We start from the raw sequence: 54,630 nt of genomic DNA, 5'->3' as shown, positions 1-54,630 counted from the left end.
AAATCTCTCCCGCCCCCCCCCCCCCCCCCCCCCCAACACCCCCCCCCCCCCCCCCCCGCCCGGCCGCGGGCCGCTCACCCACCCCCCCAAAACCGGGGGGGGGGCCCCCCCCTCAAGCGCGCGCCCCCCCACTTCGCGTTTGGTCTAGGACATCGACTCGAGGCTGATCCGCGGATCCACCAGACTGTAGAGGATGTCCGCCAGCAGGTTGCCGATGATGGTCAGCGCGCCGAGGAACATCGTCACGCCAAGCAGCACGGGATAGTCCAAGGTACCCACGGCGTTCCAATACAAGAGGCCCATGCCCGGATAGTTGAAAATCTCTTCGATGAACAGCGCGCCAGCGAAGAGCGCCGGGAACGACAGGCCAAACAGCGTGATCTGCGGCAGAACGGAGTTCCGCAGGACGTGCCGCCAGAGCACCTGCGACTCCCGCAGTCCTTTGGCTCTCGCCGTGCGCACGTAATCCATGAGCAACGTTTCGCGCACGGATGAGCGCATGTACCGCGAGTACCCAGCCAAGGTGACCAGCGTCAGTGTCGCGGCGGGCAGGATGAGGTGATGGAGCCAATCCCAGAAGCCTGGGTTCGGATCCTGCGGGTTCACCACGCCGCCGGACGGGAACCAGTGCAACTGGATGGAGAAGAACATCACCATGAGGATGCCCAGCCAGAACGACGGCATCGAGTAAAAGAAGTAGTTCAACACGGTGATGATGTGATCGGCAATCGTATTTTCGAAGTACGCCTGGACCGTACCGATCAGCATCGCAAACAGCTGCGCAAAAATGGTCGCAATCAAGACCAGCGACAGTGTGTTGGGCAACGCGTGACCGATGAGATAGGTCACCGGTTCCGTGTAGTTATACGAGTATCCGAGGTTGCCGTGGAGGATGTTCCACAACCAGATCAGATACTGCATGTAGAGCGGCTTATTCAAGCCAAGCGACTGCGCCAGGGCCGCGGCCCGCTGCGGCGTGTAGTGCTGGCCGAGCAGAATGCGAACCGGATTGCCCGGCACGATGTGCAACAAGATAAACGTGATAATCGAAATTCCGATGAGCGACGGAATGGCCTGCAGGATGCGGCGCACAATGTAGCTCAGCACTCGGGCTCACCCCACTTCCGTGATCGACTTGCGCCATCAATCGGTGCGCGTTTCAAGCGCATGGCGCAGGCCATCGCCGATAAAGTTGACGAACAGCTGCGAGCACAAGATCAGAATGCCGGGCGGATAGATGAGCCACCAAGCGTTCTGGAAGATGTAGTTCATCGCAGCGGACAAATCGGCGCCCCAGTTCGGAGCCGGAGGCGGCAACCCTAGTCCTAGGAATGATAGACCCGCAATCGAGAGAATGGAGTCTGCGACTGCGAAGGTCGTGGTCACCAGCACCGTTCCGATAAAGTTCGGAACGAGATATTTGGTCATCAACCGCCAGGTTCGCACGCCCGCCAAGAGCGCCGCCTCGACGTAGGTCTCGTTCTTGATCTTCAACACTTCGCCGCGGACGATACGGCTCACGCCGAGCCAGCTGGTCGCAGCAAGCACGAAGATCATGAGGCCGACGTTTGGCTTGAACGTCGCGTTGAGGAACAGCAGGATGAAGATGCTCGGAATCGACAGCAGGATGTCGACAATGCGCATCAGAACGATGTCGACCCAGCCGCCCGCCAGCGCACTCACCATGCCGTACAGCGTACCAAACGCCATCGCGACCAAGGCGGACAAGAAGCCGACTTCGAGTGAGGCTTGGCCGCCCACCATCATGCGCGCGAGCACGTCGTGACCGGCGTCGTCCGTGCCCAGCGGATGCTTGGCGCTCGGCGGTTGGAGCAACGCCGTGAAATCCCCTTGAGTCGGACTGACGTGGTACAGCATGGGGCCGAGGAAGCAGAAGGCAAACAGCAACACCATGCCGATCACGCCAATCGAGCTCAGCGGATACCGCCAGAAACGCTTCCACGTGCGCCACTTGGTGGCCTGCACGCGCGGCTCGCCTGCAGAATTTGCGACTTGCGTCTCTGTGACCACGCCTTTCCCTCCTTTCTTCCGCGCGGCTGGTGCGCCCAGCCGCGCCATGATGGTTCATCCTCACTTGGACATCCAGATATAGTTGAACAGTGGATAACCAGTTGTCGGATTCAGATACTGCTCAGTCGCATTGTGCACGTTCGGTGCGACCGCGGTGAGGCTCGCCACACCATTGGTCCACAGCACCGGCACCTGCTTCGCGCAGTACTCCTCGTAGGCGAAAAACGCCTTGAGGGACGCCTGCTGCGACGGCGCGGGAGAGGTGGTCGCTGCAATGAGCTTGTCAAGCACCGGGTCGTTGTAGCCGAAGCCATCCAGGCCTCCGGGCTCAAAGAGCTGTTCACCCGACGGATACGAGCCGCCGTACGTGATGCCCGTGCCGGCTGCAGCAGCCCACTTTCCGGGATTGGACGTGTCCTGGATCATCCCGAAGATCTCGGACAGCGGCATCGGCTTGAGCGTGATCTGAACGCCAATTTGCTTCCAATCCTGCTGAATGAGCTCCATCATCTGCGTCGTCGACTGCGTGCCGCTCGGATAAATCACCTGGAACTTGAGCTGCACGCCGTTTTTCGTCATCACGCCGTTTTGCATCTTCCAGCCGTCCGACTCCAGCAGTTGCCGCGCCTTCGCCAGGCTGAATGGAAAGAGCGGCTTCGCGAGGTTCGGAGCGAAGAAGATGGTTTTCGGCGTCGTCGGGATGGGCCCGTACTGCGGCGGCGCAAAGCCGTGATAGATGTCCTGGTTGATGGCGTTCTGGTCGATCGCGTACTCGAGCGCCTGCCTCACTTTCACGTCGCTGAACGCCGCGTACATGGGCGATCCCTTTTGCTGATTGAGCTCGATAAAGTTGTACCCAAAGTTGTACGCCGGCGCCACGGTATAACCGGACGAGGTCAGCGACTGACGCGACTCGTACTGCGACAGATCCAGATACCCCAAGTTCACCGCACCGGTCTTCAGCGCCGCGAACTCCGCATCGTTGGTCGCCTCATACTGGAAGATCAGCTTGTCGAGCGTGCTCTTGTGCCCGCCGAACGTCGGATTCGGCACCAGCACCCACGATTGACTGCTCTTTGCGCTCTGCAGCTTGAACGGCCCGTCGACCACCGTGAAGAACGCAGGGTTCGTCGCTTGCTTGCCGAGGTAGATGATCTCCTGCCGGATGTCGTTCGGGTACTTGTTCCAAGCGTGCTTCGGCAGAGCCGTCAACTGTCCGATGCCGTTGTAGATGAACCATTGCTGGTTCACCGGCTTCTTCAGCGTGATCACGACCGTATACGGATCCTTCGCCACGACGCTTTGCACATTGTCCGGCACGCCGCCTGAGCCCGCATTGTAATTGGGCCACGGCGGAGGCGCGTCCTTGGCGTCAGTCGCCTTGATCAACTCGTAATCCCAGACGACGTCATCCGCGGTTACCGGGTGCCCGTCCGACCATTTCCAGTTTTTCTTCAAGGAAATGGTGTACACGGTCCCCGCCTGGTTGTACGTGATGTTTTGCGCGAAGCTGTCGGCGTAATCGATCTGGTACCGATGGTCGATATAGATCACGCCAGGATAAAGCTGCGTGTAAAGCTGCGCGTTGTACAGGCTCGCATTGCCGGCGTTCGAGATGGGCAAGTACCAAGTGATATTGGTCGCTGGCGGCAGGGCGTAGATCAACGTACCGCCCTTTTGCACGCCGTTCCCGCCCGTCCCCGCGGCGTTCTGCGGGCTCGCGCCGCCACAACCGACCACGGCGCCAAGCGCAATCGCGGCCGCCAAGCCGCTCGAGAGAACCTGCGCTTTCCGTCTCATCGAACTTCCCCCTTTGACGAACCCTGCCCCTAGGGTCTCGAAACCGGGGGAAGTTCATGCACCGCGTCGTACCGCTTCAGCCATGCAGATGGCAGGCGACCCAGTGATCCGGATGAACTTGGACCGGTTTCGGCATGGTCTCACGGCACACATCCATCACGCGCGGGCAGCGCGTGTGGAACGGACATCCGGACGGCGGGTTCGCCGGGCTCGGCACGTCGCCCTGCAGGATGATCCGCTCGCGGCGCTTGGTCCGCCTGGGTTCGGGCGCGGCCGAAAGAAGCGCCTGCGTGTACGGGTGCAGCGGATCCTGATACAGCGAATGCTTGGGGCCGATCTCGACCAGATGACCGAGATACATCACGCCCACGCGATCGCTGATGTGCCGCACCACCGCCAGGTTGTGCGAGATGAACAGGTACGACAGGTTGAACTGATGTTTCAGGTCCATCAGCAGATTCAAGATCTGCGACTGAATGGACACGTCGAGCGCGGAGACCGCCTCGTCCGCGACGATGAGCTTCGGATTCAACGCGAGCGCCCGCGCGATGCCGATGCGCTGGCGCTGCCCACCCGAAAACTCGTGTGGATAGCGGTTGATGTCACTCGGGCGCAGGCCGACGGTCTTGAGCAGCTCGCCCGCTCGCTCGAACGCCTCCGACTTGGATAGCACCTTGTTGACGATGAGCGGCTCCGCGATACTCTCCCCAACTGACATCCGCGGATTCAAGGAGGCGTAAGGGTCCTGGAACACCATCTGCGACTTGCGCCGGCTGGCTCGGAGCTCCTCCCCCTTGGCGTGCGTGATGTCCTTGCCGTCCAGGATGATTTTCCCCGACGTCGGCGTCGTCAACCGCATAATCATGCGGCCCGTGGTCGACTTGCCGCAGCCCGATTCGCCCACGATGCCGAGCGTCTCGCCGGGCTTGACCTGGAACGAGACGCCGTCCACGGCGCGAACGTGGCCCACGGTACGCTTCAGAAGGCCGGATTTAATCGGAAAGTACTTTTTCAGATCCTGGACTTCGAGCACGTACTCGCTCATGCGCTCCCTCCTTTCTGTCAGACGAGATCGCAACGGACCAAGTGACCCGGAGCCACTTCGCGCAACTCAGGCATCTTCTCGAAGCAGGACGGCTTGGCGATGGGGCATCGCTCGGCGAACCGGCACCCCTTCGGGAAGTTCGCGGCGCTCGGCACCGTCCCCGGAATGGAGTAGAGCACGTCCTTGTCCTCTTCGAGCGAGGGGATGGAATCCATCAGCGCGCGCGTGTACGGGTGCTTGGGTTCCGAGAACAGCGTGTCGGCATCCACGGACTCCACCACCTGGCCCGCGTACATGACCACGACGTGATCGGCCATGTCGGCCACCACCCCGAGATCGTGGGTGATGAGGATGATGGCGGTACTCGTCTCGCGCCTCATTTTCTTCATGAGATCGAGAACCTGGGCCTGGATGGTCACGTCAAGCGCGGTGGTGGGCTCGTCCGCGATGAGCAGCTTGGGCTCGCAGATCATCGCCATGGCGATCATGACGCGCTGCCGCATGCCGCCCGAAAGCTGATGGGGATATTCGCGCACAATCTGCTCCGCCCGCGGAACGCCCACAAACTTGAGCATTTCAATCGCGCGATCCAGCGCTTCGCGTTTCGGCACCCCTCGGTGCCGAACCAAAACTTCCGAAATTTGCGTGCCGATGCTGAGCACCGGGTTGAGCGCGGTCATCGGCTCCTGGAAGATCATCGCGATCTCGCTGCCGCGCACGTCCGCCATTTCGCGGTCGCTCAGCTGAAGGAGATCCCTGCCGTCGAACAGAATCTGCCCTCCGACAATCTTCCCGTACGGCCGAGGCACGAGCCGCATAATGGACAGCGACGTCATGCTCTTGCCGCAGCCCGACTCGCCCACGATGCAGACGACCTGCCCGCGGTCGACTTCGATGTCGATCCCGTCGACCGCCTTGACCGTCGCCTGTTTGCTCACGAAGTACGTCTTCAAGTCGCGAATCGCGAGGAGCGGTTCGGCCACGTCTTGCCCCTCCCATCTGTCGAAGCGTCAACTTTCAGTTTCGATTTCGGAACCTGTATGACAACGTCACATGAGTGCATTCGGAGTCTCGTCCTGCGTCCGAAATCGCAGCTGACCATGCACGTACCGTGCCTAGTATAGCGCAAATTGTATCGACGGCCAGCCTCCGTGTAAAGGAGCGCGACAGGCAAGGCCAGCACGTATTTCCATCCCAAAACGACAAGAATCGCGAACTTTCGCCGCTTTCTCCAGCCTTCGTAGGAAACTAAGAATTCTCTTACCATCCCGTCTGACCGGCGGAGCTGCCGAAGCGGCAAGAAATCTTACGAAAGCGCAAACATTTGGATATCCCCGATTTCTTCAAAGACCTGTGCTCGCTGCGTTTCAAGCGGCGTTCAAGCCTGCAGTGTACAATAAAAGCGGTCCAGTTCCGAGGCACCGAACCACGCGGGAGGTTATCCAATGCGCATTCTGCTCGTCGAAGACGAGGTGCGGCTCGCGTCCGCACTCAAGCAACTTCTCAAAGAACACCAGTACGCGGTCGACGTCGCTCACGACGGCGAAACCGGCTGCGATCTCGCCCTCACCGACAGCTACGATCTCGCCATTTTGGACATCATGCTGCCGAAGATGAGCGGCCTCGACATCTTGCGCGCCATGCGCAAAGCGGGTCTTCAGACCCCCGTGCTGCTCCTCACCGCCAAAGATACGGTCGAGGACCGCGTCACGGGCCTCGACGCAGGCGCCGACGACTATCTGGTCAAGCCGTTTGACAACAAGGAGCTTCTGGCGCGCGTGCGGGCCCTGTCGCGGCGCACCGGCCAACTGGCCGGCGGTGACGCCATCGAGGCGGGCCCGTTTCGACTCGATCTTAACACTCGAACCGTCACGCGCAACGGGGAACCCCTGGCGCTGACGGCCAAGGAGTTCCAATTGCTCGAACTGTTCATCCGCAATCCAAACAAAGTTCTGTCCAAAGAGGTCATTCTCGATCGCGTCTGGGGGCCGGACGCGGACGTCATTGGCAATGCGGTGGAAAACTACGTGCACTTCTTGCGGAAGAAGATCGACGAGCCCAACCTGCCGTCGTACATCACCACCGTGCGGGGCGTGGGATATATGTTCCACCCGGACCCGGCGGCGGGCCGCAAGGCGTGAGAAGGGACGTGCGGCTTGTTTAAGCGGCTGAGCCTACGGCTGACCCTGTTGACGGTCGTCCTCTTGGTGATCCTGTACAGCATTACGTCGCTCGCACTCTTCGGGATCATTCGCGGCTTTGTGATGCGCAGCATCGACTTCACCCTGCGCCAGGCGGCCTACCGAGTGGCCAACACGGCCGTGCTGACGGGCATTCCGAGCTTCGCGTCGACGGGATCGCCGGAAATCAACTTTGTCCTCGCGGACAACGGCATTTACACGTCGCTGGCCGATTCCGACCTCGCGGACGCGTTGGAGAACCGCCTGAGTCGGTCGACGGATCGCCCCATGTTTTTCAATTTCACGTACCAGGGGGAGCACTATCGCGTGTACGAGCTGCCCATCGCGGCGGGATCGGGGGGACCTGCTTATGTGGCGACGGTCCTCGACGACACGCAGACGGTGCGGGCCTTGAGCGATCTGCGTTCCGTGATCGTCATCGTGGGACTGTTTGGCATTTGCGGGGCGACACTCGTCGGCTTCATCTTGTCGGAGCGCATGTTGCAGCCCATCCGCAGGGCCTTTCAACGCCAGCTCGAGTTTGTAGCCGATGCGTCCCACGAATTGAGGACGCCGCTCGCGGTTATCCAGTCGAATCTGGGCATCGTGATGGAACACACGGATCAAACCGTCGAGGAAAACCTGGAGTGGTTGAACAATGCGCACGGCGAGGCGCGACGCCTCGCGAAGCTGGTGCAGGACTTGCTGACGCTTGCCCGGTCGGACTCGGAGCGCATGCCGGTGGAGCGGCGGCCCGTCTCCCTGAACGAGTTGCTGGACCGCATCCACGATCTGTACGAGACTATCGCCGACATGCGCGGGATTGAGCTGTCCGTGCGGGCCGAGGAGCCGCTCGTCGTGTTGGGCGATCGCGACCGCCTGCATCAGCTGCTGGTGATCTTGATCGACAACGCCATGAAATTCACCGATGCGGGAGGCAAGGTCGAGATCGCCGCGGTGCGCAGCCGAAACCAGGCGATTCTGTCCGTCCGCGATACCGGCATCGGGATCGCCAAGGAGCATTTGGAGCGCGTGTTCGACCGCTTTTACACGGTCGACACGGCGAGATCGCGCCACGGCGAAGCCAAGGGGACGGGGCTTGGGCTGTCCATCGCCAAGTGGATCGTCGAGGCGCACGGAGGGAAAATTTCCATTGCAAGCGAGGGCATCGGCAAGGGCACCACGGTGCGCGTGGAACTCCCGCTCCCGCCGAAACGGCTCTCCGGATCCGACGAAGACGAGGTCACGGGCCGAGGCGAGGCGTGACACCCACCTCCGGCAAGCGGCTCAGGAGAAAGTCGACGAGCGAAGCTTTGGCCGCACCGCTCGTCCACGCCGCCGAAGAGGCCTCGGCCAGGGTGGTGGCCTTGTCCCGCTCGATGCGCACCTCGTCTCGCCCGGCGTAGCGATAGAAGCGCTGAATCGCGGCGATGGCGGCGTCGAGATCGACCGAAATGCTGATGCAACCGTGGGCGAGCACGTAGCCAGGATGGCGCGAGGCCATGCCCGCCAATCCTCCGCGCCACGCCTGTGCCGTGCCCACGACCTTCCGCCCGCGAATGGCGACGTTGTAGTTGCCGTCGCAATAGCTCCCCGGAACATCGGTCATCTCGGCGTCGAGCCGAAGCCCGCGAAGCCACTCCACGAGCGGCTGGCACAACAGTCGATAGTACCGATCCGTGGTCGCCCCTTCCGCCTGACGCGGAAAGACAAGCGACAGGTTCAGCATCCCTTCTCCGTGCGGCACGGCGGTCCCGCCCGTGGACCGCACGAAGAGCGGCCATCCTTCCGATTCCATGCGGGCCATGGCCATCTGCCCCGCAGGCCCTGCCACGTCTCGCCGGCTGACGACGAGGCCCGTCACCGGAAGGTGCCGCCAGACGCGCACCACAGGCAGCCGCTCGCGGCGCGCCACCTGTTCGCCGAGCTTGTCGTCGTAAAGGATGTTGTCGAGCGGCGAGTCGGGCACCTCGTCGACGGACAGCTCCACCTCGCTCGGCCACAGCGGATCCCATGACGTCATCGTCCTCATCCTCCCGAATGGTTTCGAACGCCGATCAGCGGAAGCACGATGACGACAGTCGTCCCCCTCCCGACGGCGCTTCGCACGTAAATTTGCCCGCGGTACCGCTCGATGACCTGCTTGGAGATGGCGAGCCCAAGTCCGGCGCCCTGGCCCTCCCGCCGTGCCGCGTCACCGCGGTAAAACCGCTCGAACACGTGCGGCAGCACGTCTTCCGGAATGCCCTCGCCGCTGTCGGACACCGTGATGCGCGCCGTCGCGGCCTCCTCGCGCGCCATGAGCCGGATCCACCCGCCCTCCGGGGTGTGGCGCATGGCGTTGTCGACAAGCCCCACCAACACTTGTCGCAGCCGATCCGACTGGATGGCGACGCGCCCTCCCCTCGTGAGATGCACGCTCACCTCGATTTCCAGGTCGGGGCGGAGCAAGAGCGCGTCATCCCGCAGACGCGCGAATAATTCGTCCATCTCTGCCTGACCCATGCCCCCGCCCACCGGCAGGTCCTCAACCTGATCCAGGTTGGAGAGCGCCAGGAGTTCGTCCACCAGCCGCTGCAGACGTCCCACCTCGAGCACGATGTTTCTCACCGCGGGTTCCCACACGCGCGGGTTGTCGCGCCCCCAGCGGCGCAGGAGGTTGGCGTGCCCCGCGATGATGGCAAGTGGCGTGCGCAACTCGTGGGACGCGTCGGCCACGAACCGGCGCTGTTCGTCCATCGCCACGTCGATCCGGTCGAGCATCTGGTTCACCGACGCCTGCAGCGACATGAGCTCCGGCGGCAGGTCCGAGAAGGACAGCCGGCCCGACCTTCGCCACTCCACCTGCTGAATGCCCGCCATCAGGCGCGCGAGCGGTCGAAATCCCCGCTCGATGAGAATGCGCATGCCCACCGCGAACAGCGCGATCACGGCCGCGTCCAAGACGACAAACACCGCGAGCATATGCAGCGTGGCCTGGCGAATCGGGTCGAGCAAGGTGTAAATCGAGAGCTGTCCATAGCCCCCATTCTCAAACCGCACCCCCTCCGTGAGCGCCACCACCCGGTGAAAGCCGTTGGCGTCGCGCCACGCATAAGGATAGCTCCAGTGCGGTTTCGCGAAGTTCGGCCCTGGGGCAGGCATCGGGACTCTCGCCGCGATCTCGTCCACCACCGGGCCCGTGAAGACCGGTCCCATGATTTGAAATAGCACGTTTCCCTGGGCATCGGTGAGGCGGATGACCGAATCCGTCGCGGCCGCATACCGGTCCCACGTGGTGGTCACCGTCTCCTCCGCCAGCCGATCGGCGCCTTGACCGAGAAGCGTCGCCATCTCGAGGTCCATAATCCGCTTTTGCCCGACGAGGCTCGTGGCTTCGTACGACACCATGAACAAAGTGGTGAATACCAAAAGCACGATCGCGCACCACACCGTGCTCCAGATGAGCAACGTCCCCTCGATGCTCCGTCGCTTCGCGCCTCCTCGCCACCTCATGGCTCTTCGACCTCGAGCCGGTAACCCTGCCCCCGCACCGTCTTGATGTGACGGCGTTCAGGATCCAACTTTTGCCGAAGATAGCCGATATACACGTCGACGACGTTGGTGTCGCCAGGCGCCTGAAATCCCCAGACCCGCTCCAACAACTCCTGGCGCGAACACGTGCGATTCACATTGCGGAGCAGGTAGAGCAAAAGGTCGTACTCTCGCGCGGTGAGATCGACCTCCTGACCCCGGTGGACCACGCGGTGCGTGTCGAGATGCACCGTCGTGTCGCCAAACCGGAACGGAGCGCCGCTTGTCTCGTATCGCCGCCGAATGGCCCGCATCCGCGCCCACAGCTCCTCGATGGCAAACGGCTTGACCAGGTAGTCGTCCGCGCCCGCGTCCAGACCTCCCACGCGATCCGCCACCGCGCCGCGAGCCGTGAGCATCATGATGGGCACGTTCGAAAACGCCCGCACCTCGCGGCACAGATCCAGGCCGCTCATGCCGGGCAGGACGATGTCCACGAGCAACAGGTCGTACGACTGCGATCTCACCCGGTCGAGCGCGGTCTCCGCGTCCATCGCCACGTCCACTTCCACGCCCGAGAGCTCCAGCTCCAGCCGAAGAAACTCCACCAGCCCGGGCTCGTCCTCGACAATCAGGACCCGCATCGCTTGATCACCGCCCTCATCTTACCGCAATTCGGGCGCGCCTGCTTCGCCCATCGTCGCGAGCCACGCGATGAAGGCCGATGCCGCAGCCGGGACGTGGGATTCTCTGCGCCACACCAAGGTCACGGTACGCTGGCCGAGATCGCAGCCGGCGATATGGACGAGCTTCAAACGCCCTTGCGTCACGTCGTCCGCCACAGCCGGCCACGGCACGACGGCGAGGCCGAGGCCCGCCTGCACGAACCGGTTCATGGCCTCGAGGCTGTCGGTCTCCATGACGGGTGGAGCCGGCCGCTCCACACCAGCCCGATGAAGAAGTTCGTCGATTTGCCGCCTCAGCCCCGATTCTCCGTGCATGACCACGAGCGGATACCTGGCCAACTCCTCCATGGTCGCCCGCTTCGCCGCGAGCGCATGATTTGCCGGCGCCACGGCGACAAGCTCGTCTCGCCAGAGCGCCACCTGTGCGATCCCGGCGTCGCTCTCGGGAGGCGTCGTTACAATGGCGAGATCGACCGCGCGCGAGGCCAGCCGTTCCAACGTGACTTTGGACGATCCCGTCACAACCTGAAACCGCACCCGCGGATGCATCGAAGCGTACCGGGCCACAATGGCGGGCAAGCGATACAGGGTTGGGGAAAGCCCAGCGCCGATGCGCACCAGTCCCGCCTCCGGATTCGACATCTCGAGAAGCGACTCCGCCAGCTCCTCCTGCTTGCGCAAGACCTCGAGCGCATATGCGTGCACGCGTTCGCCCGCCGGGGTGAGCGCGAGCCGTTTGCCGCTCCGATCGAACAGGGCCTGGCCGAAGTGACGTTCCAGTTGCTGAATCTGGCGAGTCACCGTCGGTTGCGTCACATGGAGCGCTCGCGCCGCTTCCGATACGCTGCCCAGCGATACGACCGTGACCAAAGCCCGAAGGGCCTCGAACATCGCGATCACTCCATGCAGGTTAAGAATGAAAATGATACGTATCATTCATTTTACACATGGAAAGGCGCGGCGTACACTGGAGTTGTGCGTGAGGAGGGAACGCGCGATGTTTCACGCTGTCGTGGGCGCTCAGTATGGCGATGAAGGCAAGGGTAAGATGGTGGATTACTTGGCGGAGCAGGCGGACGTCGTCGTCCGGTATCAGGGCGGTGGCAACGCGGGCCACACCATCGTCAATGCGTACGGGAAATTTGCGCTCCACCTGGTCCCCTCAGGGATTTTTCACCCCCACACGCTCTGCGTGCTCGGGGCGGGCGTCGTCGTGAATCCGCCGAAACTCGTGGAGGAGCTCGACTCCCTGGCGAGCGCCGGGATCGACGTCCGCCGGATTGTCATCTCGGATCGCGCGCACATGGTGCTTCCGTATCACATCTGGCAGGACATGTGGGAAGAAGAGGCGAGATCGAAAAAGGTCGGCACGACGTTGCAGGGCATTGGCCCCGCGTATCAGGACAAGGTGGGGCGATTCGGCATCCAGATGGGCGAGCTGCGCGATCTCGCGCGCCTCAAGGAGCGCGTGCGCTCGGCGTTCGAAGCGAAGTGCCGCCGTCTGCCTGGTCTCGACCGTTACGGCACGTGGGAAGAGGTGTGGGAGCCCATCGCCGCGGCTCGCGACAAACTTCTCCCTTACATCGCGGACACCACCCCGCTCTTGTACGAGGCATCGCTGACCGATCAACACGTCCTGTTCGAGGGCCAGCTCGGCATCATGCGCGATCTCGACTGGGGCGTGTACCCGTTCGTGACGTCGTCCAACCCCATCGCGGGGGCCGTGTGCAGCGGAGCCGGCGTGCCGCCCACCAAAATTCAGCGCATCACGGGCATCACGAAGGCGTACACCACGGCCGTGGGCGAGGGGCCGTTCCCCACGGAGCTGCACGACGAGTTTGGCGCCTTCTTGCGCGATCGCGGTTATGAATACGGTGCAACCACCGGACGGCCGCGCGGTTGTGGCTGGCTTGACCTACCCGCGCTGCGCTACGGCGCCTGGATCAATGGGTACACCGAACTCGCGCTCATGAAGCTGGATGTGCTGTCCGGCCTCGACGAAATTCAGGTCGCGATCGCGTATGAGCTTGACGGCGATCGGCTCGAGTGGCCCCCCGCGGCCTACGACATGGAGCGAGTGAAGCCGGTGTATCAGTCGCTTCCAGGCTGGCAGGAGGACATCGGCGAGTGCCGCACATTCGCGGAACTTCCTGAGGCGGCAAAGCGGTACGTGACCTTCATCGAGGAGCAGGTCGGCGTGCCCATCCGGTACGTGAGCGTCGGACCGAGCCGCGAACAGACGATTGTGCGCGAGTAACTCGGCTTGACCTCGCTCGGGATGCTTCGCGCGGAGCAGTGGAACGGCGAAGCGCGACCTTTCATGCGCGTGACGGGCACTAGGGATGTGCGCCCGTCTCACTGCCCGCGTGATGCTCCCCAAAGCTGGGCCTGTATGGAAAACGAAGCCAGACCCAGGGTGCCTGGGGGCTAAGCGTACAAGAAAACGCTTGATGATCGCGTTCCACGGACCATCTTGCGCGGTCCGGGCTTGATACCGGCACCGCGCGATATTTCTCCTTACCGCACAGCCGCCCTCATACGTCCATATCGATCTCCAACACCACCGGACAATGGTCGCTGCCCAACACGTGGTCGTCGATCCGCGCCTCCAACACTCGATCCCTCAGGCGCTCGCTCACGAGGAAGTAATCGATCCGCCACCCGATATTCCGCTCTCTCACGCCTGGCATCTGGGACCACCACGTATATTTGTCCGTCACGTCCGGATGCAGCGCGCGGAAGGTGTCCACGAAGCCCGCTTCGAGAAGCTTGGTCATCTTCTCGCGCTCCTCGTCCGTGAAGCCCGAGTTTCCCCTGTTCGATTTGGCGTTTTTAATATCGATCTCCTGATGGGCCACATTCAGATCCCCGCACACAATGACCGGCTTCTCCCGGTCCAGGGCAGACAGATAAGACCGAAACCGGTCCTCCCATTCAAGCCGATAGGGCAGGCGAGAAAGGTCTCGCCTGGCGTTGGGTGTGTAGACCGTCACAAGAAAGAACGACGGATATTCCAGCGTGATCATCCGGCCTTCAGGGTCGATCCCGTCGCCGAACCCGTACCGAACATCCATGGGAGGAATGCGCGTAAACACAGCCGTACCTGAATACCCCTTGCGCTCGGCATCATTCCAGAACGTCTGGTAAGGATCGCCGATTGGCAGCTCGATCTGACCCGCCTGCAGCTTGGTTTCCTGAACGCAAAACACGTCCGCGTCGGCGGATTCAAAGTACGGCAAAAACGCGCCTTTGTTCACGCAGGCGCGAAGCCCATTGACGTTCCACGATACAAACCTCAACGTCGTCCCCCTCACTCAGATACTCAACCGTCGCTTGCGAGAAGTTCGAGGGCCAGCGCCAATGCCGGATCGCGCCCTGAAGATAGGTCCTCGGGCGACATGTCCACAGACACATCGGGCCGGAGACCTACGTTTTCGAACGCACGTCCGTCTGGAAGCGATGCGCGAATGGCGCCGACGCCCATGCTGAACCCGGCGCGCTGACAGATGACAGGTTGACCGGTCGACCCGGACGTCTTCTCACCGATCAAGATGGCTCGTTTCGTCACGAGGAGAGGCATCGCGAAGTCCTCAGCCGCAGACCCAGTGGCGCGATCCACCAGAACGGCCAATCGCCCTCGAAACACGGGTTCCTCCGGTTGCTCATACGGCGGTCGCCATATGGCACCGCTGCCGTCCGGTCGGATGGAGAACTCCCCCTCTCCCGCTGATCTGAGCCACAGAAAGCCGACATCGGCGGCAAACTCCGTCCACCAGGGCCAGAATCTTTCCATCACGGCCCGAATAAGCTTTGTGGGCGTCGTTCCTCCCGTGTTGCCGCGGACGTCCACCACGAGGGCGTCTGCGTTCGACACACGCGTCAACCACGCCACGGCACCTCTTCGTATGCGGGATCCGCAAAGCTTGGCACCCGAAGATATGCGACGCGATCCGGCACGAGCCAACGCCCTTCCGGCCTTTCCTTGCGCGAATCAGGGAGCGTTCGACGGATCGTGACGGTCCGCCTGCGCAGGCCGTCGTCGAATTCGAGGATCCAGAGGTCGTCGTCCACCAGGGCTGCAATGACCCGCTGCCACTCCTCTTCGCGCAGGCGCTCGTCCCGACTCCTCAGATAGGGACTCGCTTCTTCCATCCAGTCTTCCGGCGTCCGCCCATTCAACGTGACGACGGCCGTCCCCGGCCGCAGCTCTGCGTGCGCGCTTCGGACGACGTACCAGCTACCGTCAAGCCTGCGCAGGCGCAGACCCAAGTCCCCGCGGAGATTCGACGTATCCCGGAACCAGGTGTGGCGATTGCCCAGCTGCGCGACCAGCCGCTGCATCATCCGCTCAAACTCCCGGCGTGTGGAGGACCGTACGGCCTCCGCGAGGCACGCCGTATAGCAATCGTCCCACGCATCGGGCCGTATGCGGGAATCCTCCCAGTGGGCGAAATATCGCTCGACCATCGCAAACATCTTGCCGACCATCCACAGGCGATCTTCGAGGCTCACCTCGTGCTCCATCCTCGGCGCCTCCCATCCCGAACCACCGTCATCCTCGATATCAAGTTCGGTCAGGCACCTCGGAATCCCTCCCGCCTCAGATGTCGTCAAGAAGGGCGAGCGCAAGGAAAGAGCCCGCGCCGCCAGTGCCGTCAGGCACCGCCAGCACGGGCTCCCGCCTCGCAGCGTTCACATTTTCGAAGCGATGTAGCAGGCGAGATCGACCACGCGATTCGAGTAACCCCACTCGTTGTCGTACCACGCGATGACCTTCACCATGTCGTCGATGATCATCGTGGACAGGCCATCAACGGTGGACGAATGCGCATCTCCGTTATAGTCCTTCGACACGAGCGGCAGCTCGTTGTACGCGAGAATCCCCTTCAGCGGACCCTCCGCGGCGCGCTTCAGCGCGGCGTTCACCTCTTCCACCGTCACGGGCTTCTTCGTCTGCGCGACGAAGTCGACGAGCGAGACGTTCGGCGTCGGCACGCGCATCGCCATGCCGTTCAAGCGGCCCTTCAGGTGGGGCAGGACGAGGCCCACGGCCTTCGCGGCGCCGGTCGTGGTCGGAATGATGCTCAGTGCGGCGGCGCGGGCGCGGCGCAGATCGCTGTGCGGCAGGTCAAGGATGCGCTGGTCGTTCGTGTACGAGTGCACCGTCGTCATAAGGCCCTTCACGATGCCGAACTCGTCATCGATCACCTTGGCGACCGGCGCAAGGCAGTTGGTGGTGCAGGACGCGTTCGAGATCACGTGATGCTTGGCCGGATCGTACATCTCATGGTTGACGCCCATCACGATGGTGATGTCCTCATTCTTGGCCGGCGCCGAAATGATGACCTTCTTCGCGCCGCCCTTCGTGATGTGCACCTCGGCCTTCTCCCGATCCGTGAACAGCCCCGTCGACTCGATGACGATGTCCACGCCGATCTCGGCCCAAGGAATCGCGCCCGGATCCCGCTCCGCAAACACCTTCACCGTCTTGCCGGCGACGACGAGATCGCTGCCCTCGGCTTGCACATCTTCAGGCAGAATGCCGTGCACGGAGTCATATTTCAGAAGCGCGGCGAGCGTCTCCGCGTTGGTGAGGTCGTTGACCGCCACGATGTCGATGTTCGGATTGTGAAGCGCCGCACGGAACACGTTGCGGCCAATGCGGCCGAAGCCGTTAATGCCAACCTTCACTGCCATGTTCGACCCTCTCCTTGCCTGCTTAGGTTTCGAGTTGCAAGATGCGGCGCGCTGCGCCTTCATCCGTCACCAACACGTCAATTCGATAGGCGTTTGCCACGCTGGCAATGGCCTGCGCCTTTCTCTGTCCGCCTGCCACCGCGATCACGACCCTCGCCCGTGCGACATCATCCAGCCTGAGCCCGATGGTCCGCATGGCGTAGACGACCTCGCCGCGCGCGTTGAAGTAGTGGCCGAAGGCTTCGGCCTTCGCTTCGCGGGCCTCGAGCAGCCTGAGCTCTTCTGGGGTCGCATGGCGACGCCTCGCCATGGCCAGGGCATCTCCCACGCCGTGCACGACGACGGTGGCCTGGCGAATGATCGGAAGGCGCTCCTGAATGTACGGATCGTCGAGAAGCTGCTCAAGCGCCTTCTGCGACAGGCTGTCGGAGATCTGCAGGAGTACGGACGATCCGCCCAGTTTCGCCGCGAGCTCGGAAGCAATGGTGTTGGCCTGATACGCGACGATCTCGCCGACCGTGCCCCGAGCAGGCACCACGGTGATGCGCTGGCGGAGGGGCCGCGCGCTCATCGACTTTGCGACGGCCGCGACCGTGGTGCCGCCCGTCACCGCGATGATGTCTCCGTCCTGGAGCACCTCGGCAAGCACTTCGCTGCCCGCTTGACCGATGCGATCCGTCACCCACGAATCTTCGTCTGCATCCCCTTCCACCACGATGACCCGTGGGATGCGAAGAAGCGACGAAACGCGCCAGGCCAGATCGGAGCGACCCGCGAGCTGCGCGACAAGAGGCTCCAACTCCACGAGAAGGGCCTTGCCTTCCGCCGTCAGCGATACGCCGGACGAGGACGTCGCGATGAGCCCGAGTTGCTTCAGGTATTCGAGCTCGGTGCGAAGCGTGCGCTCCGACTGGCCCATGGCCTGCGCGAGCGCCCGGCGCCCAATCGGCGCATGCGCATCGATGCGCTGCATGATGCGTACGCGGTGCTCTATGGCGCGCACCAATTCCGGCGCGACCCGTTCAACCGCGGCCCACTCCGTCCACTGCATGCCACTTCTCCTCGGTCGTCGATGGTCGTGTCGCGACAACGCCTATCTTCGGGGAGCATCCTTCCGGACGAAAGGGACATTTTTCGTCCCGTAGGATACTCTTATCGTCCCATCTCCTTCAGTGTAGCGCGTTTGCGAGAGACGCGCAATGCGCGAGGCCCCTTCATATCTTGCGCAAATGCACCTCTTGTACGCGGTGCTGAGCACCCTTGGACAAAATGAGATCTGCGCGCGACTTCGTGGGCGCGATGTTTTCTCGCAAGTTCTTCGCGTTAATTTCCTCCCAGATGCGCGTCGCGGTCTCAATGGCTTCTTCGTCCGACAGATCGGCGTAACGGCGGAAGTACGATTTCGGATCGCGAAAAGCCGTCTCCCGGAGCTTCAGAAACCGATCGATATACCAACCCCGGATGAGATCCTCCGGAGCATCGACGTAGATGGAGAAGTCGAAGAAATCCGAGACAAAAATGGTCATCGGGCGCCCGCTGGTCGACATTCGCGTCTGCAAGACGTTCAGACCCTCCAGGATCAGAATGTCGGGCTGTTCCACGACGATCCGCTCGCCACGCACAATGTCGTACTCGATGTGGGAGTACACCGGCGCTTCGACGCGCGGCTTGCCCGATTTGATGTCGGCGAGAAACCGAATCAGTCGACGAGTGTCGTAGCTCTCGGGAAAACCCTTTCTTTGCATCAGGCCGCGACGCTCGAGTTCCGCGTTCGGGTAAAGGAAGCCGTCGGTGGTGACGAGATCGACCTTGGGATGATTTGGCCAGCGCGACAGAAGTGCCTGGATGATGCGCGCGGTGGTGCTTTTGCCCACAGCCACGCTGCCCGCGATACCGATGATGTACGGCACCTTTCGCGACTGGTGGCCGAGGAACTCGTGCGTGGCCTCATACAAGCTTTGGGTCGCCGCGACGTACAAGTTGAGAAGCCGAGAGAGCGGCAAGTAGACCTCCTCGACCTCATCCAGCGATACACGTTCATTCAGGCCGTGAAGCTGGGCGAGATCGTCCTCGGAGAGAAGAAGCGGCGTGGAGTCCCTCAGCCGGCTCCACTCCTCGCGCGACAGCGTCAAAAAGGGAGACCAGCGCTCGCTGGCCCGTGCCTGGTTCTGCATCATTCGCCCCCCGCAATCTGTCTCAAAGCGGATGGATGAATCCGTGATGAACGCACAAGGCCCGGCCGAGTCTCGCCGGGCCAACGACAGTATACAATCTTCATTCGCTCAAAGAAAAGCAACGATCGGCATGTTTCTCCGGCACGACATCGCGCGTCGCATGAACGGACTCGAGCGGTCCACCGTCCGGCACGGGCGCATGCCACTCAGACCGATTGCGCCGGCAACTCACAGGTCCATCATGCTCCGGTACTGGGCTTGAACGAGCTGATAATAGGCGCCCTGTCTCCGCATGAGCTCGTCGTGCCGGCCCCGTTCGACGATGCGACCGCCGTCAAAGACAAGGATCTGATCCGCCTCACGGATGGTGGACAGACGGTGCGCCACCACGAACGAAGTCCGTCCCTCGAGGAGCACTTTGAGCGCCTGCTGGATCAGGTGTTCCGTGTGGGTGTCGATGCTCGCCGTGGCCTCGTCGAGAATCAGGATCTTGGGATCCGCGAGAATGGCCCGCGCAAACGAGATGAGTTGCCGCTGGCCCTGAGACAGCCGGGTCCCCCTCTCCTGAACCTCGGTGAAATAGCCATCCGGGAGACGGCGGATGAACTCGTCCGCATACACGGCCTTGGCGGCGGCGATGACCTCGTCATCCGTCGCATTCGGCCGGCCGTAGCGGATGTTGTCCATGAGCGTCCCGGAGAAGAGGAAGGTCTCTTGCAGGACCATGCCCATCTGACGGCGCAGGCTGTCCAGCGACACCGTCCGCAGATCATAACCATCGATCCGAATCTCGCCCGATGTCGGATCGTAAAACCGAGCAAGCAAGTTCACGACCGTCGACTTCCCCGCGCCGGTGTGACCCACGAGCGCAATGGTCTCGCCCGGGCGCGCGACGAACGACACGTCCTGAATCGCGGGGCGGGACGGCTGATACGCGAAGGTGACGTGGCAGAATTCCACGTGCCCGCGGACGGGCGGCAGTTCCCGAACGACGCCGCGGTCCGATACCGTCGGCCGAGTGTCGAGATATTGGAAGATCCGCTCGGAAGACGCCATGGCGACGAGCACCTGGTTGTAGAGCTGGCCGAGTTGGCTGATGGGCGTCCAGAAGCTACCCAGGTAATTGGCGAACGCGACGAGGAGCCCCACGGTTACCGCGCCCGTATGGACGAGGTGGACGCCGTACCAGAAGAGAAGCGCCGTGCCGAAAGCGCCGGTGAGATCCACCAGCGGGCCAAACGGGATGCTGAATCGCTGCGCCCGCAGGAACGTCTGCATGTAGTCCCGGTTCATGTCTTCGAAAAATCGCTGGTTCTCGTCGGCGCGCACGTAGGCCTCCGTGACTCGCATGCCCTGGATGGCCTCGGCGAGATGCGCGTTCAGCCGGCTCAAACGCAGCCGAACCTGCTGCCAGGCGCGGCGAATTTGAACCGTCAGACGGATCGACAGAAGGAACATGAACGGCACGACAACCAGCGCCACCGTGGCGAGCTGCCAGTTGAGCGAGAACATGATGGCGATGATTCCCAGAAGGGTGAAGACGTTCGTAATGGAGTTGATGACGCCGTTGGTAAACAGGTCCTGAAGCGAATTCACGTCGTTCAGGATGCGGACCAGGATGGAGCCTGCCGGGCGCGCATCGAAGAAGTCCGAGGAAAGACCCTGCACGTGGACGAACAGCTCGTCGCGCAGGCGCTGAATGACGCGTTGCCCCAGGCGATTGGTGAGATCGATCCGGCAGTACGACGCGGCAAAGTTGACGAGATACAGCGCGACGAGCGTCGCCGCGTACGCAACGAGCGCGTGCGGATGGCGGCCGCCGACGAGCGCGTCCACCGCCTGGCCCACGAGATACGGCGCCAGAAGCGTCACGACGAGATTGCCGCCCGTCGCGAGGAGCGCAAACGCAATCAGCTTCGGATAAGGCCGCATGTACGATGCGAGCCGTAAGATCAGCGAAAGCTGCAGTTTCTTCTCCAGCGCTTCGTCGTCGCGATAGATAAACGGCGCGCGCAGAAGCGCCTCGCCGTCGCGCTGTACCATCTGTGGCTTCGCCATCTCAACGCTCCCCTTCTGCCATGCAAGGATTCGCGATCTGGCGCAACGCCTCGAGATCGCGGAACTGCATGTCGTAGATCTGGCGGTACAGGCCGCCGAGGCGGAGCAGTTCCTGGTGCCGGCCTCTCTCGACGATCCGTCCGCCGTCGAGCACCAGGATCTCGTCCGCGTCCTTGACCGCGTTCAGACGCTGCGCGATGAGGAATGTGGTCGCGCGTCCGGCGCGGGAGGCGAGACGCTGTTGAATGACTTCTTCGGTCTCCATGTCAACGGCACTCGTCGCATCGTCCAGAATAAGGATTCGCGGTTCAGGCACGAGCGCGCGAGCGATCGAAGCGCGCTGGCGCTGGCCGCCCGACAGCCCGAGTCCCCGCTCGCCCACGAGCGTCAGATAACCGTCAGGCAACCGGTCGATAAACTCGGCGGCATCCGCAATTTCGCTTGCCTCGCGTACCTGCTCCATGTCGGCGTCCGGGCGCCCGTAGGCCAAGTTTGCGAAAAGCGTCGTGGAGAAAAGAAAGGGTTCCTGAAACACAAACCCGATTTGCCGCCGCAACGACTCCCGTTTCCAGACCCGCACGTCGACGCCGTCCACGCGGACCTCGCCCTCATCCACGTCCCGAAAGCGCGGGATGAGCGACACGAGCGTCGATTTGCCGCTGCCCGTGAGGCCCACAATGGCGATGGTCTGCCCGGGACGCGCCGTGAACGTGATGTCGCGCAGCACGTATTCACCGCCCAACTTCACGCTCACGCCCCGGAACTCGACAAGTCCCTGAACGGGACCGTCCACCTCTTCCCGGGAACGGTCGAGATCGTCCTCTTGTTCGAGAATCTCGAGCAGGCGCGCCCCTGCAGCCGTAGCCTGCGTCCAGTTGTTCAGAAAGAAGCCCAGCTGCGACATCGGCCAGATCATGTACCAGATGAGCGAAAGGAACGCGACGAGATCGCCGAGATTCATGTGGCCCGCCATGACGAGCCAACCGCCGAGGAGGAGAATGAGCACGACGCCGAGATTGCCGGTCAGTTCAATCACGGGAAAGAATACGCGCCACAGCCGCGTCGCCCGCATATTGGCTTCGTAATAGGCACGGTTGCGCTGACGAAACTTATCGATCTCGTACCCCTCGCGGGTAAACGACTTCACGGTTCGAATGCCCATCAGGCTCTCTTGCACGCCCGAGTTCAATCGGCCGAGGGTTTGACGGATGGCCATGAAGACCGGGCCCATCTTCTTGTCAAATCGTATGGCCGTCGCGGCGAGCACAGGAATGACGATGGACAGGAACAGCGCAAGCCGAACGTCGAGCGTCAGCATCATGCCAATGCTGAACGCGATGGTAAGAAAGAGGTTCAACAGGTTGTTGATGCCAAACGCGAAGAACATGCGGAAGGCGTCGAGATCGGCCGTGAGGCGTGACATCAGGTCACCCGTATGGATTTCGTCGTAGAACCGAAACGGGAGGTGGTTCAGTTTTCGATAGAGCTCATTCCGGAGATCAAAGGCCGTGCGCGCGCCGAACACCTGCGCGAGATACGCCTGGGTGAAGTTACACGCGCCCTTCACGAGGGACGCCAAAAGAATCGCGCCGGAGAGCGGAAGCAAAAGGTCGTCCCGGTGACCGAGGATCACCCGATTGACGATGGCCTTCAAGAGATACGGATACGCGAGCTGCAGGAGGGCCGTCAGAATGAGAAAGCCGAGGCTCACCCACAACAGCGGCAGGTACGGCCGATAAAAGCGAGATAATCGTCGGTACACGCCAGTCAAATCACGTCTCTCCCCTTTTCGCGGCCGGAGCCGGATCTGTCGCACGCCAGACATTGAAGCACAGTCCGCCGCAAAAGAGGATGCTGAATCTGGTCATCTTTTTCCGCATGTGGCTGGGCGCACGAAGATGGCCGGCGAAGACCAGAACAAACACATCGCACCTATCGGCGGTCCCAAGCCAGGCGAGCCCGTCAAGTGGCCCGCTGGCGGAACTCCCGCGGCGAAATGCCGTATTTCTGTCGAAACACGCGGTAAAAGTACGAGTACGAGTGGAAACCGCACCGATCCGCAATCTCTTCGAGATTCAGGTTGCTGAAGCGCATGCGATCGCACGCCATTTGAAGCCGGACATTTTGCAAATACTGGACGACGGTCTGACCGTACACCTCTTTGAAAATGTGCACCACGCGCGAGACAGACAGCCCTACGGCCTCGGCGATGTCCGCGAGTGACAGGTCCTCCGCGGCGTGCCGCTCGATGTAAGCTCGGATCCGCTCCGCCGCGATGGGAACAGGCGTGGCCCGCTTCGGATCATAGCCGTATTTGTCGAACGTGAGGCACAGCGCTCGCAGCAGATAGTCGCAAAGCTCCTCATCCGGTCTCCCCGGCCGGCGGTACTCCTCGATAAGCTGGCGCCACAGGTAGACGCAATTTTCATGCAGCGCGAGGCGCAGATGCCGTTTCCTCGGCCGCTCGCTCCACCACCTGTCAACCCACGGTCCATTGCAAAACAGGTACAGATCCGTCGACAGATGCTCGCCCGGGCCATCTTCTTCGTTCGGCTCGATACGTAGCTCGTACGGCTCTCCCGCCGGAAACAAGAGCAAATCGCCCGCGCCGACGACCATCGATCTGCCGGAAGTGGTCACGACGGCATGCCCGTCGAGCTGGAGCCGGAACAGGTAGCAATCGAGCCCTTGGTGCGCCGTCTGCACAAATGGGCTGTCGTGCTCCGCAAATCCTGCTCCGAGAAGCCACGCACCGCGCTCTTGTCTCGCCCGATCCCCGTTTGACACGACACTATTCACTCCCAGAGCGAGGCCGCATGTCCTTTCGCCCCTCGCCTTTTTCGTCTCCTCCTCTGTTAGACATCGGGCCTCGCGTCCACTATACTGAGCAGTGGAATCGAGAGTCCCAGTCAATCACAACCAAGCACGCAGTTCTACGGTGCAAGGCGCAAGGAGGCTCATCTGTCGTGAGTGAGACGCAACAGATGCAAGAAACGCTGGATGTGTCGGACATCCTGCTCGATCCGTCGGTACAACGTTCACTGAACAACGTTCTCGAGCGACTGCCCCAGCTTGCGAAACTCGTAGAAGCCCTGACGGCCGATGAGCGCACGCTGGAAAGCCTGACCGTCATCGTCGAACACCTTCCGCAGCTCGCCAAGTTGACCTACCTCGCAAGCCGCGTTTCGCAGGCCGTGGAAGACGTGATCACCGACGGCGACTCGCTCGAAGGATTCGGCAAGCTCGCCAAACAGATGGTCGAGCCTGCCGTGGGCCCGGCGAAAAAGGTGCTGGACGCCTACAAGGTGGCCAAGGAGCGCGCCGAGCACGACACCACCACCTTCAGCGTGTTCAGCCTGTTGAAGTTGCTCAAGGAGCCCGTGGTCCAAAAGAACCTCCGCATCGTCTCCGCAATGCTCGAGGAACTCAGCAAAGACGAGTCGCACGGCCATCATTGAGCTTTTGGCGATCGCGCCTCGACGTTCCGGCGCGATCGCCCCGCTTGACCACAGGGAGGGTTGGCCATGACCGAACCCGGGCGCAAATGGAGCCAAGAGGAATTGCGAAAGCGCCTTACCCCGCTTCAGTACGCCGTGACTCAGGAAAACGCGACGGAGCCGCCTTTTCACAATGAGTACTGGAATCACCACGAGGAAGGCCTGTACGTCGACGTGGTATCCGGGCAACCGCTCTTTTCGTCGCGAGACAAGTTCGATTCCGGTTGCGGCTGGCCCAGCTTCACCAAGCCCGTGTCCCCAGATGCCCTCGTGGAACGACTGGACCTCAGCCACGGCATGATCCGCACCGAGGTTCGCAGCCGGGAGGCGGACTCCCATCTCGGGCACGTCTTTCCCGACGGTCCCGCCGACAAAGGCGGCCTTCGCTACTGTATCAATTCGGCGGCGCTCCGTTTCATTCCCAAGCAAGACCTCGAAAAAGAGGGATACGGCGAATACCTCAAGCTGTTTGAGGACGACGAGGCCTGAGCCGTATGCTGTGGGCAGTCAAGCTCGCGGAGAGCCTGACGCTGCCGCCGGGGCTTTTCGCCTTGGTCGTCCTCGTGCTTGCCATTCTCCTTGCGCGCCGCCACCGCGGCTTCGCCGTGGCGTTGGCAGCCGTGGCGCTGGCGTTTGCGGCCGCGTGCACGACGGCCGTCGGCAATCGGTTGGTTCTCCCTCTTGAACGCGCGTACGCGCCGCCCACTCATCCGGAGGGCGACGCGATTGTGGTCCTCGGGGCCGGCTTTTCCGCCGCCACACCGGATTTCGCCGATCCCGCCGCGGACAGCGGCACCCTCTACGGCGACTCGGGAGAGCGCGTCCTCGCCGCAGCGGCCCTGTACCGAAGGCTCGACGTACCCATCGTGCTCTCTGGCGGGCCGCTCGTGCGCGCAAACGGGCGCTCCTACGCGTTCGCCCTCATCGCCGCGCGGGACCTTGCCGCGCTTGGCGTGCCGCCCCGCGACCTGTACGTGGATGCGACGAGCCGGACGACGGAAGAGAACGCCGAACACACGGCGGTCCTTCTGCGCCAACTGCATCGCACGCGGCCCATTCTCGTCGCGTCCGCCCTGCAGATGGCGCGAGCCGTGATCGACTTTCAGCGCGTCGGCGTGAAAGCCGAGCCGTATCCGGTCGGCTATGTGGCGAGCCCCGTGCCGACGCCCTGGATCTACGCGTGGCTGCCTTCGGAGACAGGGCTCGATGAGACCTGCCAAGCCCTGCACGAGGACCTCGGCATCCTCGCGGCGCGCCTCCACCTTCACGGTTAGGCTCGCCGGGGCGCGTGCCGCTCGAGAAGCTGAGCAAGCTCTCCGTACGCCTCGCGCGTCGCGGCCACGATGCCCCGCGTCAGCGTATCCGGCTGATTGAAGCGAAAGGGGCGTCTCGCGCCGTCGTGCACCCGGCCTCCCGCCGCGAGCACGAGCGCCACGCCGGCGGCGACGTCCCACTCATGCTTCGGGCCCAGGCTGAAGGTCCCATCCGCCTCGCCCGCGGCGACCAGCGCGAGCTTGTACGCGATGGACCCTACGGCCCGGACTTCCAGAACGCCCTCGAACGGCTCGAACTCGCCGCGCTTCATCTCCGACCGGCTGCCCAGCACCACGAGCCGTTCCCCCCGCTCGCGCGAACACCGAATCGGTTGGCCATTCCGCCAGGCGCCCACGCCGGCCGCGCCAAGAAACAGCTCGCCCGTCGCGGGGTTGACCACCGCCCCCGCCACCGGCTCGCCGTCCTGCGCAAGAGCCACCGAGATAGCGTACTCGGGAATGCGGCGGACGAACTCGCGCGTGCCGTCGATGGGATCGACAATCCACACCCACCGCTTGTCAAGGCGATCCGGCCTGTCCTTCGTCTCCTCCGACAGCCACCCCGCCTCCGGAAGAAGGGCGGTGAGCCGCTCTTTTAAAAACGCGTCGCAGGCGAGATCGGCCGTGGTGACCGGATCTCGCCGCGCCTCCGGATTCTTGAATTGGGTGTCGAATCCCCGCCTTGCGATATCCTCCACCAGCCGGGCCGCCTGCTGAACAATCTCACCCAGGCCGTCGAGCCATGCCTGATCCATGCGCCCCTCCGACTCTTTGGGCACGTCGGCCCGAATGAACATCCGCCTTCCATTATACAGGCGGTGTAAAGCCCAGGGGCGCACACCGGCAAGCGCCTCACGCCCGGCCGGTGACGAATGCGCGCGACGCCTCCCAAAGGCCGTTCAGATAGGTCAGGCCGAGGGCGCGATCGTACAGGCCGTAGCCCGGAATGCCCGTTTCGCCCCAGATCATGCGCCCATGGTCAGGCCTCGCGGGCCCGCGGTAGTCGAGCTTCGCGAGAATGGCCACCAGTTCCGCCATGTCGATCGATCCGTCCCGCGACAGATGTCCCGACTCGTAGAACGACTTCTCGCCAATGCGGCGAACATTGCGCAGGTGGACAAAGTGCAGGCGGTTTCGCTCGCCGAGATCGCGCAGTATGGCGGGCAAATCGTTCTCCGCCGATGCCCCGAGCGATCCGGAGCAGAAGCACACGCCGTTTGCGGGCGAATCGCAGAGCTCGAACATGCGGAGAAACGACGCATGCCGTCCGATGATGCGCGGAATGCCGACGACGGGCCAGGGCGGATCGTCCGGATGGATGGCCAGGCGAATGCCGACCTCTTCGGCGACGGGCGCCACAGCGCGCAGAAAGTAGGCGAGGCTGTCCCACAATCCCTCATCGCCCCGCTCCCGGTACTCGTCCCGCAGGCGGCGCAATTTATCGCCGTCCTCGTCGAGGTTCCACACGGGCAGCTTCACGCGGCCGGAGAGGAGCGCCTCCTCATCGACCTCGTCGTGGAAGTAAGCGAGCGCGTTCGATCCGTCCGGCAAAGGGTACGCGAGCGACGTGCGCATCCAGTCGAAGAGAGGCATGAAGTTGTAACAGACCGTGTCGATCCCGGCCTTCGCTAGCCGCCTGAGCGTCTCCTGGTACGCTTCGATGTACTTGTCGCGCGTTTGGCGCCCGAGCTTGATGTCCTCGTGCACCGGCACGCTTTCAATGACAGTCAGGCGAAATCCGCGCGACTCGACCTGCCGCACGAGCTCGCGGATCTCATCCTCCGGCCAGACCTGGCCCGGCGGCACGTGATAGAGCGCAGACACGATGCCGACGCATCCAGGAATTTGGCGGATCTTGTCGAGCGTGACGGGATCGTCCGGCCCATACCAGCGAAACGACAGTTGCATGTGGGTGCCCTCCCTTCATCCGCGCACGAGCCGCGCCAGCCGTTCTGCGCGCTTCGCGATGGACGCGTAGTCCCGGGCTTCGAGATCCGCCTTTGGAAAGAGCGAACTGCCGACGCCCACCGCGACTGCGCCCGCGTCCAGGAAGGCGCGCGCGTTGTCCTCACGCACGCCGCCGGTGACCATGGCCTTCAGGTCCTTGAAGGGCCCGCGGAGATCGCGCAGGTACGAGGGCCCCACGAGGCTGCCGGGAAAGATCTTGACCGCTTGCGCCCCCTGGCTGAGGGCGGCGGCGATTTCCGTCGGCGTAAGCACGCCCGGCACCATGGGGACGCCGAGATCCTTTGCGGCCCGCATCAGATCCGGATCCAGGTGCGGCGAGACAAAGAATGTGGCGCCCGCCTCCTTCGCGGCGAGCATCTGATCGCGGGTGAACACGGTGCCCGCGCCGAGAAGGACGCGATCGCCCAAGGCCTCGCGCGTCCTGCGGATGAGTTCCGCCCCCTCCGGCGCGTCCATGGTCACCTCGATGGCGCGCACACCGCCTTGGACGAGCGCCCGTACCACGTCCAGAAACGTGTCGGCGGGCAGCCGCCGCAACACCGCCACAACCTTCTCCTGGTCCAGCATCGATACCACGTTCATCGCTCCACGCCTCCCTGGCCCTCGAGATACGACATGGCCTCTCGCCAAGTTGGATAGCCTTGAGAATCGCCCTCGGCGGTCACCGCGCACGCACCGACGAGCGCCGCCAGCTTCAGCGCATCCTCGGTGTTCCAGCCCTTCATCCGCCCCGCGATGAATCCCGCGTTGAATCCGTCCCCCGCGCCGACCGTGTCCACCACGTTCGAGACGGGCCACGCGGGAACCTGAAGCGCGCCGCCTTCCGACAGCCATTCCGCACCATCCGCGCCCCGCTTGACAATGACGCCTTCGCCGCGGAAGCCGAGTCCCTGGATGGCCGCCCAGACCTCCTGAGCGCGCGCCGTGCCGAGGAGCATCTCCGCCTCGGTGTCGCCGAGAAAGAGCCACGTGGCCTTCGGCGCCATGTGTTCAAGCAGCGCGCGCCACGCGTCCTCCGGCGCCAGCTTCAGCCGAACGTTAATGTCGAAGGAAACCGTTGCGCCCACCCGGACGGCCGCCGCCACGAGCGCGTCGCTCGCCCGCCGCGCCGCTTCGCCGATCATCCACGTGATGCCCGTGCCGTGCACCCACGCGATCTCGCCCGCGTGAAGGGCTTCCTCGGCGAGATCGGTCGAGAAGCCCTCCTGGGCCATGGCAGACTGGTTTCGGTAGTAGAACACCTCCGTCCGCCCATCGAGGCCCGACCATTGCTTGAAGTAAATCCCCGTCGAAAACCGGTGGGACGCTGTGACCAGCCGATCCTCGACGCCTTCCTCACGCAGCGCGCGGCGAATCTGTTCGCCGAAGGGATCGTCCCCCACTTTGGCCAGATACGAAACGGGAACGCCCAATCGCGCCAGCCCCACGGCCGTGTTCAGCTCGGCGCCGGCGCAATCGGTGTGAAAGCGGCGAACGTGATACAGCTTTCCTGCCCGCTCGGGCACACAGACGACGAGCGGTTCGCCGAAGGTGAGCACCCGCAGGGTGCGCGTTCGATCTTCCGTCATCTCGCCCCTCCTCGCATTCATCGCTGGTTCTTGTCGCGCAGGTCTTCTGGTACACCGAGGACAGACCGCACTTGCGCTGCGAACCTCGGTGAAATCCGAACCTCCGAGCGGCTCATGCCTGATCTTGTATACTTGTGTGTTAGAAGGTGTGAAAGAATGAGGGCGAGATCGCCCACACAGGCATTGTAGCATGAAAACGGTGAAGCAGCGCGCCCTGATGTAGCGGGCGCAGGGCCGCGCCAAGTGGGGCAGCGGGCTTCAGGCTAGGAGCGCCGCATGAGCGCCCCTTACGAAGCGGCCCCGCTGCCTAGTCGCGACCGCGCGCCTGTGTACGCCCCACCAACCATGCGCGCACGGCGTTTTCCGCGGCGGCCGCGAGCAGCTGCTTGGCGTTTCCCATGGCTTCGTCCAGCGAGATGGGTCCAGGCGCGCTGGAAAAGAGCGCGGAGACGCCGAGAGCATACAAGCGCTCAGCACCCGGGTCCACGGCCCCCGAGATGCAGAACACCGGAACGCCGTGCGCCTTCGCGCGCCTTGCCACACCCGCGACCGCCTTGCCGTACGCCGTCTGCTCTTCCGTGCGGCCTTCGCCCGTGAGGACGAGGCTTGCACCCTGCAGATGCTCATCAAATCGGATTGCATCGAGGACGAACTCGATCCCGGAAATTCGGCTGGCGCCAAGCAAGTAGAGCGCAAAGCCGAGCCCTCCGGCCGCGCCTGCGCCTGGCAGTCGTGAGGCGCTGCGACCGAAGGCGGCTTCGCACCGCGCCGCCATATGGCCGAGCGCCATGTCCAGTCGCGGCACGTCGTCAGGACCGACGCCCTTCTGCGGGCCGAAGACGTGCGTGGCACCGTTCGGGCCGAGAAGTGGATTTTCCACGTCGCACAGGGCGATAAGCTTTACGGCTTGCAGGCGCGGATCGAGCTGGGTCGCGTCCACCCGGGCGATGCGGTGAAACGCGGCCGGCACGGGCTCCACGTCCAGTCCTGCGTCGTCGACGAACCGGACGCCCAATGCGGCGAGCAAGCCGGCGCCGGCGTCATTGGTGCCGGACCCGCCGAGCGCGACGGCGATGCGCCAGTGGCCGAGATCGAGCGCGCGGCGGATCAACTCGCCCACGCCGAAGGTGTTGCGATGCCAGATGTCCCGGCCGGATCGCATCGCTTCCGGGAGCCCCACGGCCTCCGCACACTCGATCACGGCTGTACCGTCCGACAGAACGAGGAAGCGCGCGCGCTTGCGCGAGCCCCCGGCTGTGATGACGTCAGCCGGGGCGAAAGCTGCCCCGGTCGCTGCCGCGATGGCATCGAGCGTGCCCTCGCCGCCGTCGGCGATGGAGAGAAGCGACAACTGCGCGGATGGACACGCGCGGCGCACGCCTTCGGCCATCGCCATGGCGGCTTCGGCCGCGGACAGCGAGCCCTTGAAAGAGTCGGGGGCGAGGAGGATGTGGAGGTTTCTCCGCACCCCGGAGATAGGAGTGACATCTGTCACGTCACGGCCCCCTTGCTTCTGGAGCGTCTAGAAACGTTTCGGCTTTGGCCCGCCCTTCATACGCTGCGAATGTGATGAAAACGGCTGAGACTGCGGCTTTCGCTCCCACTCGACTCGCTCCGGATCCAAGTCGGGGCGGAATCTCTTCAACTTCAATTCCATCGTTCCTCCGATTTCAGGCGCCATTTGTGGGGTCACACTGCTCGCAACGCCGTACAGGCGAGGCGGATTCACCGTCTCAAACCATATGCCCTGTTTTCCTTCGGGTGGATCAATTCGCCTCACAAGCAGGATATCCCCCTGACGAGGCACGGGCGGTTCCGATTCGCCCGCGACAAACGCCGGCTGCTTTCCCTTCGCCCGCCCAAGACCGCTCGACTTTTTGCCGCCAACGCCCCAGAAGGACAGCGCCTCCATCAGCCGATCCCACGACCATGCCAGCCATTCCTCCGCCTTCGGATCTTCGCAGTCCATGCCGAGCCGAAACAGGAACGTCGGTCGGTCCAGGCTCAGGTAATAAATCGGGATGGGATCGTCCATCCCGTGGGGCGTGTCCTGCCCACGGTAGTAAGAGGGGTAATGAACCGTCATGACGTCAAGGCGCAAACTGCCCAACGCCTCGGGCTTGATGAGCGCGTCGTAGAAAATCAGCGCACCTCGCTCCCTCGCCTCGTCCGCCGCACCCTCGGAGACCGTTCCGAAGAGAAAACGATGCGCCTCCCCTCCGCGTAGAAACGGAGAATGCTTCTTGCCAACCACTTCATGCACAAAATGAGAGACGAGACCCTTCAGTGTGCTGGCGGGGATATAGGGGACGCCGTACACGGGATGAAACGCTAAACCGACTTCGTAGACGGACGCACGGCCCAAGCCCACAGCCAGTCGTTCCGCAAATTCGATCTCGCCGCTCCGATGACGGACATTCCCCACGCCCAAAACCTGTGTCGCCCTCTGATAGATCCTTGGGTACCAATCCCCGTCTTTGGCAGCGCCGCAGGCATCGGCAATTTTACCATAAACCTTGGCAAGCATACTTTCCTTGGCTTCGTCACTTACCCTGACGATGGTCGTGTTCTGGAACGCATCTACAAAGCCATAGCGGTAGAACACGAGGCCGGGATTGTCGATCTTAGAACCAGCTTCCTTCCACATGTACGACTCCGCCAAGGGCCCACGAATGCCAACATCACGCATGAGGCTCCTCCTCATCGCCAAACTGGATTTCGACCATCCGCTTCAGCCAGGAGGCCGCCTCAAGAGCGAGGCGCGACACCAGGAGATACTGGTTCACTTGCATTCTTGTAAGTTCATGGGTTGTAAGTTGATTCAAATCGGTTACCGGAGCCAAAAGGCGGGACAAATGCTCGAGCACAAGGCCATGTGCCGTCTCCCTGCCCCGGCGAGATCGACTTTCAAGATAGGCGATGGTCTCAAAGACGCCTGATTGATGCAACAGCGCCGGCAATCCGCGCACGAGCGACGAATATTCGGACTTGACCTTGTTGACGTCGTCGCTGAGGACAAGCTCTTTGGCGGTCCGGAGAAACTGAACAGCGCGTGGCTCGACCGAAGACACCACGTCCACCTCAATCCACCGCCTTTCGCGGCCCGAAGATGAGGGCCGATTGCCCACAACCCGTCGTTGCATTTCCGCCGATTTGGATCAGCGTGCGCCCTTCAAACCTCGAACCTGCACGATCGACTTCATCCGGCGAGGCACCCTCCAGCGCGAGGATCCCTGCGAGCAGCGTCTCGGGCGGCAGTGCCTCTTCGTACCAGAGCGCACCTTCGGCGACCGTTCCGTTATCCCCCATGCGAACATGCGCATCCACCTGAGTACCTTGCTCCGAGAACAGCTGAAACAGTTGGTCATGAACGACCACAAACCGGTCCACAAAACCTTGGCGCCACGCCTCGTCCTCAAAAATGATCTCTGCAAGGCGGTTCGCGATGGACGTCGTGACCTCACAGCTTTCCGTATCCAAGCAAAAGTCCAACAGGTACGCCACTCGACGATCGCGCGAATGAAACGCAAACCCGATCTTGGAGCTGTGGGTCACGAGCGCTGTGTGAACATCGATCTCGCGATCAGGCGAAGGAAGTTCAAGACCCGTCAGCGCCATGTCTCGAACCAATCGCTTCAACACGAGCGGACAGGTCACATAGGCGTACGTTCCAAACAAGCTCGCCACGGGCAAACACACGAGACGAGCGTCGGTAAAGGTCGCAAGCCCAGCCCGGTCCTGCGTCCCAAATACACGTTCCACATCGTCGAGCCTCCGGCGTTCCCACTCGTCGCGCAACACACCTTTCACGGAGGTTCCTGGCACATACGGCCATCCCGTCACTTTTTCCCGGACGACCGGAAGATCGACGAATCCCGTTCCTTGCCCAGCCCCCACGTGGATGGGCGAATAGCCGTAAATCCAGTATGAGCGAATGACCATCACAGTACATCCTCCCCCCACGACCAGCGGCCTGCAGCAACCGTGCCAAATCCATCGCGCGCGTCCTGCGGGTCATCCGCCACGGTCGACCACCACAAGTCGAGCGGACGAATAGTACGCTCTGCATCCTCCTCCAACACAGTGAAGAAATACACACTACCAGCAGGCACACATTTGCGCATCGCTTTCGGCCCGCGAGGCTCTGCCAGACTCCATCCAGAGACTGGGACATATCGGGAAACGATCGCCGTTTCCAGGCGAACGCGTAGATGTGTTCCGGGCAGTTCCCCCTCCATGCGTTGGTCAAGCCATTGAGGCAACCATCCATTCCGAAAGGGACATGGCGTGAGCAATACAAGGCGCAGCAAGTCGCCACGGCGATATGGTTCGGTGAGCGCCTGACTCATGGTCCACGCACTCGGCGTTGCGCGATTTGCGGGGCTCCATAGGACGCGGGCGAGCCCACGCTCCCCTCCGATGTGTCCTGGAATTTCTGTTCCAGACGGGATTGCATCTTCCAATGCATCCGGCAATGTCACCCAACAGGCGAGCGTCTCATCCTCGCGAAGCCGCAGTCCCGACGTCGAGAACAATCCCCCTGTCTTGCGCTGACCTCCCTCCATCTGCACGTGCGTGCGCCACTCCAATGCTGGGCTTGATCGGAAATGCCGACAACTCGCATCCTTGGAATGACTCGTGTCTTCTGCGCCAAAGAGGTAGGACGTGAGGGCTACCATCGGATCTGCGGTGGTTGCCTCGAATACGCGCGATCCGGCGTGATCGAACGTGATCCATCGAAGATAAGCCTCGAGTGACCAGAAGGCTGGCGGAGCAAGCGGCTTGTCCGCACCTGGCGGACTCGCAAAGGCGCGGATACCGCCTAGATCCGTTCCCGCGTCGTCCCCAATCCTCTGGGGAACCAAAGCTCCGACTTTGATCCGGTCTTCCACCTTTGCCATCCACACGTCGCGCGGCGCCGGCAGAAACACCTCATGAACTCCGGTGTCGCGCATAACGGCAAGTACGGGCCCCTGTACGGAGATTTGCTTGAGGATCTCAATGCGTTCCTCCGAGAATGCAGGCCCACCTCTCGCCGTCAACGAACCCACCAACGTACGAACCGCCCCCGCTGTCGTCGGCGGAAGTGGCCACGGAAGCGAGCGCAATGTGCGATTCTCTCCGCCGAAAGGCCGTCCGTCCCGAACCACCACGCGGTTGAAGGGATGAAACAACATCCACCCGGTCTTCACGTCTCCACCTCCTCGCGAGCGCCGTCCCCGAGGCTCCGCCACACGTCAGGTTCTGTGTGACCCGCCAACCAGTGACCCAGCTTTAGCCAAGCAGCGCAATCCACCAGAGCAGCGGTAGCTGCCCTACCGCCGAACGCCTGCCGAGCGCGGAGACGGGAGCGAAACAGGGACTCGATGTCCTCAATGACCGCGTCGGCAAGTCGACCCTCACCAGCCACCGTGCGCCGAGAGAGCGCTCGCCGAAGTTCTCCGGCCACGATGTCCTCGTCGGCGGCTCCCCCATACAGGCGGACAATCTCCTCAAGCACGTATCCTGTGCCATGCGCCACCTCCGACCGCTGATGCCACGCCGCCAACCGCTTGATGCGTGGTACGGGATCGTCGTCCCATCGGGACCGAACACGGATGGGATCTCCACCCGAGCGAGTTTGCACAAGCACACAGAGACCATTCCGGTCAGGCTCCTTCGCCTCGCGCTCCGCCTGTTGGGCGAGCTGACGAAGGACACCCAGGTCTTCTCTGCAGTATCCGATGGCGATGCCGACAGATAAGGAAGGCTTGTCCTTCGTCACTTTGGACGCCACCATCGCTTCGAAAAGCTTCCGCAGCTCGTCTGCGGCTTGCAGACACGTTTCGATGGGCAGGAACGCGAACACATCGTCTCCGCCCGCGTAGACTGGAATCCCCCGGTGTTTGACGATCACGTCCTGCGCGCTCTGCGCAAATTTCGACACACTGGCGCTGAATGCCGAATGCTCCGCGGCGCTTTTCATTCGGTCGATTTGCACACCCATGCGATCTCCATCTGCCATCAGCACGGCGAGGTAGGGATGAGGCGAACGTCCCCTCATGTCTCGCAGGCGAGTCACCTCTCGTTTCAACGAGCTCGCTACGTCTGGATGGCTGTTCTCCAACTGTCGAAACTCTTCCTGCTCAAAGAATCCTTCCAAGAGGACCTTGCCGTCATAAGGGAATTGCTGATAATCCGATGGCACGAACGCCTCGAGTGTATCGAGGTCTCGCGTGCGCGATACCACATCCGATTCGGGTGCCTCGGCCAAGATTCGGTCCAGCACCGTACAAACCTGGCCGAGTTGCGTTCGAAAACGGTCATCGGACAGCCCCGCCTGAATCCAGCTATCCACAGCCACACGCACGACCGACGGGTACGAACGCCGCACGCTCACGCGCTTGATGAGCCCCATCGCGTCCAGCGCTTCGCTCGGTCGAATCCCCATCCTTCGCAGCTCACGTTCGATCGACGAGCCATTTGTAGGGATACGCAGGACAGATTCTCGCGCTCCGTCCAAGCTGGACTTAGGTACGCGCGCCCCTTCATTGGGATCAAAGTTACGGAGTTGCTTACGCGCAGCCAGGATCCCTTCGACGCGCCTTCGCTCGCGATCGTATGTACCCGTCATCGGTACCCATGCTGCGTAGAATTCGAGAAAGTCGTCTACCTGACGGAAAAAGAGCACTTCGTCGATCACGTCATGGCGGGGCGAAACCCATTCTCGCAGCGCTTGAATCGTATCTTTGGCGATTTCACGAAGATACGCGATAGCAGCTTCACGAGCCCGCTCGACGACAGGCGCCACTGACTCTCCTTCGAACATTGCCAGGATTTTATTGGCCACCGCCTGAGGGCCCTGCAAGCTGTTCACATGGGGGAAGATGAGCGTGGCACCATCATCCACAAGGCTTCTTGCGACGCACTTGGACACTTCGGAAAGGAAATACGAGCCGAACCAAAGATCTCTCGTACGGCGAGCCGCCTGGACAAAGTCCTGAACGGGCCCGAGTGTGATGGAAACGAGGTAAGTCTGCAACGGCACCACGTCCTTCAGGTAGCATGAGAGCGATAGACGTCTTCAAAGCCACTTTGGCGCACATACCGAAGGAAGTCGGCTACGACATCTTTTGCTTCCTCAAACTTTGCTTCGCGTTCTTCCATCGCTCGAAAGCGATCCTCGATTTGCGGGAGCGCAGCAGCCCAACAGACGGGAATCTCCAACTCGCCCACCTTCAGAGATAGCGAGACAAAGGGATGATCTTGGTCCACCGGTCGAGGTGCTTCCAGCCATATACACATCGGATACACGAATTCCCCAATTTGCACAGGCCTTAGAATAAACGGACTCGGGAGGCGACCCACGAGAGCATTCGCACAATTCTGCGGGCGCAACTGACTATCGGGCGCGTCTCCTCCCTTGAAATGAAAGACAATTGGCAAGCCGAGAACAGCCCGGGGAAACCGCATTGCAACCCGCTTCACTTCGCCCTTTGCGCGATGGATCGCACGGATGACGTCTGCTTCGGGCCAACGCGTCTTGCCGAACCTTGAGTTCGCACCTCTAGTTTTGGTCGCCCCATCTTTCGTTTTTTTCGATTGTCGATAGGAGCGCAACGGTTCAAGGCAGGCTTCCCAAGCACTCCACGTACCTCGAGAATCCCTTTTCTCACTTTTCATCTTAAGGAGAACTGCCTGGATCTTCGGGAATCCGTCTGGCTGTGGGTAGAGATGATCGCATAGTTCTTGCAAACCAGTTGGCGAACTCCTCAATCCCTCCGCGGAGCCTGTCATATCATTCAAGGCTAGAGCTCCGAATCCACGGCGCCAGCGCATTCCGATTCCGCCGAAATGAATCCACCGCCAGAGCGCCTCGCGAATCTCTTGAGCCACCTGATTCTTGACCTCGTCCCTCAAGTCGCGCACCCACGGATTCCAAAGTACCCGGACTTGGAACGATCCCATACCGACTTCAGCGCATGCGTTCGAAGACTCGCGTTTCTGGTGCTGCAATGGGAACGCGGCATAGCTAATTGGCGATATCCCTTTCGGCAGCGAGTTCATGTCCATAACGGACGCAATGCTTTGAAGGACCTCTTTGGGAGGCTGGTGCCGTACACGGTGCCATTTCCTAACTTGCACCTCCACGGAAACCAATCCAGCTTTACTCGAACTTCCCCAAATCGCAGCTTCTCGCATGCGCAGCCGTGCTGCTCCATCAGGCCGAACGTACTGGAGCGAGCGCTTGCGAGCCTCCTCCTGGAGCTGCTTATCAATCCACTGGTCCAACGGACCCGTTTGCGACACAGTTCGCCACCAAAATCGAAGGTGTCCCCTCACTGTCTCTCCGCGAACTGGATGACATGCATCGGCCTTCTGGGAATGGACGCCCGCGCCAATCACGGGCGTAAGTGTTGTGATGCAGGCGCCTGTAAGAATCTCCAGATGTCCGGCGACGCTAGGAAGCTCCACATCGGGCACCTTACTCATGCGCAATCTCCTCTCGGGCTTCCGTCCACTGAACCAGTCGCTCCATGGACTGTTCGAGTTTGGCGCGGAACTTTTGCTCGCGCGTTTGCTTCCGATCTCTTTGAAAGAAGCCGTGGTGCAGTTGATTCCTCATATTCGAAATCTCCGAGATGTCTTGAGAGAACTCCGTGAGAAAAGCACGTGCCGGGAGAGGGATGGACGCTTTGAACTCGCGGCCCACATCTTCTTCCGGTGTCTCCTCCCTCCATCCCTCTTGGCTTCGCGCCTCGCGCAACAACGCCTCGCGATATTCTCTGTCGAACACGTCTACCCCGGCCAATTGGCACGCGTACGTGGCATACAACTCTCGCATCGTCGTGTACGCCTGATGAAACATCCCGCGGTCTAGGTACCAGCGGACCATCGCGAGCATGAGAGGCAACCATTCCGTTTCGCACAACGGCTCGATTTGATCCCGCACCTGCCGCAGGATTCTGAGCAACGGATAGAAGCTGGCTGTACCCTCCTCAAGCTCCGCGACGAGGCGCTCACACTCATCCAAGGCATCGAGAGCCTGCGTGGCGGCAAGCGGTACCTCGTGATGCTTCGTAAGACGCATGGTTTCCCATAAAACATTCCATTTCGCTGCAAACGTCTGGAGCGGAGACAAGAAAGGAGCTTGAGCTCGGTCCTTCCTAGCAACGGAACTTTGAATTTCCCGTACCAGCCGCTCCACGCCGCTCGCGTCGGGCCCTTTCAGCGCACGATGCATCTCGAGAACCCACTGCTGAAGTTGCGCGAGCGCAGTCAAATCGAGGACGTCGCCGGTCTCGGCGGCGTAAAGGATGAGCTCCAACTTCACCCCCTGGACGACATGCGCGTAATGGAGCAAGGTGAGAACCAGCATGGGGAAATAACGAAAGGAGTGCGTCACGTCCACGGCGATGTGAAGTTCGGCATCCGGCCCGATGTCTTGTGAGGCTTTGTCCAGCCTGCGCACAAGTTCATCAAAATTCATCCAGACGCTTTGGTCGCGCGGCTCCTGGTCGAACCCCACCTCGTGAATGGGGATTCCCATGCGCTCGGCCTGGGCATAGAGTTGCTCGCGAAGCGGCGTCTCGCCTTCTTCGGGCGGTTTTACCCATAGCTCGCGTGCTCTCTGTGTCAGCACGACCCAAACCTCGTCAGGATGAAATGGGATCACGCCGCGCCGCATCCAATCGAGTGCCGTGAGCTGAAAATAACGATCATTTGAGACTTCGTCCCCCCAGCGATAGGGCACTTGACGGGGTGCATTTCCGCCGACGAACGTTAGATAGATGCGGTGTACTGTCACCGATGGTCCTCCTTGCTCATGAAATCGAATTGACGCCGGGAAGTGTCTGCACGATGTAATCACCCTGCTCACGCAAGATCTTCACACGCTTATAGACGATGTGGATGGGTTTGGGTTTTCGGAGTTGACGCTCGTACTCATCGTGGTCGGCAAACGCGCCGTAAATCCGCGGAACTAACCCCTTTTCATAAAAGATCCGAAACGGGTTATCTCCGTCATCGTAGACCAGGTGACCATTCTTCAACTCGGTCTTGTTCTCGCGCAATTGAGCATCTCCCGCAAATTTAAACGCAACGTCATTTAACTGCTTGTGCTTCGACAAGGCTTCTCGCGCCTCTCGGGTGATGTCCACCACAACAGCATTGCGCTCAAAAGCGAACAAGAGCAGGCTGCCTGTACCGTTCAGCGCACAGACCTCGTCGATCTCGTCGATGTAGCCGAGCTGAAGCAACTTTTGATAATCCTCTCGATCTTTCCAATCCGCCACACTCGCGCCGTGGCGCAATTGAGCAAATGCCTCGTAGTGCGCCGCTACCAAGCTCGTGTCCAACTCGACCGGCAGCGGATGCATCACGAGAATGGAAGAGCTTTGCTCATACTTGTAGATCAACGGCAATCGGTAAAGGAACGCCATCGCCGAAGTGTACGGTGTGATAGCCTTGTATCCCGAGGTGACGTTCACAAGCACCCTGGGATCGTTCGGGACATTCGTGCAATCCCATTCGACGATCCTTCGGATTCTTTCCAACAACGAGGGCAGTCCGCGCTGCAGAAACGCGGTGCTGTCATACGGATCCAGCCCGTCAATTCGGTCTTGGTTCTCATTGAAGATGCACTTGCCACCCATCTCCTCCGTGACCTGCTGGATGGCCTGTGCCGCGACGACCGCCGCCTCGGAACTTGGTGCAAGAAGATGATGCACGATCTCGTCTTTTTGATAAGCCGGCAACCTTTGCACCCCAGAACAGATGGACATCTCAACCGACATATTTGGATTGTTTTTTATTTTATTTACTAATTTTTGAATCTCTTTCTTGTTCTGCTTCTCCGGCGGGATATCCTTCCACACCGAAACGCCAACGATTGAAATCAGGCGACGCGTCTTCGACACGGTCGCTCACCCTCTTCCTTCCACGGTTCACCTGGTCGCAAATCCAAAATTCGACGAGAACAGACGAAAATCCTTCCTCTTGTCGACAACATTTTCTGATTTCGGCTCGTTCTGTAGCCCCATGAGATTCTCCTCCCGCTCCCGCGCTATAATGAAACCGTTACCGAATCGAGGTGAGGAGCATGAATCGCAACTGGCTTCGTATCCTCTCCATTGCCATTCCTGTGGCATGCCTCGTGGTCTCGGCCATCACGGCGCGCTGGGGCCTTCTGTTTCTCTGCATCACCCCGGCGTTTCTCCAGTGGGGCTTTGGCATCGGCGAGCGCAAGCGAAAACAGGGGGATGATCAACAAAACCCGCCCTGGGGCGGGTCATGAACGCCGATGTTTTCGTCTCGCTCGATCCGTCTCTGCACTTCTCCAGATCCAAAAGCCCAGCATCGCGAGGCTCAGAAGTTCGAACAAGGCTTGCATGATCCACACCTCGCAAGGAAAGGATGGCGCCCCGTGGGCAACCGGATCCCTCTGTTTTACGCCGTGACGGCGCTGTATTGGTTTTCCACCTACACGTACGTGCCGCTTTTGTCCCCATACATCATCGCCATCGGGGGCTCACTCAGCCTGGCGGGCATGGTGGTCGGCTCCTACGGTTTTTCGCAGATGCTCGTGCGGGTGCCCATCGGGGTCTGGTCGGACAAAATTCGAAGCCGCAAGCCGTTTGTCATCGCGGGCGGCGCCGTCGGCATGCTGTCGAGCCTCGGCTTCGCCGTCACACATTCGGTGCTTTGGGCCCTCATCTTCCGCCTGCTTGCGGGCATCGCGGCCGGCTGCTGGGTCGTCTTCACTGTGCTCTACGCGAGCTACCACCAGCCCCACGAGGCGCCGAAAGCCATGGGCATCCTCAGCTTCTACACGTCCGTCGGACAACTCGCGGCCTCCACCCTCGGCGGCGTGATCGCGCAACGCTTCGGCTGGCACGCAGCGTTTTGGCTCGGCGCCGCCGGTGGACTCGCGGCCACACTGCTCGCCTGCTTCGTCGTCGACAAGCCTCCCGAGCGCGATCACGGCGGCATCCGCGTCGCCGACATGCTCGCCGTCGGGCGGGATCGCATCGTGCTCGGCGTGTCGTTCCTCGCAGTTCTCGCGCAGGTCGTGACCTTTACCACCATGTTCGGCTTTACACCCGAACAAGCCACCCATCTCGGGGCGAATAAGGCCGATCTGAGCTGGCTCACCCTTGCAGCCACGCTCCCGAACGCTATCGCCTCGTACTTCAGCGGCAGCCTGTTCTCGCGCATGGTGGGCGAGCGGAACGTGGTGGCGAGCGGGTTTGCCATCGCGGCGCTCTTTACCGCGGCCATTCCGCTCTGCCACGCCCTGCCGCTCCTGTATGTGACCCAGGCCGTGAACGGGTTTGGCCAGGGGCTTTGCATGCCGGTGCTCATGGGCCTCGCCATCCGCCACATTGACGCGGGCCGCCGCGCCACCGCGATGGGATTCTACCAGGCCATCTACGCCGTCGGCATGTTTGGCGGCCCCGCCGTCGTCGGATGGCTGGGCGATCACGTCGGCCTCAGCCGCGGCTTCCTCGCCGTCGCCCTGACGAGCGCCTTCGCCTGCGCCCTCACCTACGCGCTCGCGCCCGGCCGGGCGGCACCTCACGTCGTCACGCGCTCCAGCTGATCGCGCAGCGTGTTCACGTCAATAAAGTGCATGCCCGCCACCATGCGCAGCTCCGACGCAATGAATCCGGCCGTCGACAGCACGATGAACTTTTTGCCGCGAGCCCGCAGGAGTTGCAGGGCCCGCTCGAAGTCGCCGTCCCCGCTCACGAGAATGGCCATGTCGTAATTCTCGATGGTGTTGAACATGTCGAGCACAATTTCAATGTCCAGATTGGCCTTCCTCGTGATGCTTCCATCTTCTTGCACGATCTCCTTAATCTCTTTCGTCACGATGGAATAGCCGCTGTACGCCAGCATGTCGAGGTACTTCTGCTCTCTGACGTCGCTCGGAGAACTTCTTCCTATATAGTAGAACGCGTCCACCAGTTCGCCCTTGCTCTTGGCCCACTCCAACAACTTCTGCGCGTCGATGGTCCACTTCAGCTTGTCTCGCTGCATGTAGTAGTAATTCGCGCCATCGACGAAGAGCGATACTCTCATCTCCCGATGACTCCTTTTCTCTGGTTGGCTCGGCGCTGCGAATCGCACCCAAACGTCACTCGCCTTGCGCGATCACGTCGGCATCGGTTCCATGGCAGAAGCAAACAACGTTTCGTGCACGGCGAGCAGCGACGCTCCGATGGCCACGGCGTGCTGACTGCCCACGCGCACCGGAATCTGCTTATTTTGCAAAAGCGCCCGGTGTTTGATGACGCGCTCCACCTCGGGCAGCACGAACGTGGCGGCGCGCGCGACACTCCCACCGAGGATGATTTCGTCGGGGTTGAGGAGGTTCAAGAGATTGGCAATCCCAAGCCCCAGATACTGCCCGAGCGAATGAAACGCGCGAATACACGCGCGGTTGTCGTTCTGAGCCTGCTCCAGCGCCTGCTCAAGCAGCGAGTCGCGCGGGTTGAGCGCGGCGACGTCGGCCCCGGCCTCGCGCAGATACCGCATCAGCCCTCGCTCCGAAGCGTACTCTTCCCAACAGCCGTAGCCGCCACACATGCACGCCGATCCCATCGGGTTGATGGTCATGTGTCCCGCCTCGCCAGCGATGCCGTCCCTCCCGCGATACAACTTTCCTTCGATGACGATCCCGGCCCCTATCCCAAGCCCCATGTTGACAAACACGAGGTTCTTGAGCTTCATCGCCTGCGCCATGTATTCGTTCCAAGCCCCGCAGTTGGCGTCGTTGTCGACAAACAGCGGAATCTCCACGCTGCGGCCGAGATCGGCGCGGATGTCCCATTCTCCCACAAACACGCTCGGAAGATAGTACAGTGCGCCGCTGCGGAAGTCGACCATGCCAGGAAACGCAAGGCAGGCGCCAAGAAGGCCGTACGGGCTCGGCGGCGCGGCGGCGATCGCCTTTTGGAGCTCCTCCTCAATGGCTTCAAGCAGCACGGCGCGCACGTCCGGCGCTTCGGCAAGCCCCAGCGTACGCACCTGGCGATAAACCGGTTCGCCGCGGATGTTACACACGACGGTCGTCATGTGCGACAGTTGGACATCCACCCCGATGGCATACGCCGCATTGGCGTTGAAGCGAAGGAGAATCGGCTTGCGGCCGCCGCTCGACGATCCGTAGCCTACCTCGAGCACGAGCTGCTCCGCGATGAGTTCATCCACGATATTGGACACCGTGGCCTTGTTCAGCCCGGTCATCTGTGAAATGTCGATGCGCGAGGTGGTCCGCAGATCGCGAATCAGCTTGAGGACCGTGGCGCGGTTCATTCGGCGCATCGCCGAAGCGTCGACGTTGGCGTGCAAACCTCGGTCACCCCTCGAATGGCGGCCCTATGCAGTCCCGAAGCGGACATGAGTCCGTCTATTGCAAAGCCCCGCGGAATGCCCTAGCATGAAGGTCATAGAATGCGAGAATGGCACGTTACGTATCAGTATACGCCGTCCGGCGGTTGAACAGAAGTGGGACGGAGGAGGAGCCCGCTTGACCCTGTTTCGCAAACTCGTCATCCTGTTCAGCGTCGTGATCCTCGGCACCCTTTCCGCCACGCTGACCATTGTCTATATTAAGAGCCGGCAGAGCATTATCGACCTATCGAAGGAGAAAGCGGTTTCCATCGTGCAGACGATCGACTCTGCGCTCCTCAGCGACGTCCCGGATTACCAGTTTGAGTCCGTGTTGCTGAATCTGAAGCGGCAGAACCCGGATCTCGTTTCGTTTGACATCTACAAACTGAACGACTTTCTGTACGACATCGCCTCCACCGATCCGCACCGCATCGGCAGCCAGGCGGCGCCTTCGAGCACGATTGCGCTGGGAGAGCGAAAGATTCTGACGTCCATCCAGGGTTCGACCATCGATCTCGTCGTGCCGCTGACGGGTTACGCGGGCATGCAGTACAGCGCCAACGTTCGTCTGTCCATCGCCTCCGATCTGGCTTCCCTGAAGGGCCTCCTGACCGACATCCTGGTGGCGGGTGGGTGCGCCTTGCTCGCGGCCGTGGCGTGCGCGTGGCTCTTTACCAGGCAGGTGCTATCGAAGCCGCTCCAGTCGATGATGGACGCGGCCAACGAGATCGCCGCAGGCAATTTCTCCGTGACCTTGGACGCGTCACGCCGCAAGGACGAACTCGGAAGCCTTGCGCGCGGCTTCGAACGCATGGCACGCAGTCTGCAGCAGCTGGTGTCGCAAATGGGCGAGACCGCCGAGGAGCTGTACAGCGACTTCAAGCAACTGATTGAAAACGGCGATTACACGGCCCACGGCGCGCTGCACATGGCGGACGTGCTGCAGCATGTGCGCGACGGGATCGAGCGGGTGATGGCCAATGTTCGCCAGTTGGACGGGCAGATGGCCGAAGCGGCCGCCCATGGCGAGACGGCTCGGCGGAACCGCGCCGCGGAGCCGGACTTCGAACCCATGCAACGGACGGTGAGCCGCCTCATGGAGGATCTGAACCAGGTGATGCGCGATCTCGACGGCCTCTCGACAACGGCGCGCGGACAGCTGTCGGCCGTTCAACAGGTGAACCGAACGGCGGGGCGGCTGAGCGAACGAGCGAGCGAACTGCACCAACTGATGGCGAGTTTCGAAGTGTAGGAGACGGAGGGGGATCGATGGCGCAGCGGAGATTGGGATGGGTGGCTGGGTGGAGTGCGCTGTGCTTAGGACTGGCGGGCTGCGGCGCGCCCATTCAGAGTGTAACACCCGCGCCTCGCCCTGTGTCCGAGACACAGGCGGACCGAGATGTTCAGATCTTCAGCTGGTGGACGGCGAAAGGCGAGACCAACGCGCTCAACGCCCTCATCTCCGTCTTTCGCGCCCGCTATCCGCGCGAGCACATCGTGAACGAAGCCGTGGCCGGGGGCGGCGGCGACAATGCCAAGGCTGTCCTCGCGAGCCGGATCACCGCGGGCGATCCGCCGGAGACCTTTCAGGTCCACGTCGGGCAAGAACTGATGGTCTGGGTGAAAGCCGGCAAGATGCAGCCGCTCGACGCCTTGTATCGCGAACTGGACCTCTACAAGGTGTTGCCCAAAGCCGTGATCGACGGCGTGACCTATGAAGGTCACGTGTATGCCGTTCCCATCGACGTGGAGCGGGGCAACGTGCTTTGGTACAACGCGCGCGTGCTGAACGAATACGGGCTGAAGCCGCCTCAGACGTTCGATCAGTTGCTCGCGGACTGCAAGGTCCTGAAGGCGCACGGCGTGACGCCCATCGCGTACGGCGATCGGGATCAGTTGGGATCCGTAATGCTGTGGGAAGACGTGTTGCTCGCCACCGCAGGCCCGCAGGTGTACAACGGCATCTGGAACGGATCCGTCCCCCTCACATCACCCGTCGTTCGCAGGGCCTCTGAAGATTTCCTGCAACTGTTGCCTTACACCAACGCCGATCACGCCCAGTTGTCCTGGGACGGCGCATGTGCGCTCGTCGCCTCGGGTCAGGCGGCCTTCGACGCGATGGGCGACTGGGCCAAAGCGTACTTCCTGGCCAGCGGCCTCCGAGAGAACAAGGACTTCGGATGGACGCCGTTTCCTGGGACGAGCGGCGATTTCGAATACGTCATCGACACGTTCGGCATGCCTAAAGGATCGAAGAATCCCCAAGGCGCGCTCGATTTCCTGCGCGTGGTGGCTTCGCGAGACGCGCAGAAACAATTTAATTTATGGAAGGGATCCATTCCACCTCGGATGGACGTCCCGTTGACGGGCTTCGACGCCTACAGCTTGGCGTCGGCCGCGGCGTTCCGCAAGGACGCGCTTGTCCCGAGCCTGGCCAACGGAGAGGCTGCCAATCCTGCGTTTGAGCAGGCGGCAGCCCAGGCCATCACGATGCTGATCAACACGGGCAATGTGAGTCAGTTCATGCAACTCCTCAAGCAGGCCGACCTGGCCAATCCGTTGCCGTGAAGCACCGAGGGCAAAGTCGCATCACCCCACGGGTACGCGGGATGTCTTCGCGCGGATGGGTGCATACGGACAGTCGTCCGTGTCGAGCGTGGCCCGCGTGAGCGCTTCGGCGTTCGCCCGCGCGACTTCCGGCGAGGTCACCCACGTCTTGTAGAAATCGAACGGGCACTCGCAGACGCCGCGATGGCCGTCTCCAGAATACAGGTAGCCGGCGTATCCTCGATGCAGCAGCTTGAACAGATGGTTTTGCGCCTGAGCGGTTCGCCGGAACTCGCGAATCTGCGAGATGGAGATCTCCGCATACTGGACGCCGTACTCCTCCGTCCCGCATTCTCCGAGTGTCCGGCCGTCGAAGCCGATGATGGCCGAATGGCCAAAGTAGGCGTAGACGCCGTCGAACCCGGTGGCGTTCGCGACGGCGACGTAACAGTTGTTCGCCCAGGCCATGGCCTTGGCCATGAGGATCTGTTGCTCTTTAGCGGGATACATGTAGCCCTGAGGCCGCACGATGAGTTCGGCCCCCTTCATGGCGCAGTCTCGCCAAATCTCGGGATAGTTTCCGTCGTCGCAGATGATGAGGCTGATCTTCAAGCCCTTGGGTCCCTCGGACACGAACGTTTCATGGCCCGGATACCAGGGCTCAACGGGCGTCCACGGCATGATTTTCCGATACTTCTGCACGATCTCGCCGCGATCGTTCACCAGAATGGCCGTGTTGTACGGCCACTTCCGAGGGTGTTCTTCGTGGCGCTCCCCCGTAACGGAAAACACACCCCACACGCCGTGCGCCCGGCATGCGTCACACAACACGTCGGTCTCCGGGCCGGGGATGGAAGCGGCCGTCTCAAACATCTCCTGCTCGTCGTACATGATGCCGTGCAGGCTGTATTCGGGAAAAACGACGAGATCGAGCCCTGGATAACCGAGCTTCAAACCCCCGATCATGTCGGCGATGTGCCTGGCGTTATCCAGCACCTCCTCTCGCGTGTGCAACCGGGGCATCTTGTAGTTCACGACCGCAATGCCAACGGTGTCTCGACTGCTCACGATGTCTCCATGCCGCATGATTCAGTCCCCCTCAGACCTCGTGATATCTTCACCCGTGCACGTGCCCCAACTGCCAGGGCCGCCCTGAGCTCGCCGCGGAGTGGCGATGGCCTGCATGCGCCCTGTGCGAAGGAGCACTGTCTCGAACGACGCACATGGGTTCCCCTGCCCCGCCAGACGGGCGCGCGCCGCGAACAGGCGATGGAGCGGCACCGACATAAAAGGATGTGAACTGGCGAAGAGCCATCATGCCGCAGTACGGACAGCGCGCGGCAGAGCGCGCCTCGTTCATGGGCAGGTCGCGATCGAACGTTCCGCAGGTTTCGCACGCGAAGCGGTAGGTCGGCATCCTGGGCTCATCCTTTCGGGCGAATGTCGCGGTCGAAGATGGCGGTGGGGATGGCGAGCGTACAGCAGGCGTTCGGGACGTCGACGATGCCGCTGATGCGCCCCTCGACGGGAGCCACGCCGAGCAACATGTAGGCCTGTTCGGCCGTGTAGCCGAAGCGCTGCAAGTATTCGATGGCATTGAGGCATGCGCGTCGGTAGGCCACGTGCGCATCCAAGTACAGCTGCTCACCGGTCCGCTCGTCCACTGACACACCCCAAACACCAAATATTCCGAAAATCTAGGTTCCATGGGCCCTGGCTCAAACACCGGGTTATGGACAATCCCGTATTTCGCCATGCCGCCTTTGATCACGTCGACGCTCAACTCGATCCAGCCGCTCATCTCGATGGCCCCACAAAACGTGATTTCGCCGTCGCCTTGGCAGAAGTGAAGATCGCCGACGGAAAGCTTGGCGCCCTTGACAAACACGGGGAAGTAAATCCGGCTCCCTTTGGACAGGTTCTTGATGTCGCAGTTGCCGCCGTTTTCGCGGGGCGGGACCGTGCGAGCGGCTTCCTTCGCGACGCGATCGAACTCGGCGCCGCGCAGCGTGCCGAGCACCGCACTTCGGGGATCCGGCAGATTGGCGAGCACAGGCACTCGATTCGGGTCCTTGGCCACGAGCTGCCGCTCGCGGGCGTTCCAGCGGTCCAAGAGTTCCGCCGACGGCGCCACGCCGATGAGCCCTGGATGAATCAGCGATGGGATGCGGACTCCCGGCACGTGGCGGCTCACCGCGTAAATCCCTTGAAACTCCCAGATAGACTTGAGCGCCTCTGGAAAATAGTCGACGAGAAACCCGCCGCCGTTCTCCCGCGCGAAAATGCCGTTAAAGCCCCATTCCGCGCCCGGAAGCGGCCCCATATCCAGCAAGTCCACCACCAGCAGGTCGCCTGGCTCGGCCCCATCCACGTAGATGGGCCCGCTCAGGACGTGCACTCTGCACAGGTCCACGTCGCGGATGTCGGACGGATCGTCGTTGTTTTGAATTTGCCCGTCGGTCCAATCCTTCATCTCGATGCGAAACACGTCACCGGGTTTGACATTGACGACCGCAGGAATGTCGGGGTGCCAACGGTTGTGCCCCGGGACCTCCTGCTGATCCATCGGTTTGGTCAGGTCGACGCGAAAGAGAACGTCCGACAATCTTACATTCACCCCACTCCATCGTGATAGTACAGCCTCATTATTGCTTTTCGAGCACACAGGATGTCAATGTAACTTACTTAACATTCACACATGATAACGTTTACTCCTTGATTAGCGTCAATTTGTATTACAAAAAAGGTTGCTTGAGCCCGTGGAGGCGTGATACGGTTCAAAACACAGACAATTTTGATTTCAGAGGAGTTTGGAGGGGTTTCGATGTCCGTACTGCAACCTGAACGCGGGCGGCCCACGCCCAAGCGCACCTTCAATCGCTGGGTGCAAAATCCGGTCCTCGAGGACTACGCGCTGCGGTACGCCCCCAAGTCGTTTCGCCGGTGGAGCGAGTGGACGGTCATGAACTCCGCGCTTGGCGGGATCGCCTACATGGCCGATTTCGCCATCGGCGGCTCGGTCGTCCTGGCGTACGGATTCGCGAATGCCGTCACCTCCATCTTGGTCGTTGCCGCCATCATCTTTCTGACAGGCATTCCGATTGCGTACTACTCCGCGAAGTACAACATCGATATGGATCTTCTCACGCGAGGCGCAGGCTTTGGATATTACGGGTCCACACTGACGTCCTTGGTGTACGCGTCGTTCACGTTTATCTACTTCTCACTCGAAGGATCCGTCATGGCCCAGGCACTCGAGGAATTTTTCCACATCCCGTTGCCCGTTGGCTACTTGATCTGTTCTTTGGTCATCATTCCGCTCGTGATGTTCGGCATGACCGCCCTCTCGAAGTTGCAGGTCATCACGCAACCCGTCTGGCTGGTGCTGATGCTCGGCCCGTTTGTCGCCATCGCGCTCCGGGACCCGTCGGCATTCAACCAATGGACACACTTTGGCGGCGCTTCGGCTTCGGGCAGCCACTTCAGTCCCATCGAGTTCGGACTCGCCGCGGGCGTCACCCTGTCCCTCATCGCGCAAATCGGCGAACAAGTGGACTATCTGCGTTTCATGCCAAACCTCACGCCGCAGAATCGCGGCAAGTGGTGGTTGGCCGTCGTGCTGGCGGGGCCCGGGTGGGTCATCCTGGGCGCCATCAAGCAGCTCGGTGGATCGCTTTTGGCTTCGTGGATTGCACCGACCATGGGGACAAAGGCCGCGGACGAACCTATCAACATGTACACACAGGCGTTCCACGTCGTGATTGGCAACAGCTACGCAGCCCTTGCGCTTGCGACATTCTTTGTTCTTCTATCGCAGATCAAAATCAATGTCACCAACGCGTACTCTGGATCACTGTCGTGGTCGAATTTCTTTTCCCGCATCTTCCACACGCATCCCGGGCGCGTGGTGTGGCTGTTCTTGAATGTCGGGATCGCCCTGGGGCTCATGGAGGCCGGCGTTTTCGGCTTCTTGAACACGGTGCTCGGATTCTACTCGAACCTCGCCGTCGCGTGGATTGGAGCCGTGGTGTCGGATCTCGTCATCAACAAGGGGTTGCTCAAGATCAGCCCCTCGTACATCGAGTTTAAGCGCGGCCACTTGTACAACTTCAATCCCGTCGGATTCGGTTCGATGATCATCGCGGCAGGCGTATCCATCGCAGCTTTCTTCGGCGCCTTCGGCCCCATCCTGCAGGCGTATTCGCCCTTTCTCTCGCTGGTCCTTGCGTTCGTGCTCGCGCCGATCATCGCGATCATCACTCGAGGCAAGTATTACATTGCGCGGGAAAACACCTTCGAGAAGTCGGATCGTCATCACGAAACCCATCGGCACGCCGAACTGCCAGGTGAATTCACCTGCGCGTGCTGCGGATTTGACTACGAAAAGATGGATATGCTCTATTGTCCCTTCCACAAAGCGCCCATCTGCTCCCTGTGTTGCAGCCTGGAGAGCGCGTGCCACGACATCTGCAAGGCCGGTCACGTGCACTGAGCATGGTCTCTCGCCAACATCAGCGGCAGCGGTCACCGTTGCCGCTTTTTCGTGCGCCGTCCATTCTGGACCTCAAAGCCCTCTCGAGAGGCAAACGAGAAAAAGCTTGTCTCCACTGCGCACATCTTGGCTATACTTAGGCTAAGCAAGGTCGATCTCGGACGCGAAGCCCGCAGGGAGGGATGACGAATGATGAAGAAGCCGTTTACCGCCGGGTCGTTTGCGATTATCTATATTTTGGTGGCCGCCATCATCATCACGGCACTGATGGTTCACCTGTCCACGCACCCGGGCATGGTGTTGACCGTGGTCGCGCTTCTGACCATCCTGCTTCTCGTCTATCGGATGCGCACAACGAGCGGTTTTACGCAGACAGTGCACGTCGCGCTGATTGTGCTCATCGCGGTCGTGAGCCTGTTCATCATCGGCCTTGGCAACGGTGGCACCCAACTGTGGTTCTCGACGATGTACGGCGTGTTCGATCTCCTGCTCATCCTCGTAGAGGTGGCGTTCCTGTCCTCGCGCGAGTACACCTGAGGTGCTCGCGCTCGGGCCAAGAGTGCGTTTGAGACGCCAAGTCTTCGCCGGTTCGTCTATTGACGAAATGGCAGGCCCGTCCTTAAGCTTGAGATGTCGCACGTTGTCTACAATTGTCGTGGTCGTGGGACCATCACATCTGTCGCAAAGCGGGTGCAAACGTTGAACTTCGAGAACCAAGGGCTCACACCGTGGCTCCGAATTATGCGAGACGGCGAAGGCTTGGATAGCGCAAGCACGGATAACATGACCATCACGCTGCTAGCGACGTACGATGGAGTCGAACTCATCTGGCACGAGTTGAAACAATTTGGTTTGATGGGGTTCAACCCCTCCTCTTCTGCCAAGGCCTTCGAAGGCATTGTCGTGCTCAAGGGCACTCTGCGAGTGAGTTGGTACGACCATACGGAACTCGTCGGGCCAGGTGCAACTATCGCTATGTCTCCAGTAGAGGATGCAGTATGTGTAATCGCTATGGAAGATACTGAATTCGTGTATATATCATCAATACCACTCTTCCAGGCATACAAGCAGTGGGTCGAATTGTTCCACAAAATGGCTACCGAAATTGCAGAGAAAGATGGATATACTGCATCTCATTGTGAGAGAATCCGAAAATACTCTGTTCTCACTGGGTGCGAATTGGATCTCCCCGCCCGTGATATGGTATCTCTCAGTTGTGGAGCTCTTTTCCATGATATCGGCAAGATTCGCATTCCTGACGAAATTCTTAGGAAACCTGGTAGACTAACACCTGAAGAATTTGATATTATGAAGATGCATACAATTTACGGGCGAGAAATGATGCAATCTCCGTTGCACCCATTTCTTCATGTAGGGAGTGTCGTAGCGGAGCAGCACCATGAAAGATATGATGGAAGTGGTTACCCCTACGGACTTAAAGGAGAAGACATTTATCTTCCCGCGGCGATAGTGGCCGTAGTAGATAGCTACGACGCAATGACGTCTGAGAGGCCTTATCAGCGACCGAAGTCGAAGCAGGAGGCTGTTGAGGAAATTCGAACATTGCGAGGTAAATTGTACGACCCACGCGTTGTAGACGCGTTTTTAAAGGTCGTAAACAAGTTTGACAGTTTGTGAGGAGGAGTGCATCATGCGGAAAATCAAACAACTGTTGGCGGTAGTCGCGTCGTTTGGTTTGTTTTTGGCTGCATCTCCGGCTGCAGCCAACGCTGCCGTAACTCATGGTACGGCGTCTAGTGTTGTTGTTAGAGATCCTTATCCTGGGTCCTGATGTCATCTGGTGTAATCCTTGCAGCACGCCCCTCCGGGCGTGCTTTTTCATTTCCCCGTTGCATTTCCCCGCCTTTTGCCGTCACAATACATCCACAACCAACTTTCTCCCGGACCCACATCACACCCACAAGGATGGGGAACCATGATGAACCTGGACCATCACGCCCATTTCATCAATCGCGAAGTGAGCTGGTTGCTTTTCAACGAGCGCGTGGCGTACGAAGCTTCTCGCAACGACAACCCGTTGTTCGAGCGGCTCCGTTTTCTCGCCATCTGCGCCTCCAACTTGGATGAGTTCTTCATGGTGCGCGTCGCAGGGCTCAAAGACCAGCTGAAGCTCGGCGTCGGACGCCCCGACAACAAGACCGGCATGACGGCTGCGCAGCAGCTGGCGGAGGTGGCCAACCGCGCCCACGCGCACGTCGGCCATTTGTACCGACTCTGGGCCAAAACGCTGCTTCCCGCGCTTCGCAAGGAGGGCATCGACTTCATCGGCCCCGATCAGCTGACGCAGACGCAGCGCGCACACCTCGAGGAGTATTACCATCATCACGTGTTCCCGGTGCTCACGCCACTGGCGGTTGACGCCAGTCATCCGTTTCCGCTGCTCGCCAACCGATCCCTCAACATCGCCGTCCTGCTCGAGCCCATCGCGGTTCGCCTGCCGCATGAATCGCCCCTGTTCGCCGTTGTCCAAGTGCCAAGCGTCCTGCCGCGCTACCTCGAATTGCCCACCCATGGGCGTAAGCGCGTCTTCGTCCTGCTCGAGGCCGTGATCGAGATGTTCATCGACACCCTGTTTCCCGGGCACACCGTGTTGGAACACGCGTGCTTCCGCATCACGCGGAACGCAGACATCACGGTGGACGAGGAAAGCGCGGAAGACCTGCTCGAGGAGATCGAACGAGAGGTCAAAAAGCGAAATCGGGGTGCCGCCGTGCGCTTGGAAGTGCAAAGTTCGATGTCGCCCGAACTCGTGGAGACGCTGCGCGACTGGCTGGAACTCGAAGCGGAAGACATCTACTCCATCGAGGGGCCGCTGGATCTGACCTTTCTCATGCGATTCTCGGCGTTGCCCGAGTACGCCCATCTGCGGTTCCCGCCCATCTCACCGCAGGTGCCCCCCGATTTCATCGGGGAAAACGGCCTGTTCGAGGCCATCGCCAAGCGGGACATTTTGCTGTTTCACCCCTACGAGTCGTTCGATCCCGTCGTTCACTTCATCCACCTGGCGGCCAACGATCCACAGGTCCTCGCCATCAAGCAGACCCTGTATCGCGTGAGCGGCAACTCGCCCATCGTCCACGCGCTCGCGCGGGCGGCGGAAAACGGCAAGCAGGTCACCGTGCTCGTCGAACTCAAGGCCCGCTTCGACGAAGAAAACAACATCGTATGGGCGAAGAAGTTGGAAGAGGCCGGCTGTCACGTGATCTACGGCCTCGTCGGTCTGAAGACGCACAGCAAGATCGCGCTTGTCGTCCGGCGAGAAGGCGAGCGCATCGTCCGCTACGTCCATCTCAGCACAGGCAACTACAACGACAACACCGCGCGTCTCTACACCGATCTCGGCATGTTCACCGCCCGCGAGGAGTTTGGCGAAGATGCCTCGCTGTTCTTCAACCACCTCACGGGTTTCGCCGATCCGCCCGCGTGGCGACGCATCGCGACGGCCCCGCACGGCCTGAAGGATGCATTTCTGCGCCTGATCCACCGCGAGATCGATCACGCCCGCGCCGGGCGCCCCGCGCGCATCATCGCCAAGATGAACGCGCTCACCGACAAGGACCTGATCCTCGCCCTGTTCGAGGCGTCGCGGGCAGGCGTCGAGATCGACCTGTTGATCCGCGGCATTTGTTGCCTGCGCCCCGGCATTGCCGGCGTCAGCGATCAC

General features: G+C 61.3%; 49 protein-coding genes and 1 pseudogene (1 of these 50 only partly in view). 14 read left to right on the top strand and 36 right to left on the bottom strand.

Annotation, left to right across the window (positions count from 1 at the left end):
- Positions 1-144: 144 nt before the first annotated feature.
- The 5 genes from J3481_RS01675 to J3481_RS01655 form a co-directional block, all read right to left on the bottom strand.
- Entirely contained in the window at positions 145-1,107 is a 963-nt protein-coding gene (locus tag J3481_RS01675) for an ABC transporter permease (RefSeq protein ID WP_206832191.1), read from the bottom strand.
- Positions 1,108-1,143: 36 nt separating this feature from the next.
- Positions 1,144-2,031, bottom strand: a complete 888-nt coding sequence (locus tag J3481_RS01670; RefSeq protein ID WP_206832190.1) for an ABC transporter permease — start codon at positions 2,029-2,031, stop codon at positions 1,144-1,146.
- Between the two features lie 60 nt (positions 2,032-2,091).
- On the bottom strand, positions 2,092-3,831 hold the full coding sequence (locus J3481_RS01665; protein ID WP_206832189.1) for a peptide ABC transporter substrate-binding protein: 1,740 nt from the start codon (positions 3,829-3,831) through the stop codon (positions 2,092-2,094).
- A 76-nt stretch (positions 3,832-3,907) separates the two neighbouring features.
- Positions 3,908-4,876, bottom strand: a complete 969-nt coding sequence (locus tag J3481_RS01660) for an ABC transporter ATP-binding protein (RefSeq protein WP_206832188.1) — start codon at positions 4,874-4,876, stop codon at positions 3,908-3,910.
- A 17-nt stretch (positions 4,877-4,893) separates the two neighbouring features.
- Entirely contained in the window at positions 4,894-5,859 is a 966-nt protein-coding gene (locus tag J3481_RS01655) for an ABC transporter ATP-binding protein (RefSeq protein WP_206832187.1), read from the bottom strand.
- Positions 5,860-6,321: 462 nt separating this feature from the next.
- Between J3481_RS01655 and J3481_RS01650 the strand changes: the two genes are divergently transcribed.
- Together J3481_RS01650 and J3481_RS01645 are read left to right on the top strand one after the other, a co-directional pair.
- Positions 6,322-7,017, top strand: a complete 696-nt coding sequence (locus J3481_RS01650) for a response regulator transcription factor (RefSeq protein ID WP_206832186.1) — start codon at positions 6,322-6,324, stop codon at positions 7,015-7,017.
- A 15-nt stretch (positions 7,018-7,032) separates the two neighbouring features.
- Entirely contained in the window at positions 7,033-8,322 is a 1,290-nt protein-coding gene (locus J3481_RS01645; RefSeq protein ID WP_206832185.1) for a sensor histidine kinase, read from the top strand.
- On the opposite strand, the gene J3481_RS01640 is transcribed toward J3481_RS01645, so the two are convergent.
- The 4 genes from J3481_RS01640 to J3481_RS01625 are packed head-to-tail and all read right to left on the bottom strand — an operon-like array spanning position 8,300 to position 12,146.
- Positions 8,300-9,079, bottom strand: a complete 780-nt coding sequence (locus J3481_RS01640) for a lipoate--protein ligase family protein (RefSeq protein WP_206832184.1) — start codon at positions 9,077-9,079, stop codon at positions 8,300-8,302. The genes J3481_RS01645 and J3481_RS01640 overlap by 23 nt on opposite strands.
- A gap of 5 nt (positions 9,080-9,084) precedes the next feature.
- Positions 9,085-10,551: a sensor histidine kinase gene (locus J3481_RS01635; RefSeq protein WP_206832183.1), complete on the bottom strand. Its 1,467-nt coding sequence runs from the start codon at positions 10,549-10,551 to the stop codon at positions 9,085-9,087.
- Entirely contained in the window at positions 10,548-11,213 is a 666-nt protein-coding gene (locus J3481_RS01630; protein WP_206832182.1) for a response regulator transcription factor, read from the bottom strand. Before J3481_RS01630 ends, J3481_RS01635 begins: the two co-directional genes overlap by 4 nt.
- A 21-nt stretch (positions 11,214-11,234) precedes the next feature.
- Positions 11,235-12,146 (bottom strand): LysR family transcriptional regulator, encoded by a 912-nt coding sequence (locus tag J3481_RS01625; protein WP_206832181.1) that lies wholly within the window; start codon positions 12,144-12,146, stop codon positions 11,235-11,237.
- Positions 12,147-12,252: 106 nt separating this feature from the next.
- On the opposite strand from J3481_RS01625, the gene J3481_RS01620 reads away from it, so the two are divergent.
- Positions 12,253-13,512, top strand: coding sequence for an adenylosuccinate synthase (locus tag J3481_RS01620; RefSeq protein WP_206832180.1), 1,260 nt, complete (start codon positions 12,253-12,255; stop codon positions 13,510-13,512).
- A gap of 277 nt (positions 13,513-13,789) precedes the next feature.
- Here the strand turns inward: J3481_RS01620 and J3481_RS01615 are convergent, their stop codons facing one another.
- The 9 genes from J3481_RS01615 to J3481_RS01575 all read right to left on the bottom strand — a co-directional run bounded on the left by J3481_RS01615 (position 13,790) and on the right by J3481_RS01575 (position 23,971).
- Positions 13,790-14,554 carry an exodeoxyribonuclease III gene (locus J3481_RS01615; RefSeq protein ID WP_206832179.1) on the bottom strand — a complete coding sequence of 255 codons (765 nt, stop codon included), beginning with the start codon at positions 14,552-14,554 and terminating at the stop codon, positions 13,790-13,792.
- A 23-nt stretch (positions 14,555-14,577) separates the two neighbouring features.
- Positions 14,578-15,147 (bottom strand): S41 family peptidase, encoded by a 570-nt coding sequence (locus tag J3481_RS01610; RefSeq protein WP_206832178.1) that lies wholly within the window; start codon positions 15,145-15,147, stop codon positions 14,578-14,580.
- Positions 15,135-15,779 (bottom strand): hypothetical protein, encoded by a 645-nt coding sequence (locus J3481_RS01605; protein ID WP_206832177.1) that lies wholly within the window; start codon positions 15,777-15,779, stop codon positions 15,135-15,137. Before J3481_RS01605 ends, J3481_RS01610 begins: the two co-directional genes overlap by 13 nt.
- A gap of 168 nt (positions 15,780-15,947) precedes the next feature.
- The gene (gene gap / locus J3481_RS01600; RefSeq protein ID WP_206832176.1) at positions 15,948-16,952 is read right to left on the bottom strand and encodes a type I glyceraldehyde-3-phosphate dehydrogenase; all 1,005 of its coding nucleotides are present in this window, start codon (positions 16,950-16,952) and stop codon (positions 15,948-15,950) included.
- A gap of 22 nt (positions 16,953-16,974) precedes the next feature.
- Positions 16,975-18,003: a sugar-binding transcriptional regulator gene (locus J3481_RS01595; protein ID WP_206832175.1), complete on the bottom strand. Its 1,029-nt coding sequence runs from the start codon at positions 18,001-18,003 to the stop codon at positions 16,975-16,977.
- A 163-nt stretch (positions 18,004-18,166) separates the two neighbouring features.
- Entirely contained in the window at positions 18,167-19,126 is a 960-nt protein-coding gene (gene coaA / locus J3481_RS01590) for a type I pantothenate kinase (RefSeq protein WP_206832174.1), read from the bottom strand.
- 228 nt (positions 19,127-19,354) lie between these two features.
- The gene (locus J3481_RS01585; protein WP_206832173.1) at positions 19,355-21,184 is read right to left on the bottom strand and encodes an ABC transporter ATP-binding protein; all 1,830 of its coding nucleotides are present in this window, start codon (positions 21,182-21,184) and stop codon (positions 19,355-19,357) included.
- 1 nt (position 21,185) lies between these two features.
- The gene (locus J3481_RS01580) at positions 21,186-22,946 is read right to left on the bottom strand and encodes an ABC transporter ATP-binding protein (protein ID WP_328702123.1); all 1,761 of its coding nucleotides are present in this window, start codon (positions 22,944-22,946) and stop codon (positions 21,186-21,188) included.
- 200 nt (positions 22,947-23,146) lie between these two features.
- Positions 23,147-23,971 (bottom strand): AraC family transcriptional regulator, encoded by an 825-nt coding sequence (locus tag J3481_RS01575; protein WP_206832171.1) that lies wholly within the window; start codon positions 23,969-23,971, stop codon positions 23,147-23,149.
- 179 nt (positions 23,972-24,150) lie between these two features.
- Here J3481_RS01575 and J3481_RS01570 point away from each other — a divergent pair, with 179 nt between their 5' ends.
- The 3 genes from J3481_RS01570 to J3481_RS01560 all read left to right on the top strand — a co-directional run bounded on the left by J3481_RS01570 (position 24,151) and on the right by J3481_RS01560 (position 25,955).
- On the top strand, positions 24,151-24,642 hold the full coding sequence (locus tag J3481_RS01570) for a DUF1641 domain-containing protein (RefSeq protein WP_206832170.1): 492 nt from the start codon (positions 24,151-24,153) through the stop codon (positions 24,640-24,642).
- Between the two features lie 66 nt (positions 24,643-24,708).
- On the top strand, positions 24,709-25,170 hold the full coding sequence (msrB, locus tag J3481_RS01565) for a peptide-methionine (R)-S-oxide reductase MsrB (RefSeq protein ID WP_206832169.1): 462 nt from the start codon (positions 24,709-24,711) through the stop codon (positions 25,168-25,170).
- A gap of 5 nt (positions 25,171-25,175) precedes the next feature.
- Positions 25,176-25,955, top strand: coding sequence for a YdcF family protein (locus J3481_RS01560; protein WP_206832168.1), 780 nt, complete (start codon positions 25,176-25,178; stop codon positions 25,953-25,955).
- Here the strand turns inward: J3481_RS01560 and J3481_RS01555 are convergent.
- The 13 genes from J3481_RS01555 to J3481_RS01495 all read right to left on the bottom strand — a co-directional run bounded on the left by J3481_RS01555 (position 25,952) and on the right by J3481_RS01495 (position 40,428).
- Positions 25,952-26,749, bottom strand: a complete 798-nt coding sequence (locus J3481_RS01555) for a 3'(2'),5'-bisphosphate nucleotidase CysQ (RefSeq protein ID WP_206832167.1) — start codon at positions 26,747-26,749, stop codon at positions 25,952-25,954. The genes J3481_RS01560 and J3481_RS01555 overlap by 4 nt on opposite strands.
- A 97-nt stretch (positions 26,750-26,846) precedes the next feature.
- The gene (locus J3481_RS01550) at positions 26,847-27,902 is read right to left on the bottom strand and encodes a mannonate dehydratase (RefSeq protein ID WP_206832166.1); all 1,056 of its coding nucleotides are present in this window, start codon (positions 27,900-27,902) and stop codon (positions 26,847-26,849) included.
- Positions 27,903-27,917: 15 nt separating this feature from the next.
- The gene (locus tag J3481_RS01545; RefSeq protein ID WP_206832165.1) at positions 27,918-28,544 is read right to left on the bottom strand and encodes a bifunctional 4-hydroxy-2-oxoglutarate aldolase/2-dehydro-3-deoxy-phosphogluconate aldolase; all 627 of its coding nucleotides are present in this window, start codon (positions 28,542-28,544) and stop codon (positions 27,918-27,920) included.
- On the bottom strand, positions 28,541-29,530 hold the full coding sequence (locus tag J3481_RS01540) for a sugar kinase (RefSeq protein WP_206832164.1): 990 nt from the start codon (positions 29,528-29,530) through the stop codon (positions 28,541-28,543). Before J3481_RS01540 ends, J3481_RS01545 begins: the two co-directional genes overlap by 4 nt.
- A gap of 307 nt (positions 29,531-29,837) precedes the next feature.
- On the bottom strand, positions 29,838-31,025 hold the full coding sequence (locus J3481_RS01535; RefSeq protein WP_328702122.1) for a glycerate kinase: 1,188 nt from the start codon (positions 31,023-31,025) through the stop codon (positions 29,838-29,840).
- Positions 31,026-31,052: 27 nt separating this feature from the next.
- Complete coding sequence (cmr6, locus tag J3481_RS01530) at positions 31,053-32,219, bottom strand: type III-B CRISPR module RAMP protein Cmr6 (RefSeq protein WP_236010963.1); 1,167 nt, start codon at positions 32,217-32,219, stop codon at positions 31,053-31,055.
- A complete protein-coding gene (cmr5, locus tag J3481_RS01525; RefSeq protein ID WP_328702121.1) occupies positions 32,212-32,610 on the bottom strand; it encodes a type III-B CRISPR module-associated protein Cmr5 in 399 nt (132 codons plus the stop codon). Before cmr5 ends, cmr6 begins: the two co-directional genes overlap by 8 nt.
- A 1-nt stretch (position 32,611) precedes the next feature.
- Positions 32,612-33,472, bottom strand: coding sequence for a type III-B CRISPR module RAMP protein Cmr4 (cmr4, locus tag J3481_RS01520; RefSeq protein WP_236010993.1), 861 nt, complete (start codon positions 33,470-33,472; stop codon positions 32,612-32,614).
- Positions 33,472-34,707, bottom strand: a complete 1,236-nt coding sequence (locus J3481_RS01515; protein WP_236010992.1) for a type III-B CRISPR module-associated protein Cmr3 — start codon at positions 34,705-34,707, stop codon at positions 33,472-33,474. The genes cmr4 and J3481_RS01515 overlap by 1 nt, the downstream gene beginning before the upstream one ends.
- Before the next feature lie 11 nt (positions 34,708-34,718).
- On the bottom strand, positions 34,719-36,557 hold the full coding sequence (cas10, locus tag J3481_RS01510; protein WP_328702120.1) for a type III-B CRISPR-associated protein Cas10/Cmr2: 1,839 nt from the start codon (positions 36,555-36,557) through the stop codon (positions 34,719-34,721).
- A gap of 8 nt (positions 36,558-36,565) precedes the next feature.
- Positions 36,566-38,002: a type III-B CRISPR module RAMP protein Cmr1 gene (gene cmr1 / locus J3481_RS01505; protein ID WP_206832160.1), complete on the bottom strand. Its 1,437-nt coding sequence runs from the start codon at positions 38,000-38,002 to the stop codon at positions 36,566-36,568.
- On the bottom strand, positions 37,995-39,317 hold the full coding sequence (locus J3481_RS01500; RefSeq protein ID WP_206832159.1) for a TM1812 family CRISPR-associated protein: 1,323 nt from the start codon (positions 39,315-39,317) through the stop codon (positions 37,995-37,997). Before J3481_RS01500 ends, cmr1 begins: the two co-directional genes overlap by 8 nt.
- A 16-nt stretch (positions 39,318-39,333) precedes the next feature.
- Entirely contained in the window at positions 39,334-40,428 is a 1,095-nt protein-coding gene (locus J3481_RS01495) for a hypothetical protein (protein ID WP_206832158.1), read from the bottom strand.
- A 182-nt stretch (positions 40,429-40,610) separates the two neighbouring features.
- On the opposite strand from J3481_RS01495, the gene J3481_RS01490 reads away from it, so the two are divergent.
- Complete coding sequence (locus J3481_RS01490) at positions 40,611-40,805, top strand: hypothetical protein (protein WP_012811559.1); 195 nt, start codon at positions 40,611-40,613, stop codon at positions 40,803-40,805.
- Between the two features lie 129 nt (positions 40,806-40,934).
- Entirely contained in the window at positions 40,935-42,110 is a 1,176-nt protein-coding gene (locus J3481_RS01485) for an MFS transporter (protein ID WP_328702119.1), read from the top strand.
- Here the strand turns inward: J3481_RS01485 and J3481_RS01480 are convergent.
- Both J3481_RS01480 and J3481_RS01475 read right to left on the bottom strand, forming a co-directional pair.
- Positions 42,086-42,592, bottom strand: a complete 507-nt coding sequence (locus tag J3481_RS01480; protein ID WP_206832156.1) for a LabA-like NYN domain-containing protein — start codon at positions 42,590-42,592, stop codon at positions 42,086-42,088. The genes J3481_RS01485 and J3481_RS01480 overlap by 25 nt on opposite strands.
- A gap of 72 nt (positions 42,593-42,664) precedes the next feature.
- Positions 42,665-43,864 (bottom strand): ROK family protein, encoded by a 1,200-nt coding sequence (locus tag J3481_RS01475; protein WP_206832155.1) that lies wholly within the window; start codon positions 43,862-43,864, stop codon positions 42,665-42,667.
- 178 nt (positions 43,865-44,042) lie between these two features.
- Here J3481_RS01475 and J3481_RS01470 point away from each other — a divergent pair, with 178 nt between their 5' ends.
- Both J3481_RS01470 and J3481_RS01465 read left to right on the top strand, forming a co-directional pair.
- The gene (locus J3481_RS01470; protein WP_206832154.1) at positions 44,043-45,158 is read left to right on the top strand and encodes a HAMP domain-containing protein; all 1,116 of its coding nucleotides are present in this window, start codon (positions 44,043-44,045) and stop codon (positions 45,156-45,158) included.
- 17 nt (positions 45,159-45,175) lie between these two features.
- Entirely contained in the window at positions 45,176-46,474 is a 1,299-nt protein-coding gene (locus J3481_RS01465; RefSeq protein WP_206832153.1) for an ABC transporter substrate-binding protein, read from the top strand.
- Positions 46,475-46,495: 21 nt separating this feature from the next.
- Here J3481_RS01465 and J3481_RS01460 read toward each other — a convergent pair whose 3' ends face one another.
- From J3481_RS01460 to fmdA, 3 genes and pseudogenes are all read right to left on the bottom strand, one after another.
- On the bottom strand, positions 46,496-47,539 hold the full coding sequence (locus tag J3481_RS01460) for an aliphatic amidase (RefSeq protein WP_206832152.1): 1,044 nt from the start codon (positions 47,537-47,539) through the stop codon (positions 46,496-46,498).
- A 31-nt stretch (positions 47,540-47,570) separates the two neighbouring features.
- Positions 47,571-47,870: an FmdB family zinc ribbon protein gene (locus tag J3481_RS01455; RefSeq protein ID WP_206832151.1), complete on the bottom strand. Its 300-nt coding sequence runs from the start codon at positions 47,868-47,870 to the stop codon at positions 47,571-47,573.
- A gap of 7 nt (positions 47,871-47,877) precedes the next feature.
- Positions 47,878-49,058: pseudogene (gene fmdA / locus J3481_RS01450) on the bottom strand (formamidase).
- Between the two features lie 219 nt (positions 49,059-49,277).
- On the opposite strand from fmdA, the gene J3481_RS01445 reads away from it, so the two are divergent.
- The 4 genes from J3481_RS01445 to J3481_RS01430 form a co-directional block, all read left to right on the top strand.
- Positions 49,278-50,945: a purine-cytosine permease family protein gene (locus tag J3481_RS01445; protein WP_206832150.1), complete on the top strand. Its 1,668-nt coding sequence runs from the start codon at positions 49,278-49,280 to the stop codon at positions 50,943-50,945.
- A 189-nt stretch (positions 50,946-51,134) separates the two neighbouring features.
- Positions 51,135-51,482, top strand: coding sequence for a hypothetical protein (locus J3481_RS01440; RefSeq protein ID WP_206832149.1), 348 nt, complete (start codon positions 51,135-51,137; stop codon positions 51,480-51,482).
- Positions 51,483-51,728: 246 nt separating this feature from the next.
- The gene (locus tag J3481_RS01435; RefSeq protein WP_236010961.1) at positions 51,729-52,583 is read left to right on the top strand and encodes an HD-GYP domain-containing protein; all 855 of its coding nucleotides are present in this window, start codon (positions 51,729-51,731) and stop codon (positions 52,581-52,583) included.
- Positions 52,584-52,884: 301 nt separating this feature from the next.
- Positions 52,885-54,630, top strand: partial view of an RNA degradosome polyphosphate kinase gene (locus J3481_RS01430; RefSeq protein ID WP_206832193.1) — the 5' portion only. 387 nt of this gene lie beyond the right edge of the window; only the first 1,746 of its 2,133 coding nucleotides appear in the window; its start codon is at positions 52,885-52,887; the stop codon falls past the right edge of the window.

Source organism: Alicyclobacillus fructus (assembly GCF_017329605.1).
Lineage (GTDB): Bacteria > Bacillota > Bacilli > Alicyclobacillales > Alicyclobacillaceae > Alicyclobacillus > Alicyclobacillus fructus.
The sequence above is the reverse complement of the archived record's forward strand: the minus strand, read 5'-3'. Positions and strand labels throughout refer to the sequence as shown.

What these genes read in the sequence shown, in the direction of transcription:
- J3481_RS01665 (WP_206832189.1), bottom strand. Translation starts at nt 3,831, where the DNA reads ATGAGACGGAAAGCGCAGGTTCTCTCGAGCGGCTTGGCGGCCGCGATT.
- J3481_RS01660 (WP_206832188.1), bottom strand. Translation starts at nt 4,876, where the DNA reads ATGAGCGAGTACGTGCTCGAAGTCCAGGATCTGAAAAAGTACTTTCCG.
- J3481_RS01650 (WP_206832186.1), top strand. Translation starts at nt 6,322, where the DNA reads ATGCGCATTCTGCTCGTCGAAGACGAGGTGCGGCTCGCGTCCGCACTC.
- J3481_RS01640 (WP_206832184.1), bottom strand. Translation starts at nt 9,079, where the DNA reads ATGACGTCATGGGATCCGCTGTGGCCGAGCGAGGTGGAGCTGTCCGTC.
- J3481_RS01635 (WP_206832183.1), bottom strand. Translation starts at nt 10,551, where the DNA reads ATGAGGTGGCGAGGAGGCGCGAAGCGACGGAGCATCGAGGGGACGTTG.
- J3481_RS01630 (WP_206832182.1), bottom strand. Translation starts at nt 11,213, where the DNA reads ATGCGGGTCCTGATTGTCGAGGACGAGCCCGGGCTGGTGGAGTTTCTT.
- J3481_RS01625 (WP_206832181.1), bottom strand. Translation starts at nt 12,146, where the DNA reads ATGTTCGAGGCCCTTCGGGCTTTGGTCACGGTCGTATCGCTGGGCAGC.
- J3481_RS01620 (WP_206832180.1), top strand. Translation starts at nt 12,253, where the DNA reads ATGTTTCACGCTGTCGTGGGCGCTCAGTATGGCGATGAAGGCAAGGGT.
- J3481_RS01605 (WP_206832177.1), bottom strand. Translation starts at nt 15,779, where the DNA reads ATGGAGCACGAGGTGAGCCTCGAAGATCGCCTGTGGATGGTCGGCAAG.
- gap (WP_206832176.1), bottom strand. Translation starts at nt 16,952, where the DNA reads ATGGCAGTGAAGGTTGGCATTAACGGCTTCGGCCGCATTGGCCGCAAC.
- J3481_RS01595 (WP_206832175.1), bottom strand. Translation starts at nt 18,003, where the DNA reads ATGCAGTGGACGGAGTGGGCCGCGGTTGAACGGGTCGCGCCGGAATTG.
- coaA (WP_206832174.1), bottom strand. Translation starts at nt 19,126, where the DNA reads ATGCAGAACCAGGCACGGGCCAGCGAGCGCTGGTCTCCCTTTTTGACG.
- J3481_RS01585 (WP_206832173.1), bottom strand. Translation starts at nt 21,184, where the DNA reads ATGGCGAAGCCACAGATGGTACAGCGCGACGGCGAGGCGCTTCTGCGC.
- msrB (WP_206832169.1), top strand. Translation starts at nt 24,709, where the DNA reads ATGACCGAACCCGGGCGCAAATGGAGCCAAGAGGAATTGCGAAAGCGC.
- J3481_RS01560 (WP_206832168.1), top strand. Translation starts at nt 25,176, where the DNA reads ATGCTGTGGGCAGTCAAGCTCGCGGAGAGCCTGACGCTGCCGCCGGGG.
- J3481_RS01555 (WP_206832167.1), bottom strand. Translation starts at nt 26,749, where the DNA reads ATGGATCAGGCATGGCTCGACGGCCTGGGTGAGATTGTTCAGCAGGCG.
- J3481_RS01550 (WP_206832166.1), bottom strand. Translation starts at nt 27,902, where the DNA reads ATGCAACTGTCGTTTCGCTGGTATGGGCCGGACGATCCCGTCACGCTC.
- J3481_RS01545 (WP_206832165.1), bottom strand. Translation starts at nt 28,544, where the DNA reads ATGAACGTGGTATCGATGCTGGACCAGGAGAAGGTTGTGGCGGTGTTG.
- J3481_RS01540 (WP_206832164.1), bottom strand. Translation starts at nt 29,530, where the DNA reads ATGACGGAAGATCGAACGCGCACCCTGCGGGTGCTCACCTTCGGCGAA.
- cmr6 (WP_236010963.1), bottom strand. Translation starts at nt 32,219, where the DNA reads ATGCGTGATGTTGGCATTCGTGGGCCCTTGGCGGAGTCGTACATGTGG.
- cmr4 (WP_236010993.1), bottom strand. Translation starts at nt 33,472, where the DNA reads ATGGTCATTCGCTCATACTGGATTTACGGCTATTCGCCCATCCACGTG.
- J3481_RS01515 (WP_236010992.1), bottom strand. Translation starts at nt 34,707, where the DNA reads ATGTTGTTTCATCCCTTCAACCGCGTGGTGGTTCGGGACGGACGGCCT.
- cmr1 (WP_206832160.1), bottom strand. Translation starts at nt 38,002, where the DNA reads ATGAGTAAGGTGCCCGATGTGGAGCTTCCTAGCGTCGCCGGACATCTG.
- J3481_RS01490 (WP_012811559.1), top strand. Translation starts at nt 40,611, where the DNA reads ATGAATCGCAACTGGCTTCGTATCCTCTCCATTGCCATTCCTGTGGCA.
- J3481_RS01480 (WP_206832156.1), bottom strand. Translation starts at nt 42,592, where the DNA reads ATGAGAGTATCGCTCTTCGTCGATGGCGCGAATTACTACTACATGCAG.
- J3481_RS01465 (WP_206832153.1), top strand. Translation starts at nt 45,176, where the DNA reads ATGGCGCAGCGGAGATTGGGATGGGTGGCTGGGTGGAGTGCGCTGTGC.
- J3481_RS01460 (WP_206832152.1), bottom strand. Translation starts at nt 47,539, where the DNA reads ATGCGGCATGGAGACATCGTGAGCAGTCGAGACACCGTTGGCATTGCG.
- J3481_RS01455 (WP_206832151.1), bottom strand. Translation starts at nt 47,870, where the DNA reads ATGCCGACCTACCGCTTCGCGTGCGAAACCTGCGGAACGTTCGATCGC.
- J3481_RS01445 (WP_206832150.1), top strand. Translation starts at nt 49,278, where the DNA reads ATGTCCGTACTGCAACCTGAACGCGGGCGGCCCACGCCCAAGCGCACC.
- J3481_RS01440 (WP_206832149.1), top strand. Translation starts at nt 51,135, where the DNA reads ATGATGAAGAAGCCGTTTACCGCCGGGTCGTTTGCGATTATCTATATT.
- J3481_RS01435 (WP_236010961.1), top strand. Translation starts at nt 51,729, where the DNA reads ATGACCATCACGCTGCTAGCGACGTACGATGGAGTCGAACTCATCTGG.